This is a genomic window from Hymenobacter sp. BT559 (genome assembly GCF_017571525.1).
Taxonomy (GTDB): Bacteria; Bacteroidota; Bacteroidia; order Cytophagales; family Hymenobacteraceae; genus Hymenobacter; species Hymenobacter ginsengisoli.
The window spans coordinates 1-56550 of the sequence record NZ_JAGETY010000021.1 but is presented as its reverse complement, the minus strand read 5'-3'; the positions used below and the strand labels follow the sequence as shown (position 1 = coordinate 56550).

Here is a 56550-nt window from a genome sequence, read left to right as displayed (position 1 = left end):
GTACCAGATGGGGCGCACGTAGCCGGTGAAAAAGCCGACTTTATAGTAGTCTAGGGCTATGCCGGCCAGCAGGAGCACCAGGCTGATGCCCGGCACTAGGTAGGGGTTGTCGCCGGCGGGGCCGTGGTCGTGGTCATCGCCGCTGCCGTGGTCGTGGCCGGCGTGCTCGTCTTCGGCGGCGTGGCCTTTGTCGACCACGCGCTTGCCGGCGGGGTGGTTGTGGCCGGCGTGCTCGTCGGCGTCGTGGTCGTGGCCGGGCACGTCGTGGCCCTCGGGGGCGGTGGCGGCCTCGGGCGTGAGCTGGGCGCGGGTGAGGGCGCCCACGTTTTCGGGCTGCACCTGCTTGGCAGTGTTCAGCTCCTCGTTCAGGTTATCGGATGAAGGGTCGGGCATGGGAAGCGGTGTTGGAATAGCGAATGAGAGGGGACGGCGGCCGGGGCGGCTACCAGTCGACGAAAAAGCCGGCGATGCCCACCAATACCAGCACGGCGCCGGTGAGGCGCCGCTCGTGGTGGGCCAGGCCGGCCAGCTGGAAGCGGCCCAAGCCGCGGTGTGCCAGGGCGACCAGGGCGCACATCGCCGACACGGAGGCCAGCAGGTACACGCCCATGAGCAGGGCCAAAGCGGCGGGGCCGTGGGTGCCGGCGGCGAGGAAAAAGGTTTGGATTTCGAGGCAGGGCGCCAGGAACATGGTGGCGGCCAGTCCGAGCACCACGCGCCGCCGGGCGCGGCGCCTGGGCACAAATGCCGGGTCGGGGTGGGTGTGGCCGGGGCCGGACAGGGCGTAGAGCAGGCCGATGCCGATGAGGAGCAGCGGGGCTATCCAGCCGGCGAAGTGCGCAAACCGGTCGGACAGGCGCCAGCCCAACAAGCCAAGCACCAAACCGATGAGAACGGTGCTGCACACGTGCGCCAGCCCGGCCACTGCGGTGACGCCCACGGCCTGCCGCACGGGCCATTTCTCGGCGCGCGCCACGGCCAGCACCGGCGCCCAATGGTTGGGAATGGCGGCGTGCAGCAGGCTAAGCAAGAGGGCACCGGTGAGCAGTTCGAGCATGGGCGAAGCGGTTAGGAACGGGGCCAGAACAGGATGATGGCTATGCCCACGAAGCAGACGATGCCCCCGATGACGTCGAACCGGTCGGGCCGAAAGCCGTCGAAGTACCAGGCCCACGCGATGGACATGACGATGAAAACGCCCCCGTACACGGCGTAGGTCTTGCCGAAGGACGTGGGCTGCCAGGTGGCCACCAAGCCGTAGAGCATGAGCAGCACGGCCCCGGCCGCGCCCATCCACCCGGGCCGGTCGGCCTTGAGCCACTGCCACATGAGGTAGCCGCCGCCGATTTCGCAGAGGCCGGCCAGGAAGAATACGAGCAGGGGCTTAAGTAGTGTGAGCATGGGGCAGGGTTATTCTTCCTCTTCGGCATTCTTGAGCTTGCCAAGGAGAGCATACGCACCTGCAATGACAAAGCGCAACGGCTTGCCTTGTTCGGCGGCGGGCAGGTGGACTTCGGTGTAGCCGTCTTCGCTCACGCCGCGGGTCACGGGCACCATTCGGTAAATGGCGGTGCCGGCCTGGGCAGCCGAGTCGGCGGCCACGAATACGTAGGCCTGGGAGCCGTACTGCACCACGGCTTTTTCGGGCAGGGTGGGCACGGTGACGCGGTTGGTTTCGATGACGGCGCGCACGAAGGTGCCGGGCAATAGCTGCTCGTCCTCGCGGTCCTGGTGGGCGTGGATGCGGACGGTGCGCTCGGGGCTGATGGCCTTGCTGATGAGGTAAACGTGGGCCGTGCGCTCGCGGCTGAGGGAGTCGTTGCCGAGGGAGAAGCGTACGAGCTGGCCTTCCTTCACCTGGGGTATATCGCGCTCAAATACCGTCAGCTCCACGTGCAGGTGCTCGGGGTTGACGATTTCGAAGAGGACGTCGGTGGGCGTGACGCTCTGGCCGATGCTCACGTTGACGGCTTTGACGAAGCCGGCTTTGGGGGCGCGCACGCTGGCCGTGCTCACGATGCGGCCGCCGATGGGCAGGCCGGCCAGGCGCAGGCGGGCGGCCTGGGCGTTGCTTTTCACCTGCAGGCCTTCGTACTCGGCCTGGGCGCGCTGGTAGTTTTTCTGCGGGGCCACTTCCTGGCGGTAGAGCTCGGCCTGGCGCTCGTACTCGGCTTTGGCGAGCTTGAGCTGGCTGCGGGTTTCGAGGTAGTCCTGCTGGAGCTGCACGAAATCGGGGTTGCGGATGACGGCCAGCAGCTGGCCTTTGCTCACCCGCGAGCCCTGGAGCAGGTCGGTGCGGTCGACGAAGCCGCCAAGGGGTGCGCTGACGGAGACGAGGTTTTCGGGCGGCACGTCGAGCACGCCGTTGACTTTGAGGCCGCCGCTCATAGGGCGCTGGGTGAGAGTGCCGAGGCGCACGCCGCCCACCTGCTGCTCGGCGGTGGTGAGGGTGACGCGGTCGGGGGTAGCGGCTTCTTCGGCAGGGGCGGTTTTGCTTTCCGTGGCCGGGGCTTCGCTGGATTCTTCAGCTTCTTTCTTGCCGCAGCCGGCCAGCAGGGCCAGCAGTAGGAAATAGGTGGTGAGGTGTCGCATGGATTTGATGAGGTGAAAGCAGCCTTATTGGCCGCCTAAGAGGTATTCCAGCTCGATGACGGTCTGGTTGTGCTGCAGCAGGGCGTCGAGGTAGTCGAGGCGCAGGCGGCGGGCGCGCTCCAGGTTGAGCAGGTATTCGGAGTAGCCGGTTTCGCCGGCCTTGTAGGCGATGGTGGACAGGCGGGTGATGACCGTGGCCTGCGGGAGGGCGGTGGTTTCGAAGTAGCGCAGGCGCTGCTGCTGCTCGGCGCGGCGGGCCAGCAGCTCATCGAGCTGGCCGGCTATTTCGGCGCGGTAGCGGTCGAAGCTGGCTTGGGCTACCTGCTCCTGTAGGCGAGCAGCTTGCACGCGGGCCTTTTGCGGGCCGCGCAGCAAGGGCACGGCCACGCCGGCCTGCACGCCCTGGAAGCGGGCGCCGGGGCCAAAGTATTGTTCGGTGCCCGCGGCGTCGAGGCGCTGGTAGCCGATGATGCTTTGGTTGAAGTAGCCCACCGTGAACTCGGGCAGGCCGGCAGCCTGGGCCACGCGGGTTTCGGCGCGGCGCTCGGTGACCTGCTGGGCCAGTACGCGGGCCTGGGGGTTGGAGAGCTTGAGCAGCGTATCTGCCAGGGCGGGCGCGGTGGTGTCGGCTAGCTGGGCGGCACCCATCAGCGACAACGGACGCAGCAGGCTGTCGGCTACTTGCACCGCGTTGGGGACTTGCAGCAGGGCCTGGAGCTGGCGCTGGGCCACCCGGAAATCGGTGCGGGCGGCCAGGAGCTGGGTGCGGATTTCACCTTGCTGCACCAGAGCGGTGGCAGGCTCTAGTCGGGCGGCCTCGCCGGTTTTGAAGCGCAGGTTAGCAGCGCGCAGAAACTCGGTGTAAACGCTGTCCTGGCCGCGCAGCACGCGCAGGCGGTGGCGGGCGTGGACGGCCTGCTCGTAGTTGAGGCGAACCTGGCGGCGGAGCTCGGCCTGCACCTGGGCCAACTGGGCTTGCTGCCCGGCGATGCGGGCATCGGCCAGGCCCGCGGCGCTGCGGTACACGCCGGGCAGGGCCAGCGACTGCGACACGGTGAATTGGTTGTCGCGGTTCTGGGAGTTGTATTGGCCATAGCTGGCCTGCACGGTGGTGCGGCCGAAGTCGTAGGCGGTGCGGCGAATGGCCTGCTGGGCTTCGAGGGCGCGCTGGCCGGCCAGCACGGTGCCGTTGGTTTGCAGGGCTTGGGTAACGGCCTGCGGAGCCGTGAGGGGGCTTTGGGCCTGGCTGAACAGCGGCAGCAGAAGCAGCGCCAGCAGCGAGGCAACGGGCAGACTCTTGGCGTTGGCTGGCTGGGGCTTGGGGGTGGGTTCTGCGTTCTTTTTTCGTTCTGAAAGGGCGTAGAGCACGGGCAGCACCAGCAAGGTGAGCAGCGTGGCCGACACCAGGCCGCCGATGACGACGGTGGCCAGCGGGCGCTGCACTTCGGCGCCGGCGGATTGGGCCAGGGCCATGGGCAGGAAGCCGAGCGAGGCCACGGTGGCGGTCATCAGCACCGGGCGCAGGCGCACTTCGGTGCCGCGCAGGATGCGTTCGGTGGGGTCGGTGATGCCTTCGGCTTTGAGCTGGTTGAAGTAGCCGATGAGCACAATGCCGTTGAGCACGGCCACGCCGAACAGGGCGATGAAGCCCACGCCGGCGGAGATGCTGAATGGCATGCCGCGCAGCCACAGGGCCGCGATGCCGCCGATGGCCGAGAGCGGAATGGCGGTGAAAATCAGGACCGACTGTTTGAGCGAGCGGAAGGTGAAGAACAGCAGCACGAAGATGAGCACCAGGGCCACGGGTACGGCGATGCTGAGGCGGTCGGTGGCTTGGCGCAGGTTTTCGAACTGGCCGCCGTAGGTGGTGTAGTAGCCCGGGGCGAATTTCACCTGCTTGTCCATTTTGCCTTGCAGTTCCTCGACCACGCTTTCCACGTCGCGGCCCCGCACGTTGAAGGCCACGCTGATGCGCCGTTTGGCGTCGTCGCGCTGAATCTGGTTGGGGCCTTCGCGCAGCTCCACGTTGGCGACCTGCTCCAGGGGCACCTGGCGGCCGTTGGGGGCGGCGATGAAGAGCCGGCGGACGCTGTTGATGTCCTTGCGCAGGTCGGAGCGTAGGCGCAGCACGAGGTCGAAGCGGCGCTCCTGCTCGAACACCTGGCCGGCGGTTTCGCCGGCGAAGGCGGTTTGCACGGTGCGGTTGACGTCGGCCACGTTGAGGCCGAACTGGGCGAGGCGGTTGCGGTCGAGCTGCACCACGATTTGCGGCAGGCCGGTGACTTGTTCAATGTAGACGTCTTCGGCCCCTTTCACCTGGCGCACGAGGCGGCCGGCCTGCTGGGCGTAGTCGGCCAGCTGCTGCAGGTCCTCGCCGTAGATTTTGAGCACCACGTCCTGCTTGGCGCCGGAAATCAGCTCGTTGAAGCGCATCTGGATAGGCTGCTGGAAGCCGAAGGTGACGCCGGGCATGACGCTCAGGGCCTGGGCCATCTTGTCGGCCAGCTCCTCGCGGTTATCGGCCGACGTCCATTCTTTTTGGTCTTTGAGAATAATCATCAGGTCGGCCGCCTCGACGGGCATGGGGTCGGTGGGGATTTCGCCCGCGCCGATTTTGGCGACGACTTCCTTGACTTCGGGAAACTGCTTTTTGAGGATGCCCCCGGCTACCTGAGCCTGCTCGATGGTGTAGCTGAGCGACGAGCCGGTGAGCACGCGCATTTCCACGGCGAAGTCGCCCTCGCTGAGCGTGGGGATGAACTCGCCGCCGAGGGTGCGAAATAGGAAAAAGCTGCCCACTAGCAGGGCCACGGCGGTGAGCAGCACCGCGGCCTGGTGGCGCAGGGCGCCCTTGAGCAGCGGGTGGTAGAGGCGGGTGTAAAAGGCCATCATCCGGTCGGAAATGGTCTGTTTGCTTTCGGTGCTGCGGCTTAGGGCCAGCGCCGACATCATGGGCACGTAGGTGAGCGAGAGGATGAAGGCGCCGAGGATGGCAAAGGCTACGGTTTCGGCCATGGGCCGGAACATCTTGCCCTCGATGCCGGCCAGGGCCAGCAGCGGGAGGTAGACGATGAGGATGATGATTTCACCAAAGGCAGCTGAGGAGCGGATGTTGCTGGCAGCGGTGTAGGTTTCGTCGTTCATTTCCTCCTGGGTGAGCTGGCCGCCGGCGGCGTGGCCGGGCGCGTGGCCGCCGTGCAGGCGGTGCACAATGGCTTCGACGATGATGACGGCCCCGTCGACAATGAGGCCGAAGTCGATGGCGCCGAGGCTCATGAGGTTGCCCGACACGCCGAACAGGCGCATCATGCTGACGGCAAAGAGCATGGCCAGCGGAATGACGGAGGCCACGACCAGGCCGGCGCGCCAGTTGCCGAGAAAGAGCACCAGCACGAAAATCACAATCAGGGCCCCTTCGAGCAGGTTTTTGCTGACGGTGTGAATGGCGCGGTCCACGAGAGCGGAGCGGTCGAGGAAGGGCTCGACGGTGACGCCTTCGGGCAGGGTTTTGCGGATGGTGGCCATGCGCGTTTTCACGTCTTTGATGACCTCCGCCGCGTTGGCACCCTTGAGCATGAGCACGAGGCCGCCGGTGACTTCGCCCTGGTTGTTGAGCGTCATGGCCCCGTAGCGCACGGCCGAGCCATAGCGGACGTCGGCCACGTCGCGCACCAGTACGGGCAGGCCGGCGCTGGTGCTGCGGATGACGATGTTGCCGATGTCGGCGGGCGAGGTGGCCAGGCCTTCGGTGCGGATGAAAGCGGCGGTGGGGTTTTGGTCGAGGTAGGCGCCGCCGGCATTCTGGTTGTTGGCGGCGACGGCCTGGTACACCTCGTTGACGGTGACGCCCAGCGAGCGCAGGCGCTCGGGGTCGAGGGCCACTTCGTACTGCTTGAGCAGGCCGCCGAAGGAGCTCACGTCGGCCACGCCGGGGGTGCCGAGCAGCTGGCGGCGGACTATCCAGTCCTGAATGGTGCGCAGCTCGGTGGCGTTGTACTTCTTCTCGTAGCCGGGCTTGGCGCGTACTAGGTACTGGTAAATCTCGCCCAAGCCGGTGCTCAGGGGGGCCAGCTCGGGGCGGCCGGTGCCGGCGGGAATCTGGCTTTCGGCTTCTTTCAGCCGTTCCGATACCTGGGTGCGGGCCCAATAGATGTCGGTTTTGTCTTCGAACACGACGGTGACCACCGAGAGGCCGAAGCGCGAAAAGGAACGGACTTCGACGCGGCCGGGGATGGTGGCCATGGCCTGCTCGACGGGGAAGGACACCAGGCGCTCAATCTCCTGGGCGGCCAGGGAGGGGGCCACGGTGTACACCACCACCTGGTTGCTGGTGATGTCGGGGAGGGCGTCGATGGGGAGGCGACTCAGCGAGTAGCTGCCCCACGCGACGAGGGCCAGGGTGAGCAGCCCGATGATGAGCTTGTTGTGAATGGAAAAATGAATCAGCCGGTCAAACATCCGTTGCTGTGGGGGTTAGGTCTAACGCTTCGGGAAAACCTGCTGGCCTACTGCTCCCGACCTTTAAAGGCGGGAGCGCGGCATACTCGCTGGCGACTAGTCCGTTACAACGGATAGCGGCCAGCAGCCCGAATGCCCAAAGGGGCGCCCAGGCTACCCCAGCGGGGGAGTCAGCAGGAAACGGAAAGGGTTAGGCCTGGGGCGGCTGCCACACGTCCCCGGAGGCCCGGGTCGGGGAGCCCACCCGCATGCGGGCGTGGCGCAGGGCCATGGCCCAGGTCACGGCGGGAGCCGCCGTCAGCGCTGGCAGGGGTGCCAGCGGCACCACGGCCCCGCCGCAGCAGTGGCATTGGCACAGCGGGGAGCACCAGTCGCCCAGGGCGCCGGCGTTGCAATCGGTGTGCGAGGCCGCGGCCACGGTGGTCTGCTTGGCGTCTTTGCACACGACTTCGCCGTCGGCGCAGGTCAGCGTCGAGAGGCAGGCAAAGTAGAACGCAAAAAACAGGGCAAGCAGGCGCATCGGGGCAAAGGTAACGATAGGGGCAACTTGTCGGCTACCGCATGTACCGGCACCAGCGGGCAAAGGTTCACATACCATTCAGGAGGCAAGTCCCGCGGTAACCGCAGGGACTTAGCTTCAGTCAAGGAGTTAGTATTGGCCTTGGTTAAAAGTTTGGTACAAAGGTTAAACGGGCGGGGCCGCAGGAAACTCCCAGTCGAAGGCAAAAAGGGCCTCCAAATCGAAGGGGAGTGAATCTTTTAGGGCGTCGTCCGAGAAATCGAACTCGCCGTGCAGATTGATGTGCTGCCAGCTCGCCCGTGAGCTGGCAGCACATCAATCTGCCACGGACTAGCGCTCGGCCGCCGGGGCATGAAGCAGCTACTGGTTGGAACAAAGGCAATTCCAACAGACGGTTACGTTCTGCACCAGCCGTTTGCAAGGGCCTGCTTCCGTGGGTGGTCGCATGCCCGCCGTCGCCCGCTCATGGATACTCTCGCGGCCATACCCAGCCAGCGCGGCGAGAGGCCCAAGACCGACCGTCCGGCCGGGGTGGCCGTATCGATGCCTAGGTCCAGAGCGACGAAGCGGACCTGCCGGGCGTGCAGAGCGGCCACCACCTACGTGATGTGGGCGCTGTTGCGGCCCAGCCGGTTCAGGCGGGCTAAAGTCACCGTGTCTCCGGCACGCAACGTGGCCAGCCGCTCGGTGAGCACCGGGCGCTGTGAGCGTGCCGCTGATTTTTTCCCAAATCAGGCGGTCTACGCCCGCGACCTTTAGTTGTCCATATCAAAATGTCACATCTGCGTACTTTGCCGCCATGTCCGATTTCCGTCTGCGCGTATTTGCTGCCGTGGCCCGGCACCTGAGCTTCACCAAGGCCGGGCAGGAGCTGTTCGTGAGCCAGCCGGCTGTCACCAAGCACGTTCGGGAGCTGGAGGCGCAGTACAACCAGCGCCTGCTGGAACGGCGCGGCAACCGCGTCACCCTCACCGAGGCCGGCCGCCTGCTGCACGCCCACGCCGAGGCCGCCGCCGCCGCCCAGCAGCAGCTGGAAGACCAGTTGCTGGGCCTGCGCGACCCCGACGAGGCCGCCGGCCGCCTGCGCCTGGGGGCCAGCACCACGCTGGCCCAGTACGTGCTGCCGGGGCTGCTGCCCGCCTTCCAGGCCCGCTACCCGCAGGTGCAGCTCTCGTTTCTGAACGCCAACTCCGAGCGCATTGCCGAGGCCCTGCTGCGCGGCGAGCTGGACCTGGGCTTCGTGGAGGGCCGCACCAAGAGCCACGACCTGCACTACGAGCTGCTGCTGCCCGACGAGCTGGTGGCCGTGCGCCGCACCACGCCCGGCGGCCCGCCCGCCGCGCCGCTGCCCCTGGCCGAGGCGCTGGCCCACCCGCTGGTGCTGCGCGAGCGGGGCTCGGGCACGCTGGAAATCCTCGAATTTGCCCTGCGGGCGCAGCACATCAAGCTCAGCGCCCTGCCCGTGGCCATTTACCTGGACAATACGGAGGCTATCAAGCGCTACCTCGAAGCCGCGCCCACTGCCCTGGGCTTCGTGTCGCGCCGGGCCCTGGACCGCGAGCTGGCGGCCGGGCTGCTCGAAATCGTGCCCATTGCCGGGCTGCACCTGGCCCGGCAGTTTGAGGCGGTATCGGTGCAGGGGCAGCCGCTGGCCCGGCCGGCGCAGCGGTTTCTGAGCTTTGCGCAGGCCCAGTTCAAAGGAGCCCGGTAAGGAGCCGGATAAAGAATGGTGATGCCGGATAACCATTCGGTATCCAGCCGTTTGCCTGCTGGCGGCCTTGCTCGCGTATCCTTGTAGCGTAGGCGGGCCGGTTGGTTCGCTCGTCGTCACCGCACTAGCTCCCCTCTTGGAAAACACCCCGCAGCCCACCCCCGCCAATCCGCAGCCCGCCGACCAGCAGGCCGCCCACGACGGCACCCCGCAGTACGGCGATTTCGGCCACCCGGCCGACCCCAACGCGCCCCGTCACTACCAGGCTTCCACCAACGACGGTTCGAACGACAACCCCGACGAATTCAGCGAGTTGCGTGGCAAGCACGCCGCCGCTACCGAACATTACTGCATGACCGAAGCCATCGCCGACCCCCATAAGCAGCGCGGGCACGTCGAGCAGAACCAGCACCCCGAAGCCATTGCCGCGGCCGAGGGGGGCAACGCCGCCGAGGAGCGCGCCGCCTACGCCCTCGACGACCCGCGCTACGCCGGCGGCGATGTGTTCGATTTGAAAGACCAGCAAACTGGCCTGTAGCCGGCGGCTTCTGAACGCGGCTCCCCCACGGCCGGTCTGCACAGCGCAGGCCGGCCGTGGCTGTTTCAAGGGGTAATATCGGTTTGGTTTTAATAACTTTTGGTTATGCAGGATAACATGATTGGATAATCCATGAGGCAGGGGTCGCCGTATATTTGCCTCAGAAACAAACCCCTCCCGCTCATGGCACTCCCGGTTCATCCCGCAACTCCCCAGGCCCCCGAGGCGCAATTTGCTCCCGCTTCGACGCCGGTAGCGGCCGCCTCCGAATTCAACGAAACCACCGGCTTCTTCCGCCACCTGCACACGCCCCGCGTGGCCTTTGGGCAGGACTTTACCCTGAAGCAGGTGGTGTTCGTGCTGTTCTTCGTGTTCTGCCTCACGCCCTGGGCCTCGCCGCCCATTGCCCTGGCGCTGGGCCTGCTGCTGGCCCAAACCATCGGCAACCCCTTCACCACGCAAACCAAGCAGGCCACGGCCAAGCTGCTCCAGTTTTCGGTTATCGGGCTGGGCTTTGGCATGAATGCCCACGCGGCGGTGCAGGCCGGCAAGGAGGGCATCATTTTCACGGTGGTGTCCATCTTCGGCACGCTGCTGCTGGGCCTGGTGGTGGGCCGGTGGCTGGGGCTGGGCAAGCACGTGGTGCATTTGATTTCGTGCGGCACCGCCATTTGCGGCGGCTCGGCTATTGCGGCCATCGGGCCGGTGCTGCGGGCCAAGGACGAGGAAATGTCGGTGGCGCTGGGCACGGTGTTCGTGCTCAATGCCGTTGCTCTGTTCGCCTTCCCGCCCATCGGCCACGCCCTGGCCATGACGCAGAACCAGTTCGGCCTGTGGTGCGCCATTGCCATCCACGACACCTCTTCGGTGGTGGGGGCGGCGGCGGCCTACGGCAACCAGGCCCTGGAAGTGGCCACCACCGTGAAGCTGGCCCGCGCCCTGTGGATTATCCCAATTTCCATCGGCACGGCCATGATTTTCAAGCAGAAGGGCGTGAAGGTGAAAATTCCCTACTTCATCTTCGGCTTCATCGCCGCCATGCTGGTCAACACCTTTATTCCCGCCGCCAAGCCCCTGGGCCCGGTGATGGTGAACCTGGCCAAAATCGGCCTCACGGTGACGCTGTTCTTTATCGGCGCGGGCCTCTCGGCCAAGGTGGTGCGCTCGGTGGGAATAAAGCCCTACGTGCTGGGCATCCTGCTTTGGGTGGTGATTTCGACCGGCTCGCTCTACGTGATTCTGCACACGGTCTAGCCGCCTGAACGGGGCAGAGCGGCCGAATGGTAGCGCTTGCTTTGCCCGATTTAACTAATTGACTGTCTGCATTCCGCAAAACAAGTTGTTTTGCGCGCTGGCTGGCCTTTGCCGCCTGTTTCACCTCTCTCCTTGGCCTCATGGAAACCACTCCCGACCCCTCGCCTCGGCTGCAGCCGGAAGACAAGCAGGCCTTCATCAAAATAGCTGGCCTGCTGACCTGGGTGATTGCCCTGATGGTGCTGGTAGTAGCCGTGACGGCCTACATCGTCGTCTTCAACCCCAAAACGCCCGACCTGCTGGCCGATGCCCCGGCCACGACGGCCACCGCTGCGAGTGGGCCTGCGGCGGGCTTGCCTGACGTTGCCGGGGGGGCTGTGGGGAGCAAAACCAACTTCTTCCAGCCCGCTCGCTTCGTGCTCGACAGCGTGAAGCCCGACCCGGAGGGCCAGCTCATCCGCTACGGCCACGAGCTGATTGCCCACACCGCCCACTACCTCGGCCCGCAAGTGGCCAACCCGGCCCTGCGGCTGGCCGGCAGCAACCTGGCCTGCCAGAACTGCCACCTACAGGCCGGCCAGAAGGCGTTTTCGGCCCCCTACGTGGGCATCTGGGGCATTTACCCCACCTACAAAGGGCGCGAGGATGCCATCAGCACCCTGGAGGACCGCATCAATGGGTGCATGACGCGCAGCCTCAACGGCCGGCCCCTGCCGGTGGACGGCAAGGAGATGAAGGCCATCATCACCTACATGAAATGGCTGGGCCGCCAGGTGCCAGTGGGGGAGAAGGTGAAGGGCCAGGGTTTTGTTAAGTTCACCATGCCCAACCGCGAGGCGAATCTCGGGCAGGGCAAAATCGTCTTCGCCCAGCAGTGCACCAGCTGCCACGGAGCCAATGGCCAGGGCCGCCTCAACGGCACGCTGGCCGCCGATGGTTACCAGTACCCGCCGCTGTGGGGACCCGACAGCTACAACGACGGGGCCGGCATGCACCGCCTGCAAACGGCGGCCCGCTTTATCAAGGCCAATATGCCTTTCGGCGCCACGGCCGAGCACAGCATCCTCACCGATGACGCCGCCTACGACGTGGCCGCCTACATCAACTCGCTGCCCCGCCCGCGCATGGCCCACCTGGAAAAGGACTACCCCAACCTCAAAAAGAAGCCCGCCGACTGCCCTTACCCGCCTTACGCCGACCGGTTTACGCAGCACCAGCATCAGTTTGGTCCCTACGCGGCGATGGAAGCGGGCAAAAAGGGCGGCGAGTAGCCCCGCACCGATTTCCAGTTTCACCCCTTTCGTTTTCACCGCGCTGCTTCGGTGGTGCCATTTCCCCAGTTGCCATGAAACACCTGCTGCTGACCGCCGCGCTGCTCGCCGGCCTCACCCTCTCGGCCCGCGCCCAGACGCCCGCCACCCGCAACGCCACCGCCATGCATGACCGCGAAGCATTTCAAAAAGGTGCCTTCCAAGGGGCCACGGCCGACCAGGCCCAGTACCACGTCATCTACCAGCTCGACAGCGACGACTCCAAGCTCATCCAGCAGACGCTGCGTAACATCGGCAACGCGCTGGAGGACAGCCGGCTTAAAGGCAAGCTCACCGTGGAGCTGATTGCCTTCGGCGGGGGCACCACACTCTACCGCAAGGACCAGCCCTACGAGGCCCAGCTCACGGCCCTGAAGCAGAAAGGCGTGATTCTGGCCCAGTGCCTGAACACACTCAAGGAAAAGAAAATCAGCAAGGACGAGCTGCTGCCGCTGATTTCCTACGTGCCCAGCGGCAACGGCGAGCTCATTATCCGGCAGGCCCAGGGCTGGTCACTGGTGCATCCGTAGCGCCGGGCTCTCCGCTGCTTTCGTGCTTTTCTCCGCTTTCCTTACCCAACCCCATGAGACCCCTTCCGCACCTGCTGCTGGCGCTGGCACTGGCCGCCCCGGCTACCCTTTTCGCCCAGACCATGCCTATCCAAAAGCCCACGCCGCCCGAGCCGGCCAACCGCTTTGACCCGCCCTGGAACGCGCCGTTTCAGGCTGGAGTGCCCTTCACGGTGCCGGGCATCGACAACGCGCCCGACCTCTACGGCGACGTGGTGGACCCGCAGCTGGTGGTGTTTTTCGGGGGCAACCAGTTCATGGTGCTCGATGATTTGCTGAAGGAGTTCCGCAAGGCCCACCCCGAGTACGTGCGCATTTTCGTGGAAACGCTGCCGCCCGGCATCCTGGCTAAGCAGATTACGCAGGGCAGCCTGGTAGTAGGCAACCTGCGCATCGAGCTGAAGCCCGACGTGTACGCGGCCGGCAAAAACCGCATGGATATGACGCCGGAGTGGTTTGCCCGCACCACCAGCTACGCCCAGAACCGGCTGGCCATCCTCGTGCGCCAGGGCAACCCCAAGAAGGTGACCAGCCTGCGCGATTTGGGCCGGCCCGAGGTGCGCGTGAGCATGCCTAACCCCGAATGGGAAGGCATCGGCAAGCGCATCGAGGAATCGTACGAGAAGGCCGGGGGCGCGGCCTTGAAAACGGCCGTGATGACGACCAAAGTGAAAGCCGGCAGCACTTACCTGACCCAGATTCACCACCGCCAGTCGCCCCTGCGGGTGCTCTACGACCAGTCCGACGCGGCCCCGGTGTGGTACACGGAGGCCTTTTATCAGAAAATGCTGGGCCACCCGGTGGAAAGCGTGGCCATCCCGGCCAAGGAAAACATCATGGCCAACTACGTGGCCGGGGTGATGAAAGCCGCGCCCCACGCCAAGGCCGCCGAAGACTTTGTGGCCTTCCTTAACAGCCCAGACGGGCAGGCCGTGTACCAGAAATACGGCTTTTTGCCGCCCGTTAAGTAACGCGCTAATACCCATGAAAACATCCCCGCTTACCCGGCTCCGCCGCTTCGCTCTATTGCTCATGTCTCCTGCTCTGCTCGCGGCCGCGCCGGCCGCCGCCCAAACCCTGCACGTGTACGGCCCCGGCGGCCCGGCCACGGCCATGAAGGAATGCGCCGCCGCCTTCACCAAACAAACCGGCCTGGACGTGGCCGTCACGGCCGGCCCCGAGCCCAAGTGGCTGGCCCAGGCGCAGCAGGACGCCGACCTGGTGTACGGCGGGGCCGAGTACATGCTCACCCAAACGGAGCTGGCCCACCCCGGCTTTATCGACGAAGCCAGCCGCACCAGCCTGTATGCCCGCGAGTCGGCGGTGCTGGTACGCCCGGGCAATCCGCTGCACATCAAGCGGCTCGAAGACCTGGCCCGGCCCGGCGTGCGCCTGCTCGACGTGAACGGGGCCGGCCAGATGGGCATGACCGAGGACATGGCCCGCACCCCGGCCCTCATCAGCAACCTGCAGCACAACACCAAAACGTCGGTCAAAACCAGCGCCGAGGCCGTGGCCCTCTGGCAGCAAAAGCCCCAGGACTACGACGCCTGGATAACCTATGCCTCCTGGCAGCCGCGCCTGCCCGGCTCGGCCCTCGTGCGCCTGCCCCGCGACCAGCGCGTGAGTCGGGGCACGCCCATTGCCCTCACCCAGCGCACCACGCAGGCCGCCGCGGCCCGGCAGTTCGTGGCCTTTCTGCAGTCGGCCGACGGGCACGCCATTTTCCGCCGCAACGGCTGGGAATAGGCCGGGCGTTGGCGGCCGGAAAGCAAACACGAAGAACGTCCTGCTTCGGCTGCGCTCAGCAGGACGGGCAAATGGCTCTTGGTTTTCACTATTCCACCTTGCTTTCCCGCATTCGCATGGCTATTCCTTCGCTTCCGATGCCGGTGCCTAGCACCCCGCCCCCCCCCCCGGCCGACCACGAAACGCCGCACTGGCTGTTTCGCTACATATTCAGCCAGGACCCCAAGACCATTGCCAAACAGTACCTGCTTACGGGCATGGCCTGGGCTCTGGTGGCGGGCACGCTTTCCACGCTGTTTCGCTTGCAGCGGGGCTAACAAAGCAAGTTTGAAAATACGGGCCGCCGTACCTGCGGCAACCGCTTCTCCATCATCCAAACCCCATGACCCGTCTCGCTCAACTCCCCGGCCTGCTCGCCCTGACCGGCCTGCTGCTCACCGCCATCAACCTACCGGGTCACGGCCAGGAAGGCGGCAAAATGCTTAAAAAAGAAGGCAAAACCGACGACAAGTTGCTGCGCGAAAACCGCCGCATGATGCGCGACGGCCGCGTGAACCACGGCCAAAGCCTGAGCAAAGAGCCCAAGCTCGTTCGGGAAGAAGACCGGCTGGACCATCGCCAGGCCCCCGCCCCGCGCAAAACCCGGCGGGCGGGCGGTTCGCCGCGCTAGCCGATGGCCCAGTCTTCGTCCCACGCACCGCCCCTGGCCTACACTGAAGTAGCGGGCCAGAGCCTGCGCCGCATCGAGTCGCTCAGCGACGGCGTGTTTTCCATCGCCATGACCCTGCTCGTGCTCAACCTGCGGGTGCCGGCCGCCGCCCTGGTGCGCACCGAGGCCGACGTGGGGCCGGCCCTGCGGGCGCTGCTGCCCAGTATCGGGGGCTACGTGCTGGGGTTTCTCTCGCTGGGCATTTTCTGGGTGTGCCAGAGCACGCAGTTCACCTACCTGGCGCGCAGCGACCGCCGGCTGGCCTGGTGGCACATTGCCTTTCTGCTGGTGGTGGGGCTGCTGCCCTTTTCCACGGCGTTTCTCACCACCCATTTCCCCCTGCGCGGGGCCGTGCTGGTGTACTGGGCCAACCTGCTGCTGCTGGGCGGGGCGTTGCTGGGCAGCTACCGCTACGCCCAGCGCCACGGACTGCTGCGGCCCGAACACGCGGCCGTGGGCCGGGCCCTGGTGCGCCGCCTGGGCCTGATGCAGGTGCAGTACGCGGCAGCGGCGGGCCTGTGCTTGCTCAGCGTGCCGGCCGGGGCGGGGCTGCTGCTGCTGGTGCAGCTTAACTACGCGCTGGGCCTGGTGGCCGACCGCTGGCTGGGCGACTGAAGAACCCATCGGGGCCAAATGGTGCCGCGTGGGTGGCCGTATACTCCCCCATTGCCTGTCCTATTTCCTTTCTGCTCCCTCCCATGAAAAAACACCCCCGCCTGTACCTGGGCCTGCTGGCCGGCGTGGTCGCCATCACCGCCAATACGCTGGTGCTGAAAGCGGCCCCGCTGATGGCCGTCAACGCCGAAAGCGGTGGCCTGCTCAAGCTTGGGCTGCTGCATACCACGCCGGTGTTGCCGGCCGGGCTGCTGCCCGTGGTCAAAGCCGAGGGCTTCAAGCTGCTGTTTCATTACCTCACGGGGCTGGGCATGGTGGGGCTGTACGTGCTGGTGTTCGAACCCCGGCTGCCGGGCAATGGCTGGGTAAAAGGCGGCCTGTTTTCGCTGCTGCCCTGGGTCCTCAACGGCTTCGTGGTGCTGCCGCTGCTGGGGCATGGCTTGGCGGGCGGGCACGTGCTGACGGCCGGCGGCATGGCGTACTTTTTTGTTGCCAACGCGGTGTTTGGGCTGGTGCTGGGCGGGCTGTATGCGTACCTGCGCCAGCAGCAGGAGGCGGCAGGGGTCTAGCAGCGCTGGTTTCCGTAAGCGTTTGCCTGTTAAATTTCCGCTCTTCTCGGCGCGCATTTCCGTCCTTCCCCACTATTTAAGTCTGGGCATGAAAATCACCAAATACATCCATTCCTGCCTGCTGTTTGAGCTCGACGGCCAACAAATTCTCTTCGACCCCGGCAAGTTTTCCTTCAACGAAGGCCTGGTGCAGCCGGACGTTTTCAAAGACGTGTCGGTCGTCCTCATCACGCACAATCACCCCGACCACCTCGACGTGGCGGCGCTAAAGAAAATCGTGGCCCTGCGCCAGGCCGTCATCATTTCCAATCGTGAAGTGGCGGCCGAATTGAAAAAGCACGGCCTGGCCGTGCAAATCCACGAGGAAGGCCCCCTGGAGTTGGGCGCGTTTCAGCTGCAAGCCATTCCGGTGCAGCACGAGGCCATTCTCGACAGCCCCTTGCCACAGATGACGGCCTGGCTGGTGAATGGCAAGGTGCTGAACCCGGCCGACTCTTTTGCGCACAACCTGCTGCAATTCGCGGGCGTGGAGCTGCTCATTCTGCCCGTCACCGCGCCTTTTCTCACGGAGCTGGTGGTGGCCGATTTCGCCCTGAAAATGCGGCCGCAGCAGATTCTGCCCGTGCACGACGGCTACCTGAAGCCCTTCTTCGTGCAGCAGCGATACGAGAACTACGGGCCGTACTTTGAGAAGCACGGCATCACGTTTCACCGGCTGGCCGAACCGGGCGCGGCCATTACCCTCCCGTAGCCCACCCCCATGCCGCTTACCCCCACCAACCCCCTCGCCCTGTCGGACCGGCTGGCCCTGCAACGGACCCGGCTGGCCAATGAGCGGACCTTGCTCACCTACGTGCGCACCAGCCTGGCACTGGTGGGCTTCGGGTTGGCGCTCCTTCAATTTCACCCCGAGCGGGGCGGCCGGTTGGGGTACTCCGCGCTGGCCGTGGCGGGATTGGTGCTGGCGGTAGGGCTGCTGCGCTTTCGGGCGCACCGCCGGGAGCTGGCGGCCTGCCAGCTCCCGGCTGGCGGCGGTGGTTGAGCAACCAACACCCCCGGTGCTACCCGAGCCAAAAGCGTTTGCACCCATAAAAAAGGCCCCTGCTGCGTCATGCACCAGGGGCCTTTTTGGTCAGCAGCCGGCTTACGGCTGCGTGAGCGTGACCGCGCCGGCCGGGTTCTTGTCGCCGAGCACCACCACGGCAAAGCGCCCCGCCAGCCGCAGCCGAATCTGGTAGTAGGCGTTGACTTCGACCGCCCCGCCATCATCGGTTTTGAAAGAAATGACGGGTTCCGGGGCCACCAGCGCGGTTTTGCTGTCCGACAGGTACAGCGTGTAGGTGGTGTTGGCGGCCAGCTGCTTGAGGGCCAGCACCATTTCGTCGAGGTCTTCGGTGGGGCGGATGGTGGCCCCGCCGCCCACGCCGGGCACTGGCTGCGTACCCAGGGGCACCAGCCGAATATTCACTGGCGTCACCGGCGTGAAGGCTTCGAGGTTGCCCGTGCCGGGGCTGCCGCCCCCGGCTTTCACCACGTAGAGCAGGGCCTGCGGGGCCTGGCCGCTGCCGGTTTCGGTGAGTTTGGTATTCGTTTTGGTGTCGATGCTGACCAGCGCGTCGCCGTTTTCCAGGCCCACGTAGAGCTTGCTGCCGTCGCCGTTGGGCCACACGCCGTGGGGGTTGGGGCCCACCGGAATGGTGGCCACCAGCTGGCGCTGCCGCGAGTACACTTTCACCACGTTTTCGCCGCCCACCGTCACATAGGCGAAGTCGCCGGCGCTGGCCCCGCTGAAGCGGGTGCCGCCGCCGGGGCCGGCCATGTTTACGTGGTTGGTGCCGGGGCCGGTGTCAATCACGCCTTCCACGGCGTAGGTCTGGGCATTCACCACGGTCACCTTGCCCACGTCTTTGTGCGTCATCCACACCTGCTGGCCGTCCTCGGTCACCACCAGATTGGGCGAAAACTTGCTCACCACCGGCACCCGGGCAATCACCGCGCGGGTCTTCACGTCAATCACGTCGAGCATCGCCGTTTGGGAGTGGTCCACGAACGCCACCTTGCCATCGGGCCGGAACACGACCATGCTGGGCTCGTGCTCGGTGGCGATGTTTTTCACCACCTGCAGCTTCTCCACGTCAATCACCGTCACGTAATCCTTGCCGCGCACCGCCACCCAGAACTGCTTGCCGTCGGGCGTGAAAAAGCCCTCGTGGGGGTTGCGGTCCACGTACACCTTGCCTTTCACGGTGTTGGTGGCCAGGTCAATGAAGATAACGGCGTTGGTGAGCGTGGCAATCACGCCCAGCGTCTTGCCGTCGGGCGACACGCCCAGCCCGTGCACGTTGGACTCCATATCATAGAGCGGGCTCAGGAACTCGGGCCGGCCCTTGCCCAGGCGAATCACGCCCAGCAGCCGGTTGGTGCTCGGGTCGTGCACCGACACCGTGTTCGACGACTGGTCGGCCAGGTACACCCGGTCGGCGGCGCTGGCCGCGACGGGGCCGGGGTCGGGCGGCACCACCATGTCGGGCAGGGTCTCCTCACTGTTCTTTTTCGAGCAGGCCCCGAGCAGCAGGGTGGCCGCGAGGGCCCAGGTGGATAAGTTAGTAATGCGCATGGAAGAATAAAATGGAGTGGAAGGGATGCTAAAAAACGAAGGCTGGCTCGTCGTGAAACGGGCCAGCCTTCGGACCGTTGCGGGGCTACGGCCTAAAATTCGGGGCCTTAGCGCGGGGCCGGGGTCAGCAGCTGGCCGTTGGCCACGGGGCTGATTTGCACGACTTGCGTGGTGCTGCCGGTTTTGCCGGCCGCGTCGGTTACGGCGGCTTTGATGGTGACGCTGGTTTTGCCGCCCAGCTGCAGGGTGCCGCCCACGCTCCAGCCGAAGGTGGTGCGCACGAAGCCGCTCGGGTCCAGCTCGCTGCCGGCTGTGTTGAACACCGGGGCCAGGTTGCCGCCGGCCGGAATCACGTTGCCGTTGGGCTGGAGCAGGGGCACGTCGAAGGTGACTTTCAGGCCCGGCACGTAGCGGTTCACGCCGGCGTTGGATTGCGTCTTGTCCTCAATCGTGCCGCGGTCGGCGGCGGGCTTGCCGAAGGTGCCGTCCCCGTTTTCGGCCACGTTGATGCCGTTGCGCGACTTATCGAGCGCCGACACCTGGATGAAAAACAGCGCGCCGCTGGTGGGCGGGACCGGCAGCACGCCGGCCGTCTGGATGCCGGGGCTGACGCTGCTGGGCGTGCGCGGGGCAATCATGGTCACCGTGGGGCCGTCGGGGTTGTCCACCGTGCCGTATGTGATGGGTTTGGGGGCGGGCGTCAGGGCCTCACCGCTGAGGGCCCCGTTGGGTCCGGGGCCTACTTTCAGCAAGCGGGTGGCCGTGACCTTGCGGCCGGCGCGGTCCGTTACCGAAGTCGTGAGTGTGAAGCTGCTGGTACCGGCCGCCACCGACTCCAGCACGTGCCAGCTCACCCAGGTGGTCACGCCGGGGCCGGGCGTGTCGTCGGTGCCGGCGATGTTGAAGAGCGAGGCCAGGTTGGTTCCCTTGGGGATGGTGCCGCCGTCGGGCTTAATCAGGTCCACGTCGAGGCTGGCCGCGAAGCCGGGCAGGTTCACGTTGGGCTGGCCCAGGGCGGCGGTGTTGCGGATGTTGAGGCTTTCCTTGGTGGGGATGGTGACGGTGTCCTTGGTCACGATTTCCAGGTTGATGGCGAAGCCCGTGCCGTTGTAGTCGGCCGTGGTGGCGTTGCCCAGCCGCCCGCCGGGCATGATGGTCGCGCCCTCCACCGGCGAGACGATGTTGAGCACCGGCGGCGCGCTGGTGTCGGCGATGGCCTCGTTGTCTTTCTTGCAGCCGCCGAGCAGCAGCGCACACGCCGCCACCGGCAGCAGAAACCGCTTGAGCGAATGCGCCCGCGAGCTGATGCCAGTGTGTTGATTGAAAATGGATTGCATATTGTAAGGTTGTGGTTACAAGTGAATTCAGTTTAGATTAGCTCGGCATTGCAGCAGGAATGGTTGTCCCGGCGGCCATTAATGGCCTTTGGGTGGCCGTCCAAAGGCGGACTATTCGGCCACCAAAACGGGTTCGCTGTCAGCGGCTTTGGGCGCGACGATTACCCGCGAAAACGTTTTGCCGGATGTATTCAAATCCCCGCCCGCGATGCGCTGCACCGGCCCCAGCGCCTGGCCCATGGCCCCGCCTTTGGCGTCGGTGCGCACGGTGGTCAGGGCGTAGTCGCGGGGGTAGAGGGCCTTGGTGCCGCTGGTCAGGAAGATGTCGTAGTCGGTGTTGGGCGTCAGGCCGCGCAGGGCGAAAGTGGCCAAATCCACCAGCCCTTCCGAGCGCAGGGTCATGGTGCCGGTGGCGGGGCCGGGCGTGGGCGGCTTCAGGGTGCGGACGAGGGCGGGCTGGTCCACCAGCTGCCGGCCCAGGCCAGTGGCGGCGGCCGCGCCGGCCGGCACGGCGTTGGGCACGTACATCAGGGCCATCGGGGCCTGCCCGACTTTTATTTTGGCCAGCACTTTATTGCTCACGGTGCTGATGGCCACGGCCGAGTCGCCGTTTTCCAGGCCCACGTACACCCGGCTGCCATCGCCCGAGGGCCAGATGCCGTGCGGCAGCGCCCCCACCGGAATGGTGGCCAACTGCTTAAAACCCGGGGCGCGGCTGTACACCTTCACCACGTCCTCGCCGCCCACCGTCACGTAGGCCAGCTTGCCGGCGGCCACGTCCACCGTGGCCACGTGGTTGGAGATGGGGCCGGTCGTCAGCACGCCGCTGATGGTGAGCGTCTTGGTATCCAGCACCGACACCTTGCCCACGTCCTTGTGCGTGAACCAGATTTGCTGGCCGTCCCGGGTAGGGAAGATATTGGGCGAGAAGGGGCTCACCACGGGGACCTTTTTGATGACTTTGTAGGTGGCCACGTCCACCACCGCCAGCTCGGGCGAAAAGCTGGAACACACGAAGGCGCGCTGGCCGTCGGGGCTGAAGGCCACCTGGCCGGGGCCGTTGGGCACGGGCACGCGGCGGGTTTCGCGCAGCGTGGCCACGTCGATGACGGAGAGGTAGTCCTCGCCGCGCACCGTTATCCAGGCCTCCTTGCCGTCGGGCCGGAACGTAGCCTCGTGCGGGGCGCGGCCCACGTACACGCTGCCCCGGATGGCATTCGTAGCCGTCTCGATGAAAGTGACGTTATTGGAGCCCACCGACACCACGGCCAGCAATTTGTGGTCGGGCGAAGCGCCCAGGCCGTGCACCAGCGCCTGCCCTTTGTAGAGCGCCGACAGCAAATCGGGCTGCGGCTTGCCCAGCACAATTTGGCCCAGCAGCTGGTTGTCGGCGGGGTCGATGACCGAAACGGTGTTGGAAATCTGGTCGGCGGTGTACACCCGGTCGCGGTGGCTCACGGCCTGGGCCGCGGCGGCGCTGGTAATAAGCAGCAGGCCGGGGAGAAGGGGAAATTTCATTTGGGATTGGGGGAAAAGAACATCATGCTGAGCATGTGGCGCATCAAGCCAGGAGCGCAGCCGTAGTCGAAGCATGACGGTTCTGATGGATTGGGCGCTATTTGCCAGAACTCTGGCTCGCCACCGGATGCTGCTTCAGCCAGGCGGCCATCTGCTGAATCTCGACCTGCTGCTCGGCGATGATGCTTTGGGCGAGGCGGCGCAGGGCCGGGTCTTTGCCGTAGAGCAGTTGCAGGCGGGCCATGTCCACGGCACCCTGGTGGTGGGGCAGCATCATGGCCGCGAAGCTGGCGTCGATGTCGTTGGGGTTGGCGCCGGTCATGCGGCGCATGCCCTCGTCCATCACCACCATCACCGAATCCATGCCGTGCTGGAAGGCGGCGACCGGGGTGCCCGGGGCGGCCATGCCGTGGTTCATGTGCATGCCGGCCATGCCCGGCATCGGTTTCGTGCCCGCCGGGTGGTGTTGGGCGCGGGCCGCAACGGCTCCGCCGAAGGTGAGCGCCAGCAAAAAGAGGAGGGATTTGGTCATGTCGTGCACCGGGGCCGCCCCGTTAGCGGGGGGCTGGAGGGCTAACGCGCAACCCGGGGAAATGACTGCCGCCGGAGGGCCAACTGGACCAATACCAGGTTGAACCGGACTTCAACGGCCCGGTCTGGGCTTAGGCGAAGCGCTTGAGCAACTGCTGCACCCCGGCGCTGTAGCTGCGCGAGGAGGTGACGTGCTGGCCGTTGGCCATGCGAAACAGGTACTCGCCGTGCGACCAGTGCTTAAAATCCACGATGTGGGCCGGGTTGACGATGCACGAGCGGTGGATGCGCAGGAACACGGCCGGGTCAAGCCGCTCGGCCAGCTGGCCCAGGGCCGTGCGCAGCGGGTAGTGCCCGCCGGCCGCGTGCAGCAGCACGCCGTTGCCGGTGGCTTCGAAGTAGCACACCTCGGCGGCCGGCACGAAGAAGCTGCGCGCCGGCAGTTTCACCAGAAACTGGTCCTGGTAGTCGGCCGCCGGGGCGGTCCAGCGGTGCAGCAGGGCCTCCAGCTCGGGGACGCGGGCCTGGTCCTGGCGCAGCGCCAGCTGCTGCTGCACCCGGCCTACGCAGTCGGCAAACCGGTCGGGGTCCAGGGGCTTGAGCAGGTAATCGACGGCGTGCAAGGCGAAGGCCTGCACCGCGTACTGGTCGTAGGCCGTCACGAACACCACCAGCGGGAGCGGCTGGCCGGCCGCCTGCAGCCGCCGCAGCACCTGCACGCCATCAAGGTCGGGCATCTGCACATCAAGGAAAACGACGTCGTATGCGCCGGTGTGCAGGGCGGCGAGGGCCTCGGTGCCGTTGGCGGCTTCGCCCGTTACGGCCAGCGCCGGAAAATCGGCCAGCAGCTCGCGCAGCAGGCTGCGCGCCAGGGGCTCGTCGTCGACCAGCAGCGTGCGGATGGGGCTCATGCGGGCTCTGGGGTAACGCCGGCCGCCGCCCGCCGGAACGGGATGGACAGGCGCAGGCAGTAGCCGCACGCCGGGGCCGACTCCACCGCCAGGGCATAGTCCGGGCCGTAGAGCGTGGCCAGCCGGCTTTCCAGGTTGCGCAGGCCGATGCCCCGCGCGGCGGTGTCGGCCGCGCCCCGGCCGTTGTCCTGCACTTGCAGCAGCAGCCGGTCGCCCTGTTTTTCGGCCCGCACGGCCAGCTCGCCGGCCCCGGCGCGGGGCGCCAGGCCGTGGCGCACGGCGTTTTCTACCACCGGCTGCAGCAGCAGGGCGGGCAGCAGCGCCCCCTGGGTATCGGGGCCAATGTCATAGCGCACGGCCAGTCGGTCGGGGAAGCGGGTTTGCTCGATTTCCAAGTAAAGGCGGGTGAGGCGCAGCTCCTGTTCCAGGGTCACTTCCTGCTCGTCGGTGCCTTCCAGTACCAGCCGCAGAAACTGGCTGAGCTGGGCCAGCATGCGCCGGGCGGCCTTCACGTCCTGGCTCATCAGGGCCGACACGGCGTTCATCGAGTTGAACAGGAAGTGCGGCTGGAGCTGCATTTTCAGGGCCTGCAGCTGGGCCTGCACCAGCTGGGTTTCGAGCTGGGCCGCCCGCACCCGCCCTTCGCGGTACCGCTCGCGGTACTGCACGGCGTAGGCAATGCAGAGCAGCATCCAGTAGATGGGCACCCAGTTGTTGGCGTTGGCGACGACGGTATTTAGAGAGATGGCGCCCGGCGTAGCCCCGCTGCCGTGCATCACGGTGGCGTACACCAACCGGTAAGCAAGCGTGAGGACGTAGCTGGCCGCCGCGTGGGCCAGCAGGTGCGGCAGCCGGTGGCGGCGTTCGAGGAGGTTGAAGCGCGCCGCCAGGGCGAACACCACGGGCGTGAGCAGCCCCCAAATCAGCCCGTGCAGCAGGCGCCCGCCCAGGGCCTCGCGCCAGTCGGTGGGCGTGCCGGCCGAGAGGTTCTGCACGAAAATCAGCAGCACCATGAACCCGCTGAACAGCAGCCACGCCAGGGCAATGGTGGGGCCGCTCACCAGGGGCGGGGTCTTCTGCGGCGTTTTCAAGGGCCCTGCGGTCGTGCTCATGCGCTTTAAAGGTAGCCAAACCCACCGCCACCGCGCCGTCCTGGCATTCAGAATGGCCTTTTTGGCGGGCCAATGGGCCTTCGGGCCAGCATGGGGAGCAGGCTCGAGCCAAACTACAGCGCTAGAAGGAGCCCCGGTAGTTAGCGGAAGAGGTAGAATGGCGCGAACTCATACCGGAGGGCCACACAATTTCTAACGGTTCGTTTAACTTTTGAACCAAACTTTTAATCAAGGCCAGTATTGGTCTAAGGCATCTACGGTACTTGCACGAGCAGCACGCGCCGCTCTGGCTGCTGGAGCTGCTGGAACAGCAGGTGTAGCGGGGGTGGCACGCACCGCACGTACCGCGCGAGCTGTCATATTCACCCGGCGCAGTATATAACACTCATCAACAATTTCGCCCAGGTAGTGCCCGTCCTTTCGCCACACCTCGCTGCCGTCTACCCAGCCAAGATACTTTGAGTTCTTATCAAACAGTCGGTCATTGTAGATAAAGCCAAAGTACTGGCCATTCCACCGGAATACTTTTGTTTTCATAAAGGTGATTTTGCGCGGTAGTGCCTTTGGAACGGGTAAGGTCCGCTCCTCTAGGCGATTTTTCTCTGGCGTTTAGTAACGATACGAAGCAGCTGCTCACGCCAAACGCTAGGTGGTCAACGTAGCCCCTGCATCTTCAGAAACAAGCCGCCTGGGTTCTTGGTCGCCTTGATTTTATCGGTCTTTAGCTTGTAGACGAAAGCAAACAGGGCATCCACGTGCTTGGCGGACTGCAAAATTTCCTGTACCAGCTTGGGCTCGGCAATGCCCAGCGTGTCCAAGTGCTTGCGCGCCAGCTGAACCTTGGCATCGTCGGCCTCCAGCTCGAAGGGGATGGGTAGCTGCTGCGGGACCTGGGTGTTGACGTAGAACTTGATGCTTTGGTAGGAGCGACCCTTCTTGAGCAGCTCGTACTTGATGCGCAGGTCGGTGTGCTCGTTGATTTGGTTGGTGGCCACGTCGAGAACGTACTTCTGCAGGGCCGAAATCTGGGCATACTGCTCGGGCTCCTGGCCCTTGGGGTCCTTGAGCTTGAGCATCCCCTTGAACTCATCCAGCGAGTAGGTTTTGGTTTCCCCAATGTCCTTCCACTGCGAGGCCAGCTGGTAGATGCGCTTGGCGTACTTGCTCGATAAGCTGAACGCGGCCTGCAGGCGGTAGGAGGTGAAGTTGCTTTTCAGGTCAATCAGGAAGGGCCGCATGCGCTCGGATATCTCTAGCTCAATGGTGCCCTCGCCCTTGCGGTACAGCGCTGAGGCCAGCAGACTCACCTGCAGCAGGGTCTTGCCGTTCTCAATGTGGTAGACCCGGCTGTTGAGGTTCTCGGTGGATTCGAGCAGCTGCTTGTAATTCCAGGTGCGGCCGGTCATCTCCATCAGCTCCTGCACCCGGATTTCGTAGATGGTGCCGGCCTGGTCCTGCTTGGTGAGTTTGGAAAGCAGCGAAAAGACAATGTCCATCTCGCAGGCGCTCATCTCGTAGCGGGCCGTCGTCAGCGCGTTGTGCTGCCGAATTTCAATCGGTACGGTGGACTCTGACGCGGCCATAGCAACTCTATCAAGGATACAGAGCAAACATACGGCTTAAACCGGAAAGTAATAGAGCGAAATTCTGTCTCTATCAACTTGGGGTAAGTCGATGGGCACCTCGGCTTATAAAAGCTATTAGTTAGACTTATGAAACCTATTAGTTAGCCAAGCGCGAGCTTTCTGTGAGACTTATAAAAGCTATTAGTTAGACTTATAAAACCTATTAGTTCAGTGCGGCTGATAGCAGTCTCAAGCTTCGCTAGCGGCCAGAATGACTTATAAAATCTATTAATTACCCCACAATGACGAATTAATAGACGGCCGTGCGAGTACTATTAATGAGCTTATGAAAGCTATTACTTACGCTTATAAAACCTATTACCCAGCTTATAAGACCTATTACTTGGCTTATAAAACCTATTAGCCCGCTTATGAAACCTATTACTAAAGCCGCTTAAGTAACTGAAGTACAAAAAGTTGTGAGCCCTGCAAATACCTTAAATACTTAAAATACTCACAAGCTTGTTGAAGCTGCAGTACAAAAGCTTATAAAGTGGTGGTTTAGGGCGAAGTCCGAACGAAAACAACAAAAAGGGAAGTCTAAACAAGCACAAAATCGCATTGCACTTTTTAAAGAATTTTTTACCTTTTTCTACTATGAAGGACTTCTCTAACCAGGCTCCAGAGCAACCAGAAGGCTTATTAATAGTTTTTATAAGCCTAAGCAAAAGCTCTGAACTCCTAAAACAGCATCTCAAAAGTAGCCAATTCGGCTACGAAAAGCACCAGCTAGCATTCTACAGGGTGCTTAAGTGCTTGTAAAAGCTATTTCCTAGCCTTTCAAGCCGGGTATGGTCGAGCTTGACAGCTGGTGAAGTAATAGACTTTATAAGTCAAAAGCTTCCTTGCAGTGCTGCACGCATGCAATGCAGGGGCCCAACAAGCAAGGAGCCTACCCAACTAGCAGCAAATCTTCCAGCCGGGTCGTGTACTGCGGCGTGCGCCACTGCGCCTGACCTTCCCATGGTGCCCTTAGCTGGCCCGGTGGCAGCACCAGCGAGGCCAGCTTGACGGTCCCTTTGCCAAAGCGGCGATTCAGAGCGTCGAGCTCGACCATAAGCTTTGCCCGCCTCTCCGATACGGGGGCGGCTTCAAAGAGCGTGAGTTGCGTTTGCCCTTCCGGCTCCAGGCCGTCGAGTATCACGCCCGCTTTGGTGTAGCGGTTGCCCGGCTGCCAGAGGCGTTTGAGGGCCGCCCGGGCGTGCCGCACCAGCTCCATGGTGTCATTGGTAGCCATGGGTAGGGTGAGCACCGCCGAGGAGGAATACGGCGGGGCTTCCAGCCCGTAGCGGCTTTTGCTCAAGAACACAGTGAGCAGGTGGGCCGCATCGCCCTGACGGCGCAATTTCTCGGCTGCCCGCGAAGCAAACGCGCTCACAGCTCCCGTCACATCGAGAAAGTCCGTGAGTGGCCGCCCAAAGGTGCGCGAGCAGCAGAGGCTACGCCGCGAGAGCGTGCCGTCCTCGCTCGGCGCCAGACCCTGGCAGGGAAAGCCCTGTAGCTCCCGCACCAGGCGGGCGCCCACCACGCCGCCCAGGTATTTGCGAGCAAAGGCTTCCGAGCAGCCGGCCAGTCCGGCCGCAGTGGTGATGCCGGCGGCATAGAGCTTCTGGGCATACTGCCGGCCGATGCCCCACACGTCTTCTACGGCTACCTGCTCCAGGGCCCAGCGGCGGCGCTCCGCCGTGTCGAGGTAGCACACCCCGCCCATGCCGGGGTTTTTCTTGGCCAGGCGGTTGGCCAGCTTGGCCAGCGTCTTGGTGGGGGCAATGCCTATGCAGGTCGGAATGCCCGTACGGGCCAGGACGTTCGTGCGCACGGTGCGGGCAAAGGACTCCAGGCTGCTGACTACAAAGGGCTCCATGCCGTGCAAGTCGAGGAAGGCCTCGTCAATGGAATAGATTTCGACGGCGGGCGCTACTTGGTTCAGGTACCACATTACCCGCCGCGACATATCGCCGTAGAGGGCGTAATTGCTGGAAAATACGGCGACGTTGTGTTGCTCCAGCAGGGGTTTAACCTGAAAGTAGGGGTCTCCCATCTGCAGGCCCAGTGCCTTGGCTTCGGCGGAGCGGGAAATGATGCAACCGTCGTTGTTTGAGAGGACCACGACGGGTCGGCCGTCGAGCCGGGGCTGGAAAACCCGCTCGCAACTCACGTAAAAGTTGTTTGCGTCGACTAAGGCGTACATAGTCAGTCGCGGGTGCGCAGCAAGGCCGCTAGTTTACCGGGAATCAACTCATGGAGCACGTGCGTGACCACGCCCCAAATGCGTACATCGCCGGCGTCGTGGATTTCCCAGGGCTGGTAATCGGGGTTTTCCGGCTTGAGCCACCAGGTGCCATGCTCGCAGACCAGGCGCTTGACGGTGCACTCGCCCTCGACCACCGCCACTACGATGTGGTTGTGGTCGGCTTCCATCTGTTTGTCCACGGCCAGCAGGTCACCTTCGTGAATTTCGGCGTTTTTCATGCTCTCCCCGCTCACCCGCACTAAGTATGTGGCATCAGGGTGACGCAGCAGCAAGCGGTTCAGGTCAAAGAGCTCATCCGTATAGTCTGAGGCCGGGGAGGGGAAGCCGGCGGATACTGAGCAGCTGAAAAGTGGAAGTAAAAATGGCGTTTGGGAGTCGTGGACGGGGATTAATTGAACGTTTTGCATAGGGCGCGGAACTAGTGTGCGTCGCAAGTATACGTCCTGCTAATAAAATTAGTACAAACTATGGCTAATAAAATTAGTTTTAAAGAAAGCAAGTTGTTAGCATGGTGGCTTGTGGCCCTGGTTTTATCGCCATCTAACTCACCACATCATTGATAAAAACAGAAGCGAGTTGAAATATCACAAACGTTTTGTAACTTTGACACAACAAAATCGTTGTGTTGATTATGAATTCAAATCTACCGCCATTTACAGAAGCCGGGCTGTTGCCACCTGGCATCCATTGGGCTACCTGGAGTGAGATACGGGACAGATTTGGTCACACACCGCATCGGGCCAACCTCTTGTTCGGTTTGATGGACGGACTAGGGGCGTTGAAACAGGCAGGCTGTAAGCTCATCTACATCGATGGCAGCTTCTGTACTGCTAAAGAAGTTCCAGGCGACTTTGACGTATGCTGGGACGATACACCCGTTGATTTAGAAAAGCTCCATTCCCTTGCTCCGCTGCTCTTCGAGTTTGAGCAAGGAAGAGCTGCTCAAAAGGCGAGGTACTTAGGGGAGTTCTTCCCATGCAGCTTCGTTGCTGCGCCGCCGGCTACACTTTACCTAGATTTTTTCCAGCTGGATAAAAATACGGGGGGTGCCAAGGGAATCATTGGACTACAGCTTTAGGAACCGGAAATCATGATTAAGAACGAACAGCAATACAAGCTCACCCGAGCTCAGGCAAATAAGTTTGCTGCTGCTGCCGCAGACTTTGCCAATACCCAAGACGCTGACTTCTCCCCTCTGCGAAAAAAGCTGTACGAAGCGGCAATGAAAAGCCAGCATGAAGAACTGTGTCAACAGTTAGAAGAGTATGAGGCGCTAAAGCAAGGACAAGTAAAGTCACTTAAAGTAGAGTCTTTTGAAGCCTTGCCAGTTGCGTTAATTCGAGCTCGCATAGCTTCTGGCATGACGCAGAAAGATTTAGCTGATATTCTCAACATGAGAGAGCAGCAAGTACAGCGTTACGAGGATACCGAATACGCAGGAGCAAGCTTCACACGTCTCAAAGAGGTCATACAAGCACTAGGACTCAGCGTTCGTGAAGAGCTATTTGTATCAGAAGGAGTTGTATCGCGCTCCAACTTGTTCAATAACCTTGCTCGACTAGGCTTCAAAAAGGAGTTTGTACTTCAGAAATTGGTCCCCAAAAAAATTGCTGCTTACCTAACTAGCCCAATTTTGGAAGGAGAAGAAGCAATACGCCAAGTTGTCCTGCAGGCGGCCTCAATCATCAGTAGAATGCTGAAAGTGGACCCAGCTCAGTTGTTGGGAAATCAGCAGTTGACGCTAGACATGGGCGCCGTTTACCAAGCTCGCTTCAAGAAAGCAAGTAATGCGAAACTGCAAAAAATTGCTCCCTACACCATCTATGCTCAGATGATGGCATTAACCCTACTTGATGCTTGCCGTCATTTGGAGCGCCGCCCGATACCAAAGTCAACAGCCGACTTCCGCAGGGAGATTTTAGAACGCTACGGCGAATTGACATTTGAGACAGGGTTGCGTTACGCTTGGCAACTAGGCATACCAGTGCTTCCTCTTAATGACACTAGTCATTTCCATGGCGCGTGCTGGCGTGTGGATGGCTGGAATGTCATCGTGTTGAAACAGAAGACGGCCTATTCTACTAGGTGGTTATTTGACTTGCTTCATGAACTTAGGCACGCAGCTCAGAATCCTGACCAGCCAACACTAGATATAATTGAAACAGATGATGACTTCACGCGAGACATGATTGGCTCTAAGGACGAAATCGACGCCAACGTATTCGCTGGACAGGTCATGTTAGCTGACCGAGCCAATGAGCTTGCAGTAAGAGCAATTCAAGAGGCGGGAGGTGAAGTGTCATTGCTGAAAAGCAAGGTGCAAAAGCTAGCAGCATCAGAGGGACTAGACGCTGGATTTTTAGCTAATTACCTTGCCTTTAGATTAATGGCTGAGAAAAAAGTGAACTGGTGGGGTACAGCAACTAACCTCCAAACAACCGGGAATAACCATTGGGAAGCAGCTCGTGATGAAGTGCTTCAACACGCTAGGTTTGACCAGTTGCCAGAAATCGAACGTGAATTATTAATGAATGCCCTGAATTAATCAAAACAGCATCCGCCATGGAAAGTCTAGGTTTTGGGGAGCCGCTCCCAGAGGTTAAATGCACCAACACTAAGTGTGAGGAAGGATTGCATTGTTTTCGTCCCAAACGGGCGAACCCCAAAACCCTGACTGGTGGAGCTTGCCATGCTTGTAAAGAAGAAATGATTGATTGGCAGCAAGCGCACAATCGGGATATCACACAAGCAGATACATTGTTCGCACAAATGCGAAATGAACTCATCCGTCAGCATTTCTGGCAGATGCCCCTTGAGGACAAGTATAAACGCTTGTTATTCAACAAGGGGAAGAATAGGCTACAGAAAGAGGTAGTTAAACGCCTTAAAAATTCGGTCTTTGAGGCTGGGTCCACGCGTTTTCGAGATGGAACTCAAACCCCAGTAGATGAACAGAATATCATCTTCTATGCCCAGCATGCAACGGCCACCTGTTGTCGCAAGTGTATCAAGTATTGGCATGGCATACCCTATGACCGGGATTTAGAGCCAGCTGAAGAGCATTACTTACAACAGTTGGTGATGAAGTATATCGAGACTCGTTTGCCTGACCTTCCTGATTCTTCGCCACAATTAACCTTGTCTTTGCCTTCCTAGCTTCTCTCATGGGTTCATACATCGATACTGAAGAGCGTTCGGTCCACTATCGAACCAAAGGGTTAAATAAGGAAGCGCAGCAAATTCTTATTACGGAATTCGCTTCTAGCAAGCAGAGCCAAGATATTACTCTCTCATATAATTGCCAGGGAGTAGGGCGGATTCATCATTTTCGCCGCACTGCTGCAGCGCCGGGATTTAACTCCAATCCTTTGCCATTGGACCCGGCCAGCCGAGCATTGGGCTTACCTGCTCAGTCAATGATGCAAGCCCAAGTGTTCCAGAACGCGGTTTGTAGTTGGCGGTGTTGGTACTGCTTCGTGGATTACAATCTACTTGACGGTAACCCAAAACGGTCAAAGTTCCTCTCCGCTGATGACTTACTGGACTTATTCCTAGCGGAGTCAACTCAGTGCCCTATAATCGACTTATCAGGGGGGCAACCTGACTTAGTCCCCGAGTGGGTATTGTGGATGATGGATGCGTTAAAGCGCAGGGGACTTGAGCACAAAGTTTACCTATGGTCAGATGACAATCTGAGCAATGAATTTTTATGGGAATGTTTAACTGTAGACGAATTACAACGGCTGGTCACTTACCCCACTTACGGACGTGTAGGGTGTTTTAAAGGCTTTGATGCGGACTCATTTGCCTTCAATACACGCGCTGAGCCTTCGCTTTTTGATAAGCAGTTCAAAGTCATGCGGCGTTTGGTAGACACGGGGTTGGATATGTATGCCTATGTCACGCTTACAGCGAATAGCGACGAGGGCATTCCACAAAAGGTAGCCGACTTTGTCAATCGTCTGCAAGAGGAGGTGCATCCCTTGTTCCCATTGCGTACTGTACCACTCCCTATTCTCGAATTTACTCCTACGGCTTCTAGGATGAGTGATGAACACCACCGGTCGCTTCTAATTCAGCAAGAAGCTGCCGCAGCGTGGAATTCTGAATTAATGCGACGATTCTCCGATAAAACGCGTGCGGAGCGAATTTATAGCCATGACTTAGGCATGCGTATCAAATACCAGTAAGACATGCATATACAACTATTCAATACGGACAGTGAGTACACCAAGTCCTTAGGAAAGGCAGTTAGAGCAGCCGTTGAAAACCATATAGACGGTCGACCGACTGAAAAAACACTACATCAAATCATTGTGCAGTCTGCCGGGGCTTACCCAGTTGATGTACTTGCCACCTTGAATAGTCTAGGTATATCTTACCAAGAAGACCATTGGGCGTACCGGGCAAATACTCTCAGCAAAAGTGAATCAGAACTAGCTGTACCACCTTCGCTATTCGCTGACCCGCATCCAGCTGATTACGATTGGCGGTTTGATTCAGCCACTGTGCTCAATCTTACAGATAGACTGATGGCGGAAGCCAAAGGAGGGAAAATTGCTCTGTTTGGTACTAAAACAGTATTTCCTCCTCTTATCGAGCTAGGGGCAGATGTAACACTATTCAACAAGAGCAAGGCCATACTAGACGACTTGCGAAGCGCAGGCTATACCGCAGGGTTAGTAGAATGTGACTTGGCATTGCCGCTGCCCGCCTATAGTAACAGTTACAGCGTAGTGCTCGCCGACCCACCTTGGTATCTTGACTACTATCAGGCCTTTCTGCGGCGAACGGCTGAATTACTAAGAGTAGGGGGAATAATGTACTTGAGTGTTCTTCCTGAGCTTACGCGGCCCGGAGCAAAGGCTGAAAGGATGGTCTTGTTAGAGGAGGCAGCAGCAGTGGGAATGGTCTTAGTCAACCAAGTCGCGGGCTCAGTGTCTTACGAAACGCCAGGCTTTGAACAGCAATCGCTAAATGCTTACGGCTTGTATTGTCAAAACTGGAGGCGAGGGGACCTTTGGGTATTTGAAAAGCAGCAGGAAAGCAATGAAGGCTTAGTCGAGCCCGTGACAATTGATGAGCCTATCTGGGTAGAATACCGAGTTGGAAGGAAGCGCATTAAGGTGAAGCCGGGTAATCCTGTTGATATGACCCCTTTTAGCTACCGTGCAGCAGACCCCAGTGGCACCATTTTAACTCAAGTATCCCGTCGGTCTCCATTTCGGAAAGATATAGATGTCTGGAGTTCAGATAACTACGCTTACACTGTGACCGGTATTTGCGTGTTACACGAATGCTTTAGGCAGTTAGAAGCCAACCACAGTATCCCTCAAATTGTGAGCACTTTGGTTTCCCAAGGCTTGATACATCATAAAGAACAGGCAGACTTGATAGCTTTGCTGGACGAACTCACACAATGAAGCAACCAACTAAAAACGACTTCCCACCCACCATCTTTTATTCAGCACAAGACAGCAAGGCTTGTGTGCCAGTTCTGTTAGAAGCCTTACAACAGGCCATGGTTAACGATGCCTATTGGAAGCCTCTGCTAGCAAATTTTAAGGTAAGTAAGTCGAATACAATTCATCTAGGTGTCTTCATAGAGCCTTATCTACAGCTAATCATTGATGGTAAAAAGACGTTAGAATCTCGTTTTTCCATTAATCGTACGGCTCCTTACTGTAAGGTGCAGAACGGCGACCTTTTACTTCTTAAGCGGTCTGGAGGCCCAATTGTGGGTCTATGTCAAATAACACATGCTTGGTCTTACACCCTTGATGCAGCCGAATGGGATACGTTGAAGTCCCAACATGCAAAAGCGCTCTGCATTCAGAGTCCTGCCTTTTGGGAGGAAAAGAAGAAAGCCAATTATGCTACTCTCATGAAGGTTCGGCACGTTCGTGTTGTGGAGCCATCTATCCCATTCATTAAAAGCGACCGTCGTGGGTGGTTAGCGTTGTAGTACCTTACCGGTCTACACTTACACTTAGCACCTATGGTACTTGCCTTCTCTGGAAAAATTGGAAGTGGGAAATCGTCCGTATCGGCGGCCGCAGCAGACGCTCTGAATCTGCCATGGGTGAGCTTTGGTGATTATGTGCGCAAACAGGCGGTTGCAAAGCACTTAGAGTCGAGTCGACAGAACCTTCAAGATTTAGGTCAGAAGTTGTTAAAGGCTGATGCAGAGGGTTTCTGTCAAGCCGTGCTTTCACAAGCGCCAGATTGGCAACACGGACTTGTAGTTGATGGAATAAGACATGTGGATGTATTGACCATCATCAAACGCCTCGTAATCCCACAGCAGTTGATTCACATACATCTTGCACTGGATGAACCGATGCGAGAAGCCAGAGTCACTTCCCGCGAAGGTGTAGTTGAAGAAAGCGAGCGAATACGAATGAACAATCACCCCACTGAAGAGCAGGTGTTGGAATTGCTACCAAGCATTGCCGATGTAGTTGTAAGCTCAACAGGTACTTTGGATACTGTAGTTGAAAAAGTCAAAACCAGTGTTGAGAGCTTACTTACCCACACCTCTGCTACAACCCTAAGTTCTGAGCAGCATTGAAGCTTACCACATCATCTAAGCGTGAGTAGCGGTCAATCATGGCATCCGTCTTCTGCTTCGTTTGATTCTTGATGAACCGGTTAGACTGGCCGCGAAGCACGGATATCGTAATAAAGGAGACGCGCAGCGAGTGGGCCGAGTAGTTCTTCTCGGGAATCTTGTGGCCCTCCTCGTCGTGGTTCAGGTGCAGCTGCACCAACTCATTCACTCGCAGAGGCGAGAGCCGCTTCAAGGTGGGCATGGCTTGTCCTTTCACCTTACCGCGCTTCAGCGATACGAACAACGGACCGGTGTCGCGTCCCAGTTGCTGCAGCCAGGCCCGGGTGCAGCGCACCGGGCAAAAGGCCGCCGTCGCGGCGTAGAAGACGGCTTTGTCTTCGACCTCCCCAGCTTGGTTGGTTTTGCTTTTGGCCAGGTGCACAATGAGTGCCCGTTCCGTAAACTCCAAATGCTCCACGTCCAGGGCCACGAGCTCGGAGCGGCGAAAGGCCCCGGCGAAGCCCAGCAGTAGCAAGGCCCGGTCGCGCAGGCCCGCCGTGGTCGTGACGTCCAGCCGCCGGATACTTTCCTTGAGCTCCTCGACTGTAAACGCCGGGGCCTGTTTCTGCCGCTTGCCCAGCGTGCGGGTGATGCCCTCCATGACCAGGGCCAGTTCCTCGGCCCGCACCGGCGACGGGTAGCCGCGCAGTTGGTGGTGCTTGTGGATGGCGGCCAAGTGCCGCCGGATGGTGGAGAGCTTGCGCGGGATGTCGGCCAGGTCGGCCACGTACCGGGCGACGGTGGCCACGTCGGCCGGCAGCGGGTTCAGGCCGTGGAGCTGGCAGAAATCCCCGAAGCTTTTCAGGTCGGCCGAATACGCGAGCACCGTGTTGTCGGCGCCCTCCAGGCCGGCCTTGATGTAGCGGGCCACGTTGGCCGCGGCCGTGGACAACTGCGACCCCAGGGCCTGCGGTTCGTCGGGAATTCGGGTGATTTCGGTGCTCATGGCGGCAAGATACTTTAGGTATCATAATTAAACGTTATGATACCTAAAGTGCCTTGCACTTTAGTCGGGCATACCAGAACTTAAGTGGGCCAGCAAGGAGGCTTGAGAATCCCGGAAAGGCTGCATTACCTCGGCCGGCATCTTGAGCAGATTTGATAGAAGACCGGTTACTTCGTTAGCATAAACCATGGCTTCAAACCAATGCTTGCATTCAATGTCCGGTGGCAACTGAATAAAACCGCGATTCGCAGGTGCATAGTGATGGCTTTGGGATAAGTGCCGTTGCAGAATATAGACCCTGGCCAGATGAACCGTGGCCGGATGAGCTTTGATTTGCTCAAACATCTCCCGTTCGGACAGACTACCAAGCTTTGCTGCAGGAAGCCCTGCCTTGAAAAGCATCGGGTCACTGGTGGCCCTTATTTGCCCAGACTTCTTTAATTGCGTGTTGCCAGGTGCTACCAACAAATGCTCTGCCTTGGCATATAAGTCATCCAGCCGAGCTTGAATTTCTTGGGCTACTTCAGCTTCTGAAGCATCAGGCATTTCTAAGCCGGTATGCTCGAAGATTGTTTTCACGTATCCGACGAAGCTCAAGTCGAGCATCATCAACTCGTTTTTAAAGGCTTCATCATCGGTGTCGAATGTGGCTAGGTACAGACCTGTTAAGACGTCCGTGACTACAGAGCGGAACAATAGGGAAATAGGTAGCTTCAACTCGGCCACATCTGGCCACTGCCCCAACTGCAATGAAACACCCAGCAGCGTGCACCGGATGCGGCGCAGCAAATCCAGGTAGGTGTGCTGGGTAAGGTTCACAGTTGTAAAGCGTGAACCTACAGCATCAATGTTGGCAACCAGTTGGTCGATGTGCCGACGCAGAATATCACTGTCCTTTTGGTCGCCGTATATCATATACTGCCTTGATTAAAGGTTTGGTCTTAAAGTCGCACTCTGAACAGTATTGTAGAATCGCAGAAAAAGATAACTAGAACTATTGGTCAAAGCTGACGATGCCGGATTCTTCTTCTCCACTCAAGTAAATGGGCACTGCCTTAGGCATCGGAATTTTCAGGACCTCCTTGGAAAGCGACGAATAATTACTTTCCATCTTTTCTGCCTGCGTTACAAAACCATAAGTGCGAAATAGACCGGCTAAGCCATCGATAAGGGTTTTATTTAGAAACCAGAGAAACTGATGCTCGTGCTTGGCTTTGGTGAATTTGATAAAATCCTTGTCGCCGAAATCCAAATCTTGGCTAAATAAGTCCTTATACTTAGCTATGATACGCAGAACGCTGGCCGCAGTACAGCGGTGGTAATCGTACACGATTTTGTCGATTACATCAATTGCACTAACGGTAATCGATATGGATTTTGCTATTTCCAACAGGATGCCCGAAAAGTACTGGAAATCCGAGCCAACAGCATAAGCTAGTGAATCTTTGACAATGGCCAAGCCATATGGATGGTCGTGGGTTTGTAGCTCTTTGGCTAGTCCAAGGTTAAAATCATCCGAAAAATTCGCCGTATAATTTATTCCTAAATTCTGTGCAGTAAACGTGTAAAAGTGCTTTTCTGTCAATGGAACCGGCTGATTTCCCGTAAGCCCAATTACTTCAGGACGTGTGATAAAAAAGGGATTTAAGTTGAATTCCACATAGAACCCAACTCTAAGCGGTGAAACACTGAGTAACTGTAAAAACTCAAGGGAATATGCTGGATTTTCATAGGCCAGCGTAATTTCTGCCACCAAGGCAGAAAGCCTTTTTACCTCCCATTGGTCTAAACCACCTGTTCTAATAAATCTGGTCTTTAGCAACACGCGTATGACTTGGAAGGCAAGGCTTTGGCCATTTTTCTTATCCCATGAGCTCAGGATTAGAAGAGAGTCCTTGAAATTCTCGAACAAAGAAGCGGTATTTCTAAGCTTAAGATTGTTCTTTATCGATTTGTAATTAGTGGCATATAAGAACCTACTAAAGTCAAATATATTTCTTATGTACTCATCTGAAATCAGTAGAGAAAATAAATGGTTTGCCTCCGCATCGCTTATTTTCTGCCCGTGAGTGGCAAGAGTTGCTCGCCAAGTTACTAGCTGCTGTTTTCTGGAAGCATCCTTTTTTGGAGGTTTCCGAGTGAAAATTATTTGTGGGGTAGCCACATGTAAAGCATTCAACGAGTCCGCTGTCCATTTGCGGATTGTCCCAGCTAAGTATTTGGATTCGTCATTACCGGAAAAAAGACTTGACCCTGATATGATGGTGTTTATGGCATCAATGTGCGAAAAGGGTTTGCCGTTATTGCCCGTCATTGGCTGGTCCCAGGTTGGAAATGCTGACTGTATTTCGGTGCCTCTGAGCTGAATTCGCACTTTCAAGGCTTTAAACATATCGGTAGGGTTAGTATACCCTATCATTAACCCCTCCTTGGATTCTGTTGCATCAATAGTATGCAGTGCCTCATCGATACAAGCAATAATAGCAGCGGTATCGTATGATTTAGGAAACAGCGTTTTCCACAAGTACCCTGACTTGTAATAGGTTTCTGGGAAAACCGTGATTTGTGCGGCTTTCCCTTGAAAGCATTCTCGGGGTATTTTTAACAAAATTACCCCGTTCTGTAGCTCTCGGGCGTAGTACCAAGTAGTAGGGTGATTTACGTCAATTAACAGGCCGTGTGGAATGGCTGGCCGGAGATGGCGATAAGCCTCCCAAGCTGAAAAGGTATGCAAGCCGCCTGCTATAATTTTTGTCAAGACAGTTTTTCCCGTGAGGTCTTTGTCTTGCCGGTCAGCGATATCTCCTGAAATAATGTGATTCAATGCACGTTCCGACAACGTGTATTGCTTCTGTGGTCCAAGTTTGTAGTTCATAATGCGTGGGTGTTTATTCAAGGCCTGCAGGGGTGAACCCAGGAGAGACTAAAGCTAGGTTGCGGCACATGCCTTGAAGAAGCACGTCACGTATGCTAAGCGTATGGATGTATGTGAAGAAATGAGAAGCAGGGCCTGACTAAGCTGAAGGAATGGCGCCGCGAGTCAGAAGCCAGTTTACTAAGCTCAGACGAGAAAATTGCATGGCCATTTTATGAAGCCGGAATTGCTTCTCCCGCATTTCCTTGGCTTCCCAGTGCTCGTGCGCATCCCCAAGTAGTAGGGCCCCGGTGTGCGCAATCTCAGAACGGCGCTTGTAGATGTCGCTGAATATGCGCCGGTTCTTTCCAATTTTTCGGCCACCGTCAACATAGGTGTCTAGGAAGTTAATGAACTTGTTTGTCACGCGGTACTTCGGCTGACCACACGACTCACACTTCTCGGGGTCTTCGGTGTTATCTAAAGCAACCAATGCTTCAATAGCCGAAACAAATGACAGGAAGGACAAACTCTTCATTCTTCCAACCAAGGCCAGGCCGTTGTCAATCAGCTGCGTGATGGCGTCAATTGTGCGTTGGGTCTTTTCATCCAATGCCTCATAAGCTTCCAACACGGCAGCGGCACAGTCCGGGAATACAACTTCATTGGGGTAGGACTTGGGAGAGCCATCTAAATAGTATTGGTAATTCCCCACGGTGTCGATAGCAGGTACAATGGGAGCATCCACATGCCTTTGCTGCGAAAAACCGGCTTCCTGCACGCTATACATATCTTCTCCAATCTCTGGCCACATGTAAAGTTCTTCTACCCAAATGCTACGGAAAGCCTCATCTCTATCAGAATCTGGGTCCGCGTCTTTAGGTATTCCCCATACCCCGGATTTTAGCACTTCGTCTTGAAGAAAGAAGTGATGGTTGGTAATCGCGGAAAGCAACCGGCGCAAGCTATTAGCACGGTCGAGCTGGCGTTCCTTCCAAGGAGCAAAGACTTTAAAGTCGGTATCCGTCGTAAACGGGTTTGGCTCCGGGACTTCCAACGCATATTCCATTACACATGGGTAACGTTGGGCATGGTCTGACTTTGGCGCATTTGGATAGTCACAAGGGAAAATCTGTAACACGTCACCAAGTCGGTAATGGCCTCGAAGTGGGCTGATGACGAAGACAATGGATTTCAAGTATGCTTTCACTAAGCGCTAATTGTTAATGCTATTTCACCTATGGCCTTGGAAACCAGAGAGCATAAGTTCTAAGGGACATGTTCTAATTTGCATAGGGCGCAGCCGCAAATGCAGTCACTTTATCTCGCACCAATTCGGATTCCTCTGTTGTAAGCCCATATAGCTGATAGACCAACTTATCAATGGCTTCTTCAGCGGTTACCGTTTTTGCCTTGTCATCTTTTGACCGGGAGGTAAGAATGTCATCCACTAGGTGGGCTAACTCAACCTTTTGGGATGTTGTAGGCTCAGGTATCGGAATTTGCTCTATGTATTGCCTTTTCCAACGCAAGAAGCCACTTCGAATTACAGGGCTGATGTTGCAGAAAAAGTACTGAACGACTTTTGAATTGAGAATTCCGAGTAAGTATTTGTCTTCGAGCGGAATGAAAAAGGCTGTCATATCCAGATAGAAGCCATTTCTGTCAATAGTAAATTGATTTCTGCTAGCGATGTCTGGAAAAATTATTTTTGGTCGTTCGTAGTCATCATAGTAATCGCAAGAACGCAACTCCCACCAGTAGTTCCCCATATCGGAACGTGCCGAAGCCGCTTTTTCAAAGGGTAGCAAATGTTCTGCAATAGCTGGATAATTAGAAGTTAAAGCTTCCCAAGCCGTATCGAATACAGGTGAAGCAGGCGGGATGAGTTGACCACCTTTTTTGACTTGTTGCCATCCCATTTGGCGTCGGGTCCAGCCGCTAGGAATTAGCACCAAAAATTTGCCTGTGCTAAGCGGTGAATAATGTTTGATGTCTCGGCCGACCAGATAGGGTTTAATTACCTCTTTGGAACGGGGGTCCTGTGCTATAAGCCGGTCCCTGGTAGCTGCATCAATTATAAAAGCAGCATTATAGCCGGTTTTGATGCCAGAGTAGACTTTCCCGCCGTGGTACTCCTTTAGAGGAGCACCTGCCTGCTTAAGCTTATCCAACAACTCTTGGCCAGGTACATCGGCCATAGTCCACCCGTCCGCTTTCAAAGTATTCTGCGATACGATATGGACGTGTGTGTTTACCAGCGAGTCAAGAGAAGGCGGAGGTAGCTTAGGGATTGCAGCAGCACGAAAGCTACTATCGACTGTAGGCTCTTTGCGCTGAACAGTCAGAATGGCGGGATAAGCTTTAGTTTGAGGAAATACATATAGGTCGCCAAAATCAACAAACTCAACTATTTCGTGTGCCCTCTGCAGCCACCGACGTAAGGGTACACCGTAACTGGAACTAAGCCACTTATTTGGTGCTAGCAGGGACATCTCGCCACCTGGAGCTAAAAGGTCTAAGCCCAATTCGATGAAGTAGACATAGAGGTCTGCCTTACTATCGAAGGTGGAAAATCGCTGCTTGAAAAAGGGCTTACTGTTGATAAATGCTTCTTGGCGAATGTATGGTGGATTGCCCATCACAACGTCAAACCCTTGGAATTGAGCATCATCATCTAATACTTCTGGAAACTCAAAACGCCACTCAAATGCATTTTGAAAAAACAGCCCTTGTTGATGCTCTGCCAGTTCTTTTCTGCGTTGTTCAACCAGCTGTGTGTGTTTAAGATGTTCAGAAGCGTATATCTCGTCGCTTACTCGCATCATAAAAAGGTCAGTGCGCCCGAGTTCTAGCCTTTGTAACTGCTGTTCGGCGTCCCGTAATTTTTTGACGTAAGGGTCTGCTTGACTGATATTTCGACTGACATTAGCCTTTAGTTCAGCCAAGGCCGTGTCTAATTGCTGGCGCGCAGCCTGCCCACTGGCACCAAAGTATTCGTGCACCATGGTACGATAACGTGCTACTGTGATGCCCGACCGGCGGAAGACTTGCCCCAACGGAGCTTGCAACGCGTGTCGGCTGATAAGGGAGTTTCCCGTGCGCACGTTTAAATCCAAGTTGGGCAGGGTTTCTAAGTCGGCAAACCCAGAATCTGGCCGATAGTAGGCGTGCTTCAACAGCTCTATCCACAAGCGCAGCCGGCAAATGCGGACGCTGTTTGGGTTTAGGTCGACGCCGAACAGCGCATGCTCTATCAACGCGCGCTTTTCATGGAACAGCGTGGCCTGCAGGCGGGTAAACTTGTCGGCCACTTTGCGCTGGCCCGTCTCGGGGTCGTAGTGCGCTACCTGGTAGAGAGCCAGGGCGTCGGTGTCGTTGTCGAGCACGATGAGCTCGTCGTGCTCTACCCGCAGGGTGTAATCCAGGTACTGGCCATCGGCATGCACCAGCAACTTTAGGTCTGCTTTCAGCGCCAGCAACTCATTGAGCGCGCTTACCAAGAAGTGGCCAGAGCCCACGGCAGGGTCGAGGACCGTCAGGCCGTTAAACCATTGGCTGTATTCCGCCCGGCGCTTTTTATCGAAGCTGTCACGCAGGTCTTCCCAGGTGGAGCAGCCCTTGAGCTCGGGGAATTTGCTGGCGCCTTGCCCCTGGGTAAACCGCCGCACCACCGCGCGGCGCAAGGTGTGCCGCGCCATATACATGGTCACAAAGCCCGGGGTGTAAAAGGAGCCGTCGCGGTAGCCGTTGATTTTCTCAAAGACGAGGCCTAGAACAGCCGCTGACAGCAGGGGCCGGGCGGGCGCGGCGGTGCTCGCCGAGGGGGCGCCCTTTTCTTCCCCGCTGCCCACTTCGCCCAGGGTGGAACCAAAGTCAAAGGCATCAAGGAAGCCTAGCAGATACGGAAGGGCCAACCAACTCCCTGCCGCATTGGGTGCGGCAGCGGGTGCAGTAGCGCCCTTTTTTCGCAATACCGAATGCGAAAAGGGCTTGAGACCGGCGCGGTCATTCAACTCGCGGATGTAGAGCACCTGCTCCTCCAGCGGGGCCGGCTGAAACAGGGACGAGTTCAGGTAAGGCAACTCGCGGAAAGCCGCCCGCACGTCGGCGGGCCGCTGAGCGGGTGGACGGTTCAGCACGCCAAAGAAGAGCCCGTGCAGCTCATCGAAGTCGGGAAGCCGCGCGTAGGTCAGAAACCGAAACGCGCCGGCGTGCTCCGCTGGGTGGTAACGCACCAATTGCCCTTCCAGCAGCTTGAGAAACAGCAAGCGGTTCACCCACATCAGGCACAACGCCAGCGCTACTTCTTCGCGTTGGACTTCCGCCGTGTCCCCGTAATCGGCCAGGGTATCGGTGGGCACTCTGCTCAGGCCGTGGCCAATGTCCATCTGGTAAAGGATGTTTTCCAGCAGGGAGCCAGGTTGGCGCTCTGGCTCCGGGCAGCGCCCAATCTTCCGCACGCCGCCTTGTTCCTGCTCTTTCAGGCCCATTAAGTACAGCAGCTCGTTATAGAACTCCTGGTTCAGGGTATTGGCGTCGGGCCGGGTGTCGGGGTATTCTTTCAGCAGGTAGGCAGGCCCGAAGATGCGCCAGAGATGGGCCAGCTCCGTGTCGCCGAGGGCAGCCCCCGGAACGAGGGTGACGTGTACGGCCTGCAGGGTTTCGTCAAGCTTCTTAAGGTGCTCGCCCGCGACGTTCTTGTAGAAATAATCCGTGGTGGTGCCCGGCAAGGCTCCCTTTTTAAACTTCTCAAACAACCCGTGAAAGGCTTTGTCCTTCACGAACAGGCGGTAAAAGTCCCGCGCATCGAAGATGTACCAGTCGAACCCCGTGGTCACGATGAGGCGGCTCAACTCCGCGGCCTCCCCAATGGCTTCGTCCTCGCAATAGTAGTACACCAGCTCCTGGAATGCCTTGCGGTTGAGGTCGCCGGGCGCCAGCATTTCAGCGGTGTTCTTGTTGCCCTTCACTTCTACCAGAACCCCCACCGGCGATGCCGCCGAGTCGCCGAAGTGCAGCACTAGGTCCCGGTTGCCCTTGCTATTGACGTAGCGGGTGGACGCATTGGTATGCAGCCCCGGCCCGGTAGCATGCTCTAGAAAGGCCGTGATGTGTTTTTCCCCGTGCTTCTCCCGCTGGGTGGGGTCCAGATGCTTCAACAGCTCGGCGAGCCGCTTTCTAAATTCGGATAGTTGCCCGGCCGTCGGCTTCAGGCGTCGAAGAGTAGAATCGGCCGCTACAGCCTGAGATGGGGATAGAGTTGATAAGGCCAGCATAGCGGCAAGTTACGCTTTACCAACCTCCGGAGGGATTTTTTACTAGCTGGTATCACCTTCATGGAAAGTGACGAGCGTCCGAAAGCGGTGGAGGTCGGAAACATCATCCTTAGTACATTTACCTTCCGCCATTCCGCTTATCACCCACCCATTCCCTGTATGGTAAAACGCTACTCTTTCTACCTCTTACTCCTTGTAACAAGTCTACCCGCGCTGGCTCAGCGGCCCAAACCGGCGGCTGTTACTTCGCCCCCCGCTGATACCATCTACTTTGACCGGGACTGGGAGCGCACCGAAACGCTGGAGGAAGTGGCCTACGCCCGCATAGCCCGCCACGATGCGAGCGGCAAAACCGTGGGTTCCGTGAGGGACTATTTCTATCCGTCCTGGAAGAAACAAGGCGAAGGCAAGTTGCTGAGCGAAAGCCCCGACGTGCTGACGGGCCTATGCACGGGCTGGTACGAAAATGGCCAGCTCAACTTCCGGGGCACGTATGTGAAGGGGCAGGCGCAAGCGGATTTCAAGAGCTGGCGCGAGGACGGGCGCGAAATCAAATGCCGCTACTCGACCCAGGACGCGCTACCCATCAGTACAGCCACCATGCACTGCTCGAATTGCATGCACTTGAGCCGCAAGGTATTTGAGGTTGACATACCCGAGGGAGCGGTGGGCATTATGTACAAGCTGGATGTGCGCGACGAGGGCCAGCCTCCCATCACTTGGACCACGGCACTTAGCTTGGCCGGGGCCATGAGCAATCCGGCTACCGGCACCATGGCCCTGATGTCTTTTGCGGCCTCGAAGATTGACAAGCAGACCACCGGTGGGGCTCCGACCAAAAGCACGAAATGCCACTGGTACATCACGCCGGACGCCGAGGCCGCTCAGCAATTTTTGGACACGAAAGGCTACATCACCAAGCCCAATGTGTGCTACAAGGCGGAACAGAACACGCCGACGGAAACAAAGTCACTGGCCATCAAGCCTGGTACCCGGCGGCTCTACGTGTGCGTCAACAACGATAATTACACGACCGATGCCACGGCTACGCTGAGTGTGACGGCGCTGGTGCAAGCTTGCCAGTAGTCTGAGTGCTTATGGACCAGTATCTATGGTTGGCTGTGCTCGGATTTGTGGCGGGACTAGTTCTGTTGCTCGTTCGAAAAAACCAGCTTGAAAAGAAGATGGCATTAGAAAAGAGCCATCTCAATGCAGAGTACCAAACCAAAAACGCTGAATTAAACAGCCGCGCGAAAGCGCTGGACAAGTGGGCGACTGAGCTGACCCGATTGGAAAAAGTACTGGCGGAAAAGAGCAAAAGCTTTCCTTGGCTCGCAGGAGCAATTGCGGACGTGGTATTGCTTAATAACAATAAGATAGCCGACTATTTAGCCTTCAAGCCTCATCCTGCTAAGTCATCTGCGCAGACTGTGCGTGAAGTTGGAAAAGAGAAACGCATCCTTGCTGCTCAACTTAAGCACCTGCAGTATGTCATCAACCAGTACGAAGGCCTGTTCCCTTTTCTAACGGAGTTTCGTGAAGGAGAGATTGAGGAGGCATTGCTGGAGATAAAAGACACGTTTGGCGAACAAGCACCGCAGGAAGCAGACCCGGTGAGTGTCTATGTGACGGCAGGTGAGTATAATAGCCTCTCCGTAACCGAGCGAAATCAGCGGGCCCTTGAGCGGTATATGCAGGGGCGGAAAAGCCCTTATCAGCTGGGTCGGGACTATGAGCGGTACGTGGGCTACTTGTATGAGTGCGAAGGCTATACCGTTACCTACTTCGGTATTGAGAACGGCAAGGAAGATATGGGCAGAGACTTGATATGCCGTAAGAATGGAAACACCCTAATTGTCCAATGCAAATACTGGAGCAAGCACAAGCTTATCCACGAGAAGCACGTCAACCAACTGTTTGGCACCACAGTCAAATTCTACTTGGATTCAGCGCAGAAAAAGCTAGCCGAGCAGTTACACCTTTTTCCACAGTTGCTGTCCGCCAATAACATCACAGGGGTGTTTTGCACTTCTACGGACTTGTCCGATACAGCCCGCAAGTTTGCCCGGGCTTTGGGCATTCAAGTGCGAGAGCAAGTGAAGCTAGGAGCCTTTCCGATGATAAAATGCCACATTAGTACGGCAACAGGTGAGCGAATTTATCATTTGCCATTTGACCAGATGTATGACCGAACCAAATTGGACAAAGCGGGAGAGTTTTACGCGTTAACTGTAGCAGAAGCCGAGGTCCAGGGCTTTAGAAGAGCCTGGCGCTGGCGCGGCTAGGTATAGGCAGTTAGGCTCATTAAGGGAAGGCAGTCTGAGTAAGCTAAAATCTGCCTGACCTACTAATACTCTTTAACAGCTGATTCTGCAGTAGCTGGTCCCGGTAAGCCCCTTCTACGGCCTGCCGAGCGGGACCAGGCCGGCCCGCTTCGTGGATGAGGCGGTCGGCTTCCTGCCGCAATTGCAGGGCCTTTACCATGTTGTCATTGGCCTGCCCCATGGCCCGTAGCCGTTCGGCTTCGGTCATGGAGTACCGGCCGGGGTTCTTCAGCGTGGCCATGAGCTCAACGCTTTGCGCCGTCATCTCGTCGGCAATCTTCTGGTAGTTGAAGGCCGTTTCGACGTTTTTCTTCTTGAGCACTTCCTCGTAAGCATAGGCCGATGCAAAAGCTTCCTGCCGCATGTTTTTGTAGTCGCGGTAGGTAAAGGACTGGGCCCCATTGCGACCAATATCCAGCCCCGAGAAGGCCTGGTACACCGTTTCCACGTCCTGCTCGGTGCGGCTCTGCAGCGCCTGGCGCAGGCGCCGTGCCTTGTTCACCGGCGGCATGTAGTCCGGCTGGGAGCTGGTATTCATGGCCATGGCCCGGCCGAACAGCTCCAACGGGTTGGCGTAGCGCAAATCCTTCACCGATGCCACTTTGCGCAGGTCGGCCTGAATCTGGCGCTGCAGCTCCAGCCCCTCGTAGGTAAGCTCCTTCACCTGGCCGGTGATGTCGCGGGTGACGCCGGCAATCTGGCGGGCATCCTTGATGACCTGGTAGTTCTTAATGGTCTCGGTCCACTGCTTGAGCTGCTTGGCAAATTGACCGATGTGCACGCCCATGTGCACGGGGTCGTTGACAACCATCTGGGCAGAAACGAGGTGCGGAACGGTGCTGGCCACAACAGCCAGCGCGAGGGCAAAGGCAATCCTTTTCATGGCTTGGACAGTGACGTGATACTTAGTTATTAGCCGTGGGCGCGCCCGCATCAGTCGCGCCGGTGGTGATGAGCACCGGGTAGCCGTCGGGCAGGCGCACGTCGCGCAGCTTCTGGCGGGGCGTGGAGGCCCGGCCCACCATAGCCGCTGCTACCCGGCCGCCCACACCGACCACAGAGTTGGCTGCTGAAGCTGAGCGGTCAATGGCCAGGCCTACTTCCTGGGCGCCGATGGCGCGGGCATCGTTTAGGGGGTTGTCGGCGGCCGGCAGCGGCTGGCGCTTCTGCGGGTCAATCATGAGCCCGGGCAGGTAGTGGTAATCATAGATGTCGGCGGCCACCCGCGTAGGGCCCAGCCGGCTGATGCGAATGGCCACGTGGTTGGTTTCGACGCTGGCCACGCCGGCAAACACCAGGTTTTTGGGAAAGGTCTGCCCGCTGATAACGGCGTCCTCGACCAGGCGCAACAGCACGACAGAACCCGTGCGAATCTTCTGCTCGCCGTTCACCACGGCTTTATAGAAAATATCTGGCAGCAGCTGCGTCTGCCCATTATCGGCAGCATAGCGGTAGGAGCCCGCCTTGATGGTGCCAAATGCATCATAGGCCATAGCACTATTGCTACCCGGCGCATCGGCACCGCCGGCCCGTAGCGCGGCCCGCCGGTCAAAGTAGCGACGCCCCGTCATCTGCTCGTACGAAGCACGCGAGGCCGGAGAAGCCGCGTCGAGCATGTCCAGCACGTCGTCGTTTTGCTCATAGGGCACTCCATCGGGGGCCGTGCGCGGCCGGGCCCCAGCCCGTAAATGCCGGCGCGGGTCAGCGCCGTAGCCGGAGCTGCGGCCCCCGGTTTGCACCACCGGGATGCGCACGGCCCGGTAGGCGCCGGTCTGTGCATCCACCGCTGTTACTTCCGTGGAGTCGGGCGGCGGCAGGGCCGCGCGGTTCGCGGCCGCCCGAGCCTGCCGCTCCGCTGCGGCCAGCGCCGTGCGCCGCCGGAGGGCCGCCTGACCTACCGTATCGACGGCCATGCCGCCGGCCAACTGGTCCGGGGAGGGAACGGTGCCCGGCAGCTGCGCCCCGGCTTGCCGCGCGGCCGCCTGCTTTTGCTCCAGCACATCCGTGGGAGCTGGGGCCGCTTCGGGCGTGGCCGGCGCAATGGTGGGCTCCAGATTTTGGGAGGTCGCCGCCACGGGGCTGGCCTGCTGCGCTACTTCCTGAGAAAGGGAGCGAGCGTAGAAAAACAGCGTCACGGCCGTCAGCAGGCCGATGCCGACCAGCAGGGTCAACCAGTGCCGGCGGGCCAGCTCTCCTACAGAGGGGCGAGGTGTGGCGGGGGTAATAGATACAGAAGCAGGACCGGAAGCGGGCTGCGGTTCGGTCGTGGAATTATCGCCGGCAGGATACACCGGCTGCATGTTGTGCTCGGACATGGTAAGATGTATTAAATGGCGGCAGCCGTGTTGATGACTTTGCTCGGCACTTTCAGCACCAGCACCCGGGCCCCGAACTTCTCGCGCAGGGTGATTTCCAGGTGGCCCCGGTCGGTGGCCGCATAGAGCGGCACGGCGTATAGCAGGTAGCCCATGGCCCGGGCCGGGATGGTTTGGCTTTCGGCCCCGCCGGCAGGCGCCAGGGGCCGCCGGGCCTCATTCTTCTTCTTGCCCAGAAACTTCTTGCGCGAGTTTTCCACCAGTTCGAAGTCAGTGAAATCCACGGCATAGTCGATGGTGGTGGTATTGCGCAGCTTCAGGCGCAGGTAGGTAAAATCCTTGTCGTTGCGTACGTTGGCTAGCGAGAGTACCAGGTCGTTGTCGGCGGTGCGCAGCCCACTGGTATCGGCATGCTTGGCGGTGGCCAGCTTGGCCAAGCGTGTCTCGGCCAACTCCCGCTTTTCGTGGCCCTGGTCCAGGGCCAGCGCATCATCCACGCCGGCGCCATTGCGGGCATTGCCGCCGGCGCTGACGCCCAGGGCGCCGCCATCCTGAAAGTCGTAGAGCTGCAGCACCGGCCGGCCAGTGTACACCAGGTGCCCCATCCAATAGCGCGAGCCGTAGCGCACCAGAATAGGCGTGGGCGGCGGGTTGCGCCGCTTGGCCCGCACGAAGACGGCGTTACTCTCAATCTTGACCAGGTAGTGCGGTGCCTGGCCCACGTCGACCAGGGAAACCGGCCCCGGGAAAACCAGGTAGGTCGTCGAGGAGTCGGAAACAGCTATTTCCAGCTGCATTTTCGGCGCCACGTTAGCCGGGTGCGGGGCTTGGACACCGGCGGAACGGGTGACAGTCGAAGCTAAGGTCTGCGCTAGCAAGTTGCCAGGTAGGAGCGCCAGCAGCGCGCAGGTAGCAAAGGAGAAAGGGAAACGCATAGGAATTGGATAGGAGTAGCTTAGTGAGCAGGTTGAGCCGCAGGAGCCGGCGTTGTAGGGACCGGTTGCGCCAGGGGCACGCCAGCGGCTTCGGCTTCTTCGCGCAGCTTGCGCTGCCGGGCCTGCTCCTGGTCGCGCAATTGGTCTTTCTCTTCCTGCGTGACGGGCGGGTTGTAGGGGATGAAGTCGAAGTCGGTGATGAGCAGACCGAAGGGGTTGGCGTCAGAGCGGTCGGTTTCGATGAGTGCGAACTTGGCGCCTAGGGGCTTGCTTTGGCTTTGCTGGTCGCCGATGAACACCGTCTGCTTGATGTAGGCGCGGCCGGTGATGGGGCGGTGGTTCATGTCCAGGTGGATGCTGTCCACCGTGACGGCCTGCCGGGCGCCGTAGCGGATGTAGTTCTGCAGCACCTGTCCGCGCTGGAAGCTCTCGAACAGAAAGCGTCCGCCGCGCTCCTCAATCAGGGGCAGGCCGGCGTCGAGGTTGTGCTTGAAGCTGTATTGGTCGTGGCCGAACATGGTCAGCAGAAAGGTCTTGACCAGGTTGCGGGCCTCGAAGGGCGTGTGGCCCGCGCCGCGGCCAATTTGGGCCGAGAAGGAGCCGGTATCACTGACGACGTACACGCGCTGGCCCGTGGATTCATAGGCCCGGTAGAGCAGCGCCCCGGCGGCCACTGTCACTACCCCCAGCAGGGCCAGGGCCGACAGCGCCATGGTGCGCATGGTGATAAACGTCTTATTTAGGTCTTGGACAGAGTTCATGAGTGAGTTGAAGTGGATGGAGAATAGAAGGAGCTCAGCCGCCCGGCCTTTTTGCCCCACAGCCCACTGCTAGAGCGGCAGGTAGACCATCTTGCGAGAGTCAGGCGGCCCCAGCGGATTTTGGTAGGGGTACAGCACCAGGCGGTGCACCTGGCCAGCCGCGGGTGTAGTGGCATAGGCGTAGGCCACCCCGCGCACAGTTACGGGCTGCCCCGGCTTGAGCAGGATGGGCGCAGCCGCTGCCTGGCCAGGAACGGTCACCTCGGGCTCTCGCAGCGAAAAAGTGTTCAGGGTGTCGGGTGCCCACGGGCCCTCCAGTGCCATGACGGCGGGTATTTTCTCTCCCGGGCCGTAGCCCATCGGCTTCCACTTGAGCACGGCTTCAAAGGGCAGGCGGTAGCCGGGGGCCACCGACGGGTAATTCCCTTTGATGGGGCGCCACAGAATGGGTAGCTGCAGGATAGCCGGCTGCGCTGCATCTGCCGCTTTAACTGATACCAGCTGCAGGTAGCCGTCCTTAGGCAGTAGCTGCTCCAGGGCGGGCCGCAAATCAACCGGCTTATCGGCAGCTATTTGCGGCGGTTTGGTTGTAGCAAGGCTCCAGGCAGCTGCCCGGGCTTTGGCTTCGGGAGAATTGGCCACTGCGGTGGCGACTTGCTGCAGCTTTTCCGCCGCGGCTTCGTTGTCGCTCTTGCAGCCGGTCAGAAGTACGCCTGCACCCAGCAGGCTTAAAAGAAGCTGTTTCATAGAAGGAATTGGTTAGCGCCGGCGGCGCGTGGGCGCGCCTGAATCGGCGGAGGACATGGTGGGCAGTTCGGCCGAGGCTGAACCCGAAGGCGCACTGCTGGCCCCGCCTCCGGAACTGCTGCCGCCCTTGTCAGGGCCGAAGCCCAGCTTGCGACCTAGAGCGCCGCTGGCCCCGCCGCCGTAGGCGCCGGGAAATACCACGCTGCTCACGGCCCCGGCAGCCCCTGCCACGGCCCCACCGAACATACCCACGAAGCCCTGCACCGCCGAGGAGCCGATAAGGAAGCTCGTCAGCCAGGGCACCATGCAGTAGAGGATGACGAAGCCGATAGAATTTATGAGGTAGGTTACATCATTGGCGTAATCGCCCGGGGTCATGCCGGTGGGCAACAGCACGTTGCCCGTCGCGGGCCGGGTGCCGGCGTAGTTGGCGTAAATGGTATCCAGCAGCGAGTAGGTCAGGGACCAGAACTGCACGGCCATGAAATTTTGCAGCCACTGCTTGCCCAGCTGCGCGAAGGGCGGCAGCGCGGAAAGGCAGATGGCAATGGGCCCGCTCACGTACAAGAAGGCCACGATGTACTGACGTACCATCACCAGCACCTGCCGGATGAGCACGACGGTGCTGGTCGTGAACAGCTCAGTGAGCAGGTTGAGCAGGGAGAAGTTGGTGAGCTTGTCCCAGAAGGAGGTGATAGCGCCAATCTGGTCGTTGACAAAGCCGGCCGTGTTGGTAGCCTTGTCGGGCTCGATGGAGGCGGCCCCCGCCGGATTGGTCAGGCTTTGCAGGGCCTCGGCAATGAAACCGGGCTTAGCCGGCGCCACCAGGCTGGAAAACCCGCCGATGGCCCCGCCAATCAAGTCCATGAAGTCCCGGTAGAAGAACAGGATGAAGTACACGAACAGCGCCTTGAGCAGGGGCGAAAAGTCCATGCGCAGCTGTCCGCCCTGCAGGTAGCCCCGGCCCACGGTGTAGAGCAGCGCCACCGAGAGAAACGGAGGAATCAGGTAAAGCTGGCAGGCCTGCAGCACCTTGCGCAGGGCCCCGTCCGCCGCCGTGATGAAGTCGGTGTCGAGGTCCATGCCGACGAGCAGCAGCAGGGGCGCACTCATGCCGGCAGCGCCCCCTTGCGCTTCTGCTTTTCTTCCACGAACTGGTCGACGGCGAAGTCCAGCCGCTGCTCGGTGACGGTGGTGTAGGTGGGCCGCCCGTCGGCGTCGCGCACCAGGTTGCCCAGCGCGTCGCGCACTTCCACCGGCCGCTGGCGCTGGTAGTGCCGCACGAGCTGGTTGAGGTAGTTGCGCTCGGCCGGCCGCGAGGTCAGCACGGCGTCGAGCTGGGGTGAGGCTTCCAGGGCGTATACCTTGGCCTGGGCACCCTGCTTGATGAAGAACTCCCGGAATGAGTCGGTGGAGCGCACCGAGCGTATCAAATCCATCTCGTGGCCGGTGAGGCCCAGCGGCGCCTGCAGGCGGGTGAGCGAGGCCTCGTTGGAGTGGCGCAGGATGATTTTGGTGGAAGAGTTGTCAATCAGGGTGTAGCCGATGGGCGAGTCGATGATTTCCTGAATGCCCTGGGTGATGATGGTGATGGAGCCGTTGGTTTTGCGGATGGTGCGGTACATCGACACGATGAACTCCTCCAGCACACCCGAGAGCAGTGCCCAGGCCTCGTCGAGGGCGATGTACTTCACCGCGTCGGGAAACTGCCGGAACAGGTCCAGGCTCAGCTCGGTGATGAGCATGGCCACCACGGGGTAGAGCGTGGGGTCGGTTTTCACTCGGGCCAGGTCAAAGCAAATCAGCGGGTACTGGCTCAGCTGGGCCTCACGGGTGGAGTTGAGCACCTTGGCGTAGCGCCCGCCCGTCACGAACTCACCCAGCACGAGGAAGAACTCGTGCATGTCGATGTACTTCATGTCGGTCTGGTATTGGGCCCGCTGCAGGGCCAGCACGGCGGTGCTCTCGTCGGGTGCTTCCCCCTCCCCTGCCGCCGGCGTTTCGGCCCGCATCCACTGGTCGAAGCGCAGCACGTACTTATAAAAGCTTTCCATTCCCGGAAACTCCTCGTCCGACTGGCCCAGCCGCTCGTGCTGGTTCAGGTCGTGGTAGTAGCCGGTCAGAAAGCGCGAAAGGATGGTGCGCTCGGATTTGCTCAGGGCGCGGTCCTTGCCGCCTTTCCAGAGTGCGGCCAGCAGGGCCAGGTGGAAGTTGAGCTTTTCGTCGGAGTAGTGCCAGGGGCCGTTTTCGCCCTCCCTCGGTAGCAAAAAGGGGTTGAACTCAATCGGGTTCTGCGGGTCGTACTCGAAGTAGGTGTTCTCGAAGTCCGGCCCCATCAGGCTCTGGAACACGTTGCGGTAGGTGCCCCCGATGTCAATGATAATCTGGCGGGCGCCGCGCTCGTAGCGCTGCACGATGAAGTTGCCGAACGTGTAGCTCTTGCCCGAGCCGGAGGGGCCGATGACCAGCGCGTTCTGGTTGTCGAGGTCGGTGTTGAACAGGTTTACCTTGACCAGGTTGCGGAACCGGTCACACAGATACTCTCCCGTGGGCTCGGGCCGGTAGGTGGTGGTCCAGTGGAAGTAGCAGGCTGCACGGTCGGCCGAGGTAGTCAGCCAGCGGTCCGGTACCTGGTAGGCGTTGCCGGGCGCCAGGCCGAAGAACAGCGGCAGGGTCAGGTAGCTTTCCACCACCGCTTCGGCCCCGAAGATGGACCGGAAGGCCGCCGTGGTCTTTTCCACGTGCTCGCGCCGGGCCTGGTCGTCCACGTCCCAGAGCAGCACCGACAGGTGCAGGCCCACGACCTGCTTGCTGCCCGAGCGAACTTCGGCCGTGAACTCGTCAATCTCAGCGGCGCGCAGGTGGTTGTCCTGGGTGGCCAGGAAAGAAAGCGAATTATTGATTTTCTTGTCGTTGTCGAGGCTTTTGAGCTCGGTGCGGGAGTCCTGAATCAGCATGGCCTGGGTGAGCACATGCGGGCAGGAGAGAAACGCCGTGAGCGGGTAGAGCATGGGCGAAGTGACGCCGTAGCCATTGCGCACAGCGGGGTGGGCCTCCGAGCCCTGCCCAACCAGCGAGACGATGCTCACACGGTTCTCGCCCACGGTGAAGGCGCCCGGCACGTTGCTGATTTCGCGGGTCAGCCCGGCGGGCTGCTGGTCAAATTCCAGGTTAAAGTACTGGGTGAAGACCTGCGGCAGCTGCGCCTGGTTGAGGCGGCGGTAGTCAAGGCCCCCGAGGCCGCGCAGGCTCTGCAGCAGCTCGGTGGCGATGCGCTCGGCTGCGTCCAGGGTCTGCACCACGCCGGCAAACGGGTTCTTGGCCAGCTTCTCGCCGGCGCGGTTCACCAATGCACTCAAAGCATTCGGCCGAACGGGCTTGGCTTCGTCGGCGGGCGCAAACGAGACGAACAGGTAGGCCCGGTGGAAGAGCACCAGCCGGTCGGAAAAGTGCGCGTTCATCTTGCCCTCGAAGTAGCCGGGGCGGGCTTCGCCGATGCCCTGGAAGGGCCGGTCGTAGTAGATGTCGGTTTTCTGCACCACCGTGCCCACGGGTAGGGTGCGCAGGGTCCCGAGCAGCGCCGACTGAAGGTTGGCAAACTCTTCGGCCTGCCAGCTCTCCATTTCGGGGCATTCGAGGACAAAGCCGACGCCTACGCGGCCATCCCGGAAGATGACCTTGTCGTCCTGGTAGGCATAGGCCGGGTGCAGGTCCGCGAAGTCGGCAGTGCGGTCGGCAGCCTTAGCGGTGGGAATGTTCATGCGAAGAGGGAAGTGCGGTGGCGCCGCCCGCCGAAGGCCCCGAACGGGCGCGGCCCAGGGCAATGCGGCGCGGCTGCCGCCGGTGGAAGGAAAGCCAGCTGAGCAAAAAGCCCGGCGGGCGGTGCTTGGCCAGGTAGCGCAGGGCATAAAGCAGCACTACCAGCACCACCAGAATCAGCAGGTAGAGGAAGCGCGGGACGGTGACGACCAGCCCCGCGACGCCAATGGCCAGCACGGCGGCCAGAAACAGGCCTACCACCAGCCCCAGGTCCGGCAGGTTCATGCCCAGCACCTGGGCGGGGCGCTCGATGCTTTTGTAGGAACGCATGGGCCGGTTTGCTTAGGGAGTGACGCCGCCTTCGCCCCCGCCCATGGCGCTGGCCAAGTCTTCTTTAAAGTAGTTGAAGCCGAACCAGAGGATGACGCCGCCCATGAGCCAGCCCAGGGAGCCCAGCGCATCCGGCGCGCCGCTGATGAACTTCTGCACGACCCGCACCAGGCCGATGGCCAGCACGATGATGAAAAGCACCTGCACGATGCTGATGACAATGGTCTGCACGCTACGCAGAGCGCCCACGGCGCGGCCGCCGGCACCAGACTGGCCGAATACCAGGGCCGGGGAAGTGGCCAGCAGCAGGGCCATGGCGAAGCGTTCGGCGCGGGAGGGTTGGTAGGTGTGGCCCGCCGCGAGCAGGCGCAGCCCGCCGGCCGCCGCTTGGGCGGCGCCATGGTGCAGGCGCGTGAGCAAGGGAGTTTGCATGGAAAAGGAAATGGGTGAATGGAATGGAAAAGCAGATAAGGGAAAAGCGTAATCTTTAAGCGGAGGCCGGCGCTGCGCGGCGGTTTTCAAGGGCGGTGCCCATCAGGGCGCGCATTTTGGCGCGGCGCTCGGCCGCGGTGAGCTCCACGCTACGGTTGTGCTCGTCGGTGGCCGTCGGGGCCGGTGCCGTGAGGTAGTTGTGCCGGGCGCCTTCCGGCAGCTGCCCGGCTTCGGACGCTTGGGTCGAGGGTTCCTCCGATTCGGGCGGCGCAGTTTCAGCTACTGGTGCCTCTTCCGGGCTGAGGGCGGGCTGTTCCGGTTCGGGAACAGGGTCCGGGGCTGGCGGCACCACTACAGGCGCCGGGTAGAAATCAGCCAGCCGATAGTGCCGGGTGCGCAGCGAAGGGTGGTTGCCGCCGAGCACCGGCGGTGCTACCGCTGCAGCGGCGCCCGAGGGCATTGCAAAGCGCCACCAGAGCACGCCCAGGGCCGATAGCAGCAGAAAGAGCAGCAACCAGAGCATCGAGTTCAAGCAAGCGGGTCGAAGTTTTTTGTGAGCATTTGCGGCAACTATACGGAGCACTTCCGTATAAGTTCTGCTTTAGGAGAAGTTTTGAAGCAGCTATGGCGAAGCTTTGGAGTTGTTTGACGCCAAGACCGGCCTAGCTATGTACCGACAGCAAGTGAGTTGTGCACGCGGCCGGCTGGTTTGCTACCTTGCGCGCCCTCTAATTGCTGCTGCATGACCACCTCCATTCC

General features: G+C 59.9%; 54 protein-coding genes (1 of these 54 only partly in view). 22 read left to right on the top strand and 32 right to left on the bottom strand.

The genetic code is table 11. The features are described 5' to 3' along the window. The 7 genes from J4D99_RS20875 to J4D99_RS22300 form a co-directional block, all read right to left on the bottom strand. Positions 1-393: the 5' portion of a heavy metal translocating P-type ATPase gene (locus tag J4D99_RS20875; RefSeq protein ID WP_208133690.1), read on the bottom strand. Its footprint begins 1743 nt before the window's first position; only the first 393 of its 2136 coding nucleotides appear in the window; it begins with the start codon at positions 391-393; the stop codon falls past the left edge of the window. Positions 394-442: 49 nt separating this feature from the next. After that, positions 443-1057 carry a hypothetical protein gene (locus J4D99_RS20870; protein WP_208133689.1) on the bottom strand — a complete coding sequence of 205 codons (615 nt, stop codon included), beginning with the start codon at positions 1055-1057 and terminating at the stop codon, positions 443-445. Positions 1058-1068: 11 nt separating this feature from the next. After that, on the bottom strand, positions 1069-1401 hold the full coding sequence (locus tag J4D99_RS20865) for a YnfA family protein (RefSeq protein WP_208133688.1): 333 nt from the start codon (positions 1399-1401) through the stop codon (positions 1069-1071). A gap of 9 nt (positions 1402-1410) precedes the next feature. After that, complete coding sequence (locus tag J4D99_RS20860) at positions 1411-2592, bottom strand: efflux RND transporter periplasmic adaptor subunit (RefSeq protein ID WP_208133687.1); 1182 nt, start codon at positions 2590-2592, stop codon at positions 1411-1413. Positions 2593-2616: 24 nt separating this feature from the next. Beyond that, positions 2617-7050, bottom strand: a complete 4434-nt coding sequence (locus tag J4D99_RS20855; RefSeq protein WP_208133686.1) for a CusA/CzcA family heavy metal efflux RND transporter — start codon at positions 7048-7050, stop codon at positions 2617-2619. A 190-nt stretch (positions 7051-7240) separates the two neighbouring features. Continuing rightward, a complete protein-coding gene (locus J4D99_RS20850) occupies positions 7241-7570 on the bottom strand; it encodes a DUF6660 family protein (RefSeq protein WP_208133685.1) in 330 nt (109 codons plus the stop codon). Positions 7571-8169: 599 nt separating this feature from the next. Further along, complete coding sequence (locus tag J4D99_RS22300; RefSeq protein ID WP_019949226.1) at positions 8170-8265, bottom strand: recombinase family protein; 96 nt, start codon at positions 8263-8265, stop codon at positions 8170-8172. A gap of 104 nt (positions 8266-8369) precedes the next feature. Here J4D99_RS22300 and J4D99_RS20840 point away from each other — a divergent pair, with 104 nt between their 5' ends. The 13 genes from J4D99_RS20840 (at position 8370) to J4D99_RS20780 (ending at position 17636) form a co-directional block, all read left to right on the top strand. Continuing rightward, positions 8370-9281, top strand: coding sequence for a LysR substrate-binding domain-containing protein (locus J4D99_RS20840; RefSeq protein WP_208133684.1), 912 nt, complete (start codon positions 8370-8372; stop codon positions 9279-9281). A gap of 136 nt (positions 9282-9417) precedes the next feature. Then, positions 9418-9819 (top strand): hypothetical protein, encoded by a 402-nt coding sequence (locus J4D99_RS20835; protein WP_208133683.1) that lies wholly within the window; start codon positions 9418-9420, stop codon positions 9817-9819. Between the two features lie 183 nt (positions 9820-10002). Further along, complete coding sequence (locus J4D99_RS20830; protein ID WP_208133682.1) at positions 10003-11073, top strand: YeiH family protein; 1071 nt, start codon at positions 10003-10005, stop codon at positions 11071-11073. Between the two features lie 140 nt (positions 11074-11213). Then, on the top strand, positions 11214-12344 hold the full coding sequence (locus J4D99_RS20825) for a c-type cytochrome (RefSeq protein ID WP_208133681.1): 1131 nt from the start codon (positions 11214-11216) through the stop codon (positions 12342-12344). Positions 12345-12418: 74 nt separating this feature from the next. Continuing rightward, a complete protein-coding gene (locus J4D99_RS20820) occupies positions 12419-12913 on the top strand; it encodes a DsrE family protein (protein WP_208133680.1) in 495 nt (164 codons plus the stop codon). A gap of 53 nt (positions 12914-12966) precedes the next feature. Further along, the gene (locus J4D99_RS20815; protein WP_208133679.1) at positions 12967-13923 is read left to right on the top strand and encodes a molybdate ABC transporter substrate-binding protein; all 957 of its coding nucleotides are present in this window, start codon (positions 12967-12969) and stop codon (positions 13921-13923) included. A 61-nt stretch (positions 13924-13984) separates the two neighbouring features. Beyond that, positions 13985-14701, top strand: a complete 717-nt coding sequence (locus J4D99_RS20810) for a substrate-binding domain-containing protein (protein ID WP_227610421.1) — start codon at positions 13985-13987, stop codon at positions 14699-14701. Between the two features lie 116 nt (positions 14702-14817). After that, positions 14818-15018, top strand: a complete 201-nt coding sequence (locus J4D99_RS20805; protein ID WP_208133677.1) for a hypothetical protein — start codon at positions 14818-14820, stop codon at positions 15016-15018. Between the two features lie 65 nt (positions 15019-15083). Then, positions 15084-15371, top strand: a complete 288-nt coding sequence (locus J4D99_RS20800; protein WP_208133676.1) for a hypothetical protein — start codon at positions 15084-15086, stop codon at positions 15369-15371. A 3-nt stretch (positions 15372-15374) separates the two neighbouring features. After that, positions 15375-16025 carry a TMEM175 family protein gene (locus J4D99_RS20795; RefSeq protein WP_019949216.1) on the top strand — a complete coding sequence of 217 codons (651 nt, stop codon included), beginning with the start codon at positions 15375-15377 and terminating at the stop codon, positions 16023-16025. 83 nt (positions 16026-16108) lie between these two features. Next, complete coding sequence (locus J4D99_RS20790) at positions 16109-16594, top strand: hypothetical protein (RefSeq protein WP_208133675.1); 486 nt, start codon at positions 16109-16111, stop codon at positions 16592-16594. 88 nt (positions 16595-16682) lie between these two features. Continuing rightward, positions 16683-17345, top strand: a complete 663-nt coding sequence (locus J4D99_RS20785; protein ID WP_208133674.1) for an MBL fold metallo-hydrolase — start codon at positions 16683-16685, stop codon at positions 17343-17345. 9 nt (positions 17346-17354) lie between these two features. Continuing rightward, positions 17355-17636 (top strand): YidH family protein, encoded by a 282-nt coding sequence (locus J4D99_RS20780; RefSeq protein ID WP_208133673.1) that lies wholly within the window; start codon positions 17355-17357, stop codon positions 17634-17636. Positions 17637-17738: 102 nt separating this feature from the next. Here the strand turns inward: J4D99_RS20780 and J4D99_RS20775 are convergent, their stop codons facing one another. The 10 genes from J4D99_RS20775 to J4D99_RS20735 form a co-directional block, all read right to left on the bottom strand. Continuing rightward, on the bottom strand, positions 17739-19211 hold the full coding sequence (locus J4D99_RS20775; protein ID WP_208133672.1) for a YncE family protein: 1473 nt from the start codon (positions 19209-19211) through the stop codon (positions 17739-17741). A gap of 107 nt (positions 19212-19318) precedes the next feature. After that, complete coding sequence (locus J4D99_RS20770) at positions 19319-20548, bottom strand: hypothetical protein (protein ID WP_208133671.1); 1230 nt, start codon at positions 20546-20548, stop codon at positions 19319-19321. A gap of 111 nt (positions 20549-20659) precedes the next feature. Then, positions 20660-22066, bottom strand: coding sequence for a YncE family protein (locus J4D99_RS20765; protein ID WP_208133670.1), 1407 nt, complete (start codon positions 22064-22066; stop codon positions 20660-20662). Positions 22067-22163: 97 nt separating this feature from the next. Beyond that, positions 22164-22598 (bottom strand): DUF305 domain-containing protein, encoded by a 435-nt coding sequence (locus J4D99_RS20760; protein WP_208133669.1) that lies wholly within the window; start codon positions 22596-22598, stop codon positions 22164-22166. Positions 22599-22728: 130 nt separating this feature from the next. After that, positions 22729-23508, bottom strand: a complete 780-nt coding sequence (locus J4D99_RS20755) for a LytR/AlgR family response regulator transcription factor (protein WP_208133668.1) — start codon at positions 23506-23508, stop codon at positions 22729-22731. Continuing rightward, complete coding sequence (locus J4D99_RS20750) at positions 23505-24620, bottom strand: sensor histidine kinase (RefSeq protein WP_208133667.1); 1116 nt, start codon at positions 24618-24620, stop codon at positions 23505-23507. The genes J4D99_RS20755 and J4D99_RS20750 overlap by 4 nt, the downstream gene beginning before the upstream one ends. 228 nt (positions 24621-24848) lie before the next feature. Then, entirely contained in the window at positions 24849-25157 is a 309-nt protein-coding gene (locus J4D99_RS22295; RefSeq protein WP_345229262.1) for a 4-fold beta flower protein, read from the bottom strand. Positions 25158-25273: 116 nt separating this feature from the next. Next, a complete protein-coding gene (locus J4D99_RS20745; RefSeq protein WP_208133666.1) occupies positions 25274-26203 on the bottom strand; it encodes a replication initiation protein in 930 nt (309 codons plus the stop codon). 934 nt (positions 26204-27137) lie between these two features. Next, entirely contained in the window at positions 27138-28436 is a 1299-nt protein-coding gene (locus tag J4D99_RS20740; RefSeq protein ID WP_208133665.1) for a Y-family DNA polymerase, read from the bottom strand. A 2-nt stretch (positions 28437-28438) separates the two neighbouring features. After that, complete coding sequence (locus J4D99_RS20735) at positions 28439-28906, bottom strand: LexA family protein (protein ID WP_208133664.1); 468 nt, start codon at positions 28904-28906, stop codon at positions 28439-28441. A 224-nt stretch (positions 28907-29130) separates the two neighbouring features. Between J4D99_RS20735 and J4D99_RS20730 the strand changes: the two genes are divergently transcribed. Genes J4D99_RS20730 through J4D99_RS20700 form a run of 7 tightly spaced genes read left to right on the top strand, consistent with a single transcriptional unit; the run spans position 29131 to position 35070 of the window. Continuing rightward, the gene (locus J4D99_RS20730) at positions 29131-29577 is read left to right on the top strand and encodes a DUF6932 family protein (protein WP_208133663.1); all 447 of its coding nucleotides are present in this window, start codon (positions 29131-29133) and stop codon (positions 29575-29577) included. A gap of 12 nt (positions 29578-29589) precedes the next feature. After that, the gene (locus J4D99_RS20725) at positions 29590-31044 is read left to right on the top strand and encodes a helix-turn-helix transcriptional regulator (protein WP_208133662.1); all 1455 of its coding nucleotides are present in this window, start codon (positions 29590-29592) and stop codon (positions 31042-31044) included. Positions 31045-31061: 17 nt separating this feature from the next. Next, positions 31062-31655, top strand: a complete 594-nt coding sequence (locus tag J4D99_RS20720; RefSeq protein WP_208133661.1) for a DUF4186 family protein — start codon at positions 31062-31064, stop codon at positions 31653-31655. Between the two features lie 8 nt (positions 31656-31663). Beyond that, on the top strand, positions 31664-32689 hold the full coding sequence (locus J4D99_RS20715; protein WP_208133660.1) for a hypothetical protein: 1026 nt from the start codon (positions 31664-31666) through the stop codon (positions 32687-32689). A gap of 3 nt (positions 32690-32692) precedes the next feature. Next, positions 32693-33922 (top strand): class I SAM-dependent methyltransferase, encoded by a 1230-nt coding sequence (locus J4D99_RS20710; protein ID WP_208133659.1) that lies wholly within the window; start codon positions 32693-32695, stop codon positions 33920-33922. Next, on the top strand, positions 33919-34464 hold the full coding sequence (locus tag J4D99_RS20705; protein WP_208133658.1) for an ASCH domain-containing protein: 546 nt from the start codon (positions 33919-33921) through the stop codon (positions 34462-34464). Before J4D99_RS20710 ends, J4D99_RS20705 begins: the two co-directional genes overlap by 4 nt. A gap of 33 nt (positions 34465-34497) precedes the next feature. After that, positions 34498-35070: an AAA family ATPase gene (locus J4D99_RS20700; protein ID WP_208133657.1), complete on the top strand. Its 573-nt coding sequence runs from the start codon at positions 34498-34500 to the stop codon at positions 35068-35070. Here the strand turns inward: J4D99_RS20700 and J4D99_RS20695 are convergent. The 5 genes from J4D99_RS20695 to J4D99_RS20675 all read right to left on the bottom strand — a co-directional run bounded on the left by J4D99_RS20695 (position 35042) and on the right by J4D99_RS20675 (position 44188). Next, a complete protein-coding gene (locus J4D99_RS20695; RefSeq protein WP_208133656.1) occupies positions 35042-36055 on the bottom strand; it encodes a tyrosine-type recombinase/integrase in 1014 nt (337 codons plus the stop codon). The genes J4D99_RS20700 and J4D99_RS20695 overlap by 29 nt on opposite strands. 60 nt (positions 36056-36115) lie before the next feature. Continuing rightward, on the bottom strand, positions 36116-36970 hold the full coding sequence (locus tag J4D99_RS20690) for a hypothetical protein (protein ID WP_208133655.1): 855 nt from the start codon (positions 36968-36970) through the stop codon (positions 36116-36118). Positions 36971-37049: 79 nt separating this feature from the next. Further along, a complete protein-coding gene (locus tag J4D99_RS20685; protein WP_208133654.1) occupies positions 37050-38930 on the bottom strand; it encodes a hypothetical protein in 1881 nt (626 codons plus the stop codon). 139 nt (positions 38931-39069) lie between these two features. Then, the gene (locus J4D99_RS20680; protein ID WP_208133653.1) at positions 39070-40107 is read right to left on the bottom strand and encodes a HEPN domain-containing protein; all 1038 of its coding nucleotides are present in this window, start codon (positions 40105-40107) and stop codon (positions 39070-39072) included. Positions 40108-40192: 85 nt separating this feature from the next. Next, entirely contained in the window at positions 40193-44188 is a 3996-nt protein-coding gene (locus tag J4D99_RS20675) for a type IIG restriction enzyme/methyltransferase (protein ID WP_208133652.1), read from the bottom strand. A 159-nt stretch (positions 44189-44347) separates the two neighbouring features. Between J4D99_RS20675 and J4D99_RS20670 the strand changes: the two genes are divergently transcribed. Together J4D99_RS20670 and J4D99_RS20665 are read left to right on the top strand one after the other, a co-directional pair. Next, positions 44348-45274 carry a toxin-antitoxin system YwqK family antitoxin gene (locus tag J4D99_RS20670; protein ID WP_208133651.1) on the top strand — a complete coding sequence of 309 codons (927 nt, stop codon included), beginning with the start codon at positions 44348-44350 and terminating at the stop codon, positions 45272-45274. Between the two features lie 11 nt (positions 45275-45285). Beyond that, the gene (locus J4D99_RS20665) at positions 45286-46473 is read left to right on the top strand and encodes a restriction endonuclease (protein WP_208133650.1); all 1188 of its coding nucleotides are present in this window, start codon (positions 45286-45288) and stop codon (positions 46471-46473) included. A 43-nt stretch (positions 46474-46516) separates the two neighbouring features. On the opposite strand, the gene J4D99_RS20660 is transcribed toward J4D99_RS20665, so the two are convergent. From J4D99_RS20660 to J4D99_RS20615, 10 genes are all read right to left on the bottom strand, one after another. Next, positions 46517-47395 carry a hypothetical protein gene (locus J4D99_RS20660; protein WP_208133649.1) on the bottom strand — a complete coding sequence of 293 codons (879 nt, stop codon included), beginning with the start codon at positions 47393-47395 and terminating at the stop codon, positions 46517-46519. Between the two features lie 22 nt (positions 47396-47417). After that, the gene (gene traM / locus J4D99_RS20655) at positions 47418-48827 is read right to left on the bottom strand and encodes a conjugative transposon protein TraM (protein ID WP_208133648.1); all 1410 of its coding nucleotides are present in this window, start codon (positions 48825-48827) and stop codon (positions 47418-47420) included. Positions 48828-48838: 11 nt separating this feature from the next. Next, positions 48839-49762, bottom strand: coding sequence for a DUF4138 domain-containing protein (locus J4D99_RS20650; RefSeq protein ID WP_208133647.1), 924 nt, complete (start codon positions 49760-49762; stop codon positions 48839-48841). 20 nt (positions 49763-49782) lie between these two features. Further along, positions 49783-50523 carry a conjugal transfer protein TraK gene (locus J4D99_RS20645; protein WP_208133646.1) on the bottom strand — a complete coding sequence of 247 codons (741 nt, stop codon included), beginning with the start codon at positions 50521-50523 and terminating at the stop codon, positions 49783-49785. Between the two features lie 69 nt (positions 50524-50592). Then, positions 50593-51270, bottom strand: coding sequence for a hypothetical protein (locus J4D99_RS20640; protein WP_208133645.1), 678 nt, complete (start codon positions 51268-51270; stop codon positions 50593-50595). Positions 51271-51282: 12 nt separating this feature from the next. Beyond that, the gene (locus J4D99_RS20635) at positions 51283-52383 is read right to left on the bottom strand and encodes a conjugal transfer protein TraG N-terminal domain-containing protein (protein ID WP_208133644.1); all 1101 of its coding nucleotides are present in this window, start codon (positions 52381-52383) and stop codon (positions 51283-51285) included. Further along, entirely contained in the window at positions 52380-55031 is a 2652-nt protein-coding gene (locus J4D99_RS20630) for a VirB4 family type IV secretion system protein (protein ID WP_208133643.1), read from the bottom strand. Before J4D99_RS20630 ends, J4D99_RS20635 begins: the two co-directional genes overlap by 4 nt. Then, positions 55012-55359: a hypothetical protein gene (locus tag J4D99_RS20625; RefSeq protein WP_208133642.1), complete on the bottom strand. Its 348-nt coding sequence runs from the start codon at positions 55357-55359 to the stop codon at positions 55012-55014. The genes J4D99_RS20630 and J4D99_RS20625 overlap by 20 nt, the downstream gene beginning before the upstream one ends. Before the next feature lie 12 nt (positions 55360-55371). Next, positions 55372-55791: a hypothetical protein gene (locus J4D99_RS20620; protein ID WP_125440581.1), complete on the bottom strand. Its 420-nt coding sequence runs from the start codon at positions 55789-55791 to the stop codon at positions 55372-55374. Positions 55792-55846: 55 nt separating this feature from the next. Beyond that, positions 55847-56314 carry a hypothetical protein gene (locus J4D99_RS20615; protein ID WP_208133641.1) on the bottom strand — a complete coding sequence of 156 codons (468 nt, stop codon included), beginning with the start codon at positions 56312-56314 and terminating at the stop codon, positions 55847-55849. Positions 56315-56550: the final 236 nt, after the last annotated feature.

What these genes read in the sequence shown, in the direction of transcription:
- J4D99_RS20780 (WP_208133673.1), top strand. Translation starts at nt 17,355, where the DNA reads ATGCCGCTTACCCCCACCAACCCCCTCGCCCTGTCGGACCGGCTGGCC.
- J4D99_RS20745 (WP_208133666.1), bottom strand. Translation starts at nt 26,203, where the DNA reads ATGGCCGCGTCAGAGTCCACCGTACCGATTGAAATTCGGCAGCACAAC.
- J4D99_RS20855 (WP_208133686.1), bottom strand. Translation starts at nt 7,050, where the DNA reads ATGTTTGACCGGCTGATTCATTTTTCCATTCACAACAAGCTCATCATC.
- J4D99_RS20660 (WP_208133649.1), bottom strand. Translation starts at nt 47,395, where the DNA reads ATGAAAAGGATTGCCTTTGCCCTCGCGCTGGCTGTTGTGGCCAGCACC.
- J4D99_RS20685 (WP_208133654.1), bottom strand. Translation starts at nt 38,930, where the DNA reads ATGAACTACAAACTTGGACCACAGAAGCAATACACGTTGTCGGAACGT.
- J4D99_RS20620 (WP_125440581.1), bottom strand. Translation starts at nt 55,791, where the DNA reads ATGCAAACTCCCTTGCTCACGCGCCTGCACCATGGCGCCGCCCAAGCG.
- J4D99_RS20860 (WP_208133687.1), bottom strand. Translation starts at nt 2,592, where the DNA reads ATGCGACACCTCACCACCTATTTCCTACTGCTGGCCCTGCTGGCCGGC.
- J4D99_RS20760 (WP_208133669.1), bottom strand. Translation starts at nt 22,598, where the DNA reads ATGACCAAATCCCTCCTCTTTTTGCTGGCGCTCACCTTCGGCGGAGCC.
- J4D99_RS20625 (WP_208133642.1), bottom strand. Translation starts at nt 55,359, where the DNA reads ATGCGTTCCTACAAAAGCATCGAGCGCCCCGCCCAGGTGCTGGGCATG.
- J4D99_RS20755 (WP_208133668.1), bottom strand. Translation starts at nt 23,508, where the DNA reads ATGAGCCCCATCCGCACGCTGCTGGTCGACGACGAGCCCCTGGCGCGC.
- J4D99_RS20825 (WP_208133681.1), top strand. Translation starts at nt 11,214, where the DNA reads ATGGAAACCACTCCCGACCCCTCGCCTCGGCTGCAGCCGGAAGACAAG.
- J4D99_RS20615 (WP_208133641.1), bottom strand. Translation starts at nt 56,314, where the DNA reads ATGCTCTGGTTGCTGCTCTTTCTGCTGCTATCGGCCCTGGGCGTGCTC.
- J4D99_RS20810 (WP_227610421.1), top strand. Translation starts at nt 13,985, where the DNA reads ATGTCTCCTGCTCTGCTCGCGGCCGCGCCGGCCGCCGCCCAAACCCTG.
- J4D99_RS20795 (WP_019949216.1), top strand. Translation starts at nt 15,375, where the DNA reads ATGGCCCAGTCTTCGTCCCACGCACCGCCCCTGGCCTACACTGAAGTA.
- J4D99_RS20725 (WP_208133662.1), top strand. Translation starts at nt 29,590, where the DNA reads ATGATTAAGAACGAACAGCAATACAAGCTCACCCGAGCTCAGGCAAAT.
- J4D99_RS20735 (WP_208133664.1), bottom strand. Translation starts at nt 28,906, where the DNA reads ATGCAAAACGTTCAATTAATCCCCGTCCACGACTCCCAAACGCCATTT.
- J4D99_RS20705 (WP_208133658.1), top strand. Translation starts at nt 33,919, where the DNA reads ATGAAGCAACCAACTAAAAACGACTTCCCACCCACCATCTTTTATTCA.
- J4D99_RS20690 (WP_208133655.1), bottom strand. Translation starts at nt 36,970, where the DNA reads ATGATATACGGCGACCAAAAGGACAGTGATATTCTGCGTCGGCACATC.
- J4D99_RS20675 (WP_208133652.1), bottom strand. Translation starts at nt 44,188, where the DNA reads ATGCTGGCCTTATCAACTCTATCCCCATCTCAGGCTGTAGCGGCCGAT.
- J4D99_RS20640 (WP_208133645.1), bottom strand. Translation starts at nt 51,270, where the DNA reads ATGAAACAGCTTCTTTTAAGCCTGCTGGGTGCAGGCGTACTTCTGACC.
- J4D99_RS20820 (WP_208133680.1), top strand. Translation starts at nt 12,419, where the DNA reads ATGAAACACCTGCTGCTGACCGCCGCGCTGCTCGCCGGCCTCACCCTC.
- traM (WP_208133648.1), bottom strand. Translation starts at nt 48,827, where the DNA reads ATGTCCGAGCACAACATGCAGCCGGTGTATCCTGCCGGCGATAATTCC.
- J4D99_RS20670 (WP_208133651.1), top strand. Translation starts at nt 44,348, where the DNA reads ATGGTAAAACGCTACTCTTTCTACCTCTTACTCCTTGTAACAAGTCTA.
- J4D99_RS20790 (WP_208133675.1), top strand. Translation starts at nt 16,109, where the DNA reads ATGAAAAAACACCCCCGCCTGTACCTGGGCCTGCTGGCCGGCGTGGTC.
- J4D99_RS20870 (WP_208133689.1), bottom strand. Translation starts at nt 1,057, where the DNA reads ATGCTCGAACTGCTCACCGGTGCCCTCTTGCTTAGCCTGCTGCACGCC.
- J4D99_RS20710 (WP_208133659.1), top strand. Translation starts at nt 32,693, where the DNA reads ATGCATATACAACTATTCAATACGGACAGTGAGTACACCAAGTCCTTA.
- J4D99_RS20800 (WP_208133676.1), top strand. Translation starts at nt 15,084, where the DNA reads ATGACCCGTCTCGCTCAACTCCCCGGCCTGCTCGCCCTGACCGGCCTG.
- J4D99_RS20700 (WP_208133657.1), top strand. Translation starts at nt 34,498, where the DNA reads ATGGTACTTGCCTTCTCTGGAAAAATTGGAAGTGGGAAATCGTCCGTA.
- J4D99_RS20865 (WP_208133688.1), bottom strand. Translation starts at nt 1,401, where the DNA reads ATGCTCACACTACTTAAGCCCCTGCTCGTATTCTTCCTGGCCGGCCTC.
- J4D99_RS20840 (WP_208133684.1), top strand. Translation starts at nt 8,370, where the DNA reads ATGTCCGATTTCCGTCTGCGCGTATTTGCTGCCGTGGCCCGGCACCTG.
- J4D99_RS20830 (WP_208133682.1), top strand. Translation starts at nt 10,003, where the DNA reads ATGGCACTCCCGGTTCATCCCGCAACTCCCCAGGCCCCCGAGGCGCAA.
- J4D99_RS20665 (WP_208133650.1), top strand. Translation starts at nt 45,286, where the DNA reads ATGGACCAGTATCTATGGTTGGCTGTGCTCGGATTTGTGGCGGGACTA.
- J4D99_RS20750 (WP_208133667.1), bottom strand. Translation starts at nt 24,620, where the DNA reads ATGAGCACGACCGCAGGGCCCTTGAAAACGCCGCAGAAGACCCCGCCC.
- J4D99_RS20770 (WP_208133671.1), bottom strand. Translation starts at nt 20,548, where the DNA reads ATGCAATCCATTTTCAATCAACACACTGGCATCAGCTCGCGGGCGCAT.
- J4D99_RS20805 (WP_208133677.1), top strand. Translation starts at nt 14,818, where the DNA reads ATGGCTATTCCTTCGCTTCCGATGCCGGTGCCTAGCACCCCGCCCCCC.
- J4D99_RS20630 (WP_208133643.1), bottom strand. Translation starts at nt 55,031, where the DNA reads ATGAACATTCCCACCGCTAAGGCTGCCGACCGCACTGCCGACTTCGCG.
- J4D99_RS20775 (WP_208133672.1), bottom strand. Translation starts at nt 19,211, where the DNA reads ATGCGCATTACTAACTTATCCACCTGGGCCCTCGCGGCCACCCTGCTG.
- J4D99_RS20650 (WP_208133647.1), bottom strand. Translation starts at nt 49,762, where the DNA reads ATGCGTTTCCCTTTCTCCTTTGCTACCTGCGCGCTGCTGGCGCTCCTA.
- J4D99_RS20850 (WP_208133685.1), bottom strand. Translation starts at nt 7,570, where the DNA reads ATGCGCCTGCTTGCCCTGTTTTTTGCGTTCTACTTTGCCTGCCTCTCG.
- J4D99_RS20720 (WP_208133661.1), top strand. Translation starts at nt 31,062, where the DNA reads ATGGAAAGTCTAGGTTTTGGGGAGCCGCTCCCAGAGGTTAAATGCACC.
- J4D99_RS20635 (WP_208133644.1), bottom strand. Translation starts at nt 52,383, where the DNA reads ATGAGTGCGCCCCTGCTGCTGCTCGTCGGCATGGACCTCGACACCGAC.
- J4D99_RS20765 (WP_208133670.1), bottom strand. Translation starts at nt 22,066, where the DNA reads ATGAAATTTCCCCTTCTCCCCGGCCTGCTGCTTATTACCAGCGCCGCC.
- J4D99_RS20740 (WP_208133665.1), bottom strand. Translation starts at nt 28,436, where the DNA reads ATGTACGCCTTAGTCGACGCAAACAACTTTTACGTGAGTTGCGAGCGG.
- J4D99_RS20695 (WP_208133656.1), bottom strand. Translation starts at nt 36,055, where the DNA reads ATGAGCACCGAAATCACCCGAATTCCCGACGAACCGCAGGCCCTGGGG.
- J4D99_RS20715 (WP_208133660.1), top strand. Translation starts at nt 31,664, where the DNA reads ATGGGTTCATACATCGATACTGAAGAGCGTTCGGTCCACTATCGAACC.
- J4D99_RS22295 (WP_345229262.1), bottom strand. Translation starts at nt 25,157, where the DNA reads ATGAAAACAAAAGTATTCCGGTGGAATGGCCAGTACTTTGGCTTTATC.
- J4D99_RS20815 (WP_208133679.1), top strand. Translation starts at nt 12,967, where the DNA reads ATGAGACCCCTTCCGCACCTGCTGCTGGCGCTGGCACTGGCCGCCCCG.
- J4D99_RS20730 (WP_208133663.1), top strand. Translation starts at nt 29,131, where the DNA reads ATGAATTCAAATCTACCGCCATTTACAGAAGCCGGGCTGTTGCCACCT.
- J4D99_RS20785 (WP_208133674.1), top strand. Translation starts at nt 16,683, where the DNA reads ATGAAAATCACCAAATACATCCATTCCTGCCTGCTGTTTGAGCTCGAC.
- J4D99_RS20645 (WP_208133646.1), bottom strand. Translation starts at nt 50,523, where the DNA reads ATGAACTCTGTCCAAGACCTAAATAAGACGTTTATCACCATGCGCACC.